This is a genomic window from Nocardioides ganghwensis, from assembly GCF_014779655.1.
Classification (GTDB): domain Bacteria; phylum Actinomycetota; class Actinomycetes; order Propionibacteriales; family Nocardioidaceae; genus Nocardioides; species Nocardioides ganghwensis.
Genome location: NZ_JACXYX010000017.1, coordinates 1 through 55,634, shown reverse-complemented (window position 1 = coordinate 55,634; position 55,634 = coordinate 1). Strand labels below are relative to the sequence as shown.

General features: G+C 71.8%; 56 protein-coding genes, 1 other RNA gene and 1 riboswitch (1 of these 58 running past the window's edge). Of the genes, 15 read left to right on the top strand and 42 right to left on the bottom strand.

The features are described from left to right. Positions 1-289, top strand: partial view of a LysE/ArgO family amino acid transporter gene (locus IEZ24_RS17765; RefSeq protein WP_129456075.1) — the 3' end only. It extends 311 nt beyond the left edge of the window; the window shows 289 of its 600 coding nt (coding positions 312-600); its start codon lies beyond the left edge, outside the window; it ends in the stop codon at positions 287-289. 18 nt (positions 290-307) lie between these two features. Here the strand turns inward: IEZ24_RS17765 and IEZ24_RS17760 are convergent, their stop codons facing one another. Further along, a complete protein-coding gene (locus tag IEZ24_RS17760; RefSeq protein WP_129456076.1) occupies positions 308-1,105 on the bottom strand; it encodes a helix-hairpin-helix domain-containing protein in 798 nt (265 codons plus the stop codon). 9 nt (positions 1,106-1,114) lie between these two features. Next, positions 1,115-2,347, bottom strand: a complete 1,233-nt coding sequence (hppD, locus tag IEZ24_RS17755) for a 4-hydroxyphenylpyruvate dioxygenase (RefSeq protein WP_129456077.1) — start codon at positions 2,345-2,347, stop codon at positions 1,115-1,117. Positions 2,348-2,428: 81 nt separating this feature from the next. Between hppD and IEZ24_RS17750 the strand changes: the two genes are divergently transcribed. Then, positions 2,429-2,902 carry an Lrp/AsnC family transcriptional regulator gene (locus tag IEZ24_RS17750; protein WP_129456078.1) on the top strand — a complete coding sequence of 158 codons (474 nt, stop codon included), beginning with the start codon at positions 2,429-2,431 and terminating at the stop codon, positions 2,900-2,902. 3 nt (positions 2,903-2,905) lie between these two features. On the opposite strand, the gene IEZ24_RS17745 is transcribed toward IEZ24_RS17750, so the two are convergent. Together IEZ24_RS17745 and IEZ24_RS17740 are read right to left on the bottom strand one after the other, a co-directional pair. Further along, complete coding sequence (locus IEZ24_RS17745) at positions 2,906-3,859, bottom strand: trypsin-like serine protease (RefSeq protein ID WP_165356140.1); 954 nt, start codon at positions 3,857-3,859, stop codon at positions 2,906-2,908. An 88-nt stretch (positions 3,860-3,947) separates the two neighbouring features. Continuing rightward, positions 3,948-4,490: a PaaI family thioesterase gene (locus tag IEZ24_RS17740; RefSeq protein WP_191192879.1), complete on the bottom strand. Its 543-nt coding sequence runs from the start codon at positions 4,488-4,490 to the stop codon at positions 3,948-3,950. Positions 4,491-4,545: 55 nt separating this feature from the next. On the opposite strand from IEZ24_RS17740, the gene IEZ24_RS17735 reads away from it, so the two are divergent. Next, complete coding sequence (locus IEZ24_RS17735) at positions 4,546-5,070, top strand: winged helix-turn-helix transcriptional regulator (RefSeq protein WP_129456080.1); 525 nt, start codon at positions 4,546-4,548, stop codon at positions 5,068-5,070. Between the two features lie 5 nt (positions 5,071-5,075). On the opposite strand, the gene IEZ24_RS17730 is transcribed toward IEZ24_RS17735, so the two are convergent. The 6 genes from IEZ24_RS17730 to IEZ24_RS17705 all read right to left on the bottom strand — a co-directional run bounded on the left by IEZ24_RS17730 (position 5,076) and on the right by IEZ24_RS17705 (position 11,022). Beyond that, positions 5,076-5,711 (bottom strand): IclR family transcriptional regulator, encoded by a 636-nt coding sequence (locus IEZ24_RS17730; protein ID WP_129456081.1) that lies wholly within the window; start codon positions 5,709-5,711, stop codon positions 5,076-5,078. A 21-nt stretch (positions 5,712-5,732) separates the two neighbouring features. Further along, complete coding sequence (locus IEZ24_RS17725) at positions 5,733-7,511, bottom strand: DEAD/DEAH box helicase (RefSeq protein ID WP_129456082.1); 1,779 nt, start codon at positions 7,509-7,511, stop codon at positions 5,733-5,735. Further along, positions 7,508-7,801, bottom strand: coding sequence for a DUF3039 domain-containing protein (locus tag IEZ24_RS17720; RefSeq protein ID WP_129456083.1), 294 nt, complete (start codon positions 7,799-7,801; stop codon positions 7,508-7,510). The genes IEZ24_RS17725 and IEZ24_RS17720 overlap by 4 nt, the downstream gene beginning before the upstream one ends. 11 nt (positions 7,802-7,812) lie before the next feature. Further along, positions 7,813-9,789: a cutinase family protein gene (locus tag IEZ24_RS17715; protein ID WP_129456084.1), complete on the bottom strand. Its 1,977-nt coding sequence runs from the start codon at positions 9,787-9,789 to the stop codon at positions 7,813-7,815. A 103-nt stretch (positions 9,790-9,892) separates the two neighbouring features. After that, positions 9,893-10,447: a YqgE/AlgH family protein gene (locus IEZ24_RS17710; protein WP_129456085.1), complete on the bottom strand. Its 555-nt coding sequence runs from the start codon at positions 10,445-10,447 to the stop codon at positions 9,893-9,895. Positions 10,448-10,497: 50 nt separating this feature from the next. Then, entirely contained in the window at positions 10,498-11,022 is a 525-nt protein-coding gene (locus IEZ24_RS17705) for a hypothetical protein (RefSeq protein ID WP_129456086.1), read from the bottom strand. 109 nt (positions 11,023-11,131) lie between these two features. Between IEZ24_RS17705 and IEZ24_RS17700 the strand changes: the two genes are divergently transcribed. Then, entirely contained in the window at positions 11,132-11,788 is a 657-nt protein-coding gene (locus tag IEZ24_RS17700; RefSeq protein ID WP_129456087.1) for a TetR/AcrR family transcriptional regulator, read from the top strand. Here IEZ24_RS17700 and IEZ24_RS17695 read toward each other — a convergent pair. The 3 genes from IEZ24_RS17695 to IEZ24_RS17685 form a co-directional block, all read right to left on the bottom strand. After that, positions 11,772-12,794, bottom strand: a complete 1,023-nt coding sequence (locus IEZ24_RS17695) for a DUF3048 domain-containing protein (RefSeq protein WP_129456088.1) — start codon at positions 12,792-12,794, stop codon at positions 11,772-11,774. The two genes, IEZ24_RS17700 and IEZ24_RS17695, sit on opposite strands and share 17 nt — an antisense overlap. A 128-nt stretch (positions 12,795-12,922) precedes the next feature. Next, positions 12,923-13,483 (bottom strand): C40 family peptidase, encoded by a 561-nt coding sequence (locus tag IEZ24_RS17690; protein ID WP_129456089.1) that lies wholly within the window; start codon positions 13,481-13,483, stop codon positions 12,923-12,925. A gap of 2 nt (positions 13,484-13,485) precedes the next feature. Continuing rightward, positions 13,486-13,661: riboswitch (cyclic di-AMP (ydaO/yuaA leader) on the bottom strand. Positions 13,662-13,807: 146 nt separating this feature from the next. Continuing rightward, positions 13,808-14,575, bottom strand: coding sequence for an SDR family NAD(P)-dependent oxidoreductase (locus tag IEZ24_RS17685; protein ID WP_129456090.1), 768 nt, complete (start codon positions 14,573-14,575; stop codon positions 13,808-13,810). 113 nt (positions 14,576-14,688) lie between these two features. Here IEZ24_RS17685 and IEZ24_RS17680 point away from each other — a divergent pair, with 113 nt between their 5' ends. Further along, positions 14,689-15,753, top strand: a complete 1,065-nt coding sequence (locus IEZ24_RS17680; RefSeq protein ID WP_129456091.1) for a phosphatase PAP2 family protein — start codon at positions 14,689-14,691, stop codon at positions 15,751-15,753. Here the strand turns inward: IEZ24_RS17680 and IEZ24_RS17675 are convergent. Continuing rightward, positions 15,750-16,163 (bottom strand): HIT family protein, encoded by a 414-nt coding sequence (locus tag IEZ24_RS17675; protein ID WP_129456092.1) that lies wholly within the window; start codon positions 16,161-16,163, stop codon positions 15,750-15,752. The genes IEZ24_RS17680 and IEZ24_RS17675 overlap by 4 nt on opposite strands. A 28-nt stretch (positions 16,164-16,191) precedes the next feature. Beyond that, positions 16,192-16,563: a PH domain-containing protein gene (locus IEZ24_RS17670; protein ID WP_129456093.1), complete on the bottom strand. Its 372-nt coding sequence runs from the start codon at positions 16,561-16,563 to the stop codon at positions 16,192-16,194. Between the two features lie 128 nt (positions 16,564-16,691). On the opposite strand from IEZ24_RS17670, the gene IEZ24_RS17665 reads away from it, so the two are divergent. From IEZ24_RS17665 to IEZ24_RS17630, 8 genes are all read left to right on the top strand, one after another. Next, positions 16,692-18,131 (top strand): hypothetical protein, encoded by a 1,440-nt coding sequence (locus IEZ24_RS17665; protein ID WP_129456094.1) that lies wholly within the window; start codon positions 16,692-16,694, stop codon positions 18,129-18,131. 87 nt (positions 18,132-18,218) lie between these two features. Beyond that, positions 18,219-18,572, top strand: a complete 354-nt coding sequence (locus IEZ24_RS17660; RefSeq protein WP_129456095.1) for a DMT family transporter — start codon at positions 18,219-18,221, stop codon at positions 18,570-18,572. Then, entirely contained in the window at positions 18,572-18,892 is a 321-nt protein-coding gene (locus IEZ24_RS17655) for a DMT family transporter (protein ID WP_129456096.1), read from the top strand. The genes IEZ24_RS17660 and IEZ24_RS17655 overlap by 1 nt, the downstream gene beginning before the upstream one ends. A 195-nt stretch (positions 18,893-19,087) precedes the next feature. Next, a complete protein-coding gene (locus IEZ24_RS17650) occupies positions 19,088-19,942 on the top strand; it encodes an ATP-grasp fold amidoligase family protein (protein WP_207206879.1) in 855 nt (284 codons plus the stop codon). 79 nt (positions 19,943-20,021) lie between these two features. Beyond that, positions 20,022-20,720, top strand: coding sequence for an excalibur calcium-binding domain-containing protein (locus tag IEZ24_RS17645; RefSeq protein WP_129456097.1), 699 nt, complete (start codon positions 20,022-20,024; stop codon positions 20,718-20,720). Between the two features lie 101 nt (positions 20,721-20,821). Next, entirely contained in the window at positions 20,822-21,376 is a 555-nt protein-coding gene (locus tag IEZ24_RS17640; RefSeq protein ID WP_129456098.1) for a SigE family RNA polymerase sigma factor, read from the top strand. 1 nt (position 21,377) lies between these two features. Beyond that, positions 21,378-22,526, top strand: coding sequence for a hypothetical protein (locus IEZ24_RS17635; RefSeq protein WP_129456099.1), 1,149 nt, complete (start codon positions 21,378-21,380; stop codon positions 22,524-22,526). Between the two features lie 32 nt (positions 22,527-22,558). Then, the gene (locus IEZ24_RS17630; protein WP_129456100.1) at positions 22,559-23,431 is read left to right on the top strand and encodes a cobalamin-binding protein; all 873 of its coding nucleotides are present in this window, start codon (positions 22,559-22,561) and stop codon (positions 23,429-23,431) included. A 9-nt stretch (positions 23,432-23,440) separates the two neighbouring features. On the opposite strand, the gene IEZ24_RS17625 is transcribed toward IEZ24_RS17630, so the two are convergent. Then, positions 23,441-23,932 carry a GNAT family N-acetyltransferase gene (locus IEZ24_RS17625; RefSeq protein ID WP_165356141.1) on the bottom strand — a complete coding sequence of 164 codons (492 nt, stop codon included), beginning with the start codon at positions 23,930-23,932 and terminating at the stop codon, positions 23,441-23,443. After that, positions 23,929-24,513 carry a GNAT family N-acetyltransferase gene (locus tag IEZ24_RS17620; protein WP_129456102.1) on the bottom strand — a complete coding sequence of 195 codons (585 nt, stop codon included), beginning with the start codon at positions 24,511-24,513 and terminating at the stop codon, positions 23,929-23,931. Before IEZ24_RS17620 ends, IEZ24_RS17625 begins: the two co-directional genes overlap by 4 nt. An 82-nt stretch (positions 24,514-24,595) precedes the next feature. Here IEZ24_RS17620 and IEZ24_RS17615 point away from each other — a divergent pair, with 82 nt between their 5' ends. Continuing rightward, complete coding sequence (locus IEZ24_RS17615) at positions 24,596-26,707, top strand: glycosyltransferase (protein WP_129456103.1); 2,112 nt, start codon at positions 24,596-24,598, stop codon at positions 26,705-26,707. A 13-nt stretch (positions 26,708-26,720) separates the two neighbouring features. After that, positions 26,721-28,007 (top strand): nucleotide disphospho-sugar-binding domain-containing protein, encoded by a 1,287-nt coding sequence (locus tag IEZ24_RS17610; protein WP_129456104.1) that lies wholly within the window; start codon positions 26,721-26,723, stop codon positions 28,005-28,007. A gap of 27 nt (positions 28,008-28,034) precedes the next feature. On the opposite strand, the gene IEZ24_RS17605 is transcribed toward IEZ24_RS17610, so the two are convergent. The 25 genes from IEZ24_RS17605 to IEZ24_RS17485 all read right to left on the bottom strand — a co-directional run. Then, positions 28,035-30,131, bottom strand: a complete 2,097-nt coding sequence (locus IEZ24_RS17605) for a multicopper oxidase family protein (RefSeq protein WP_129456105.1) — start codon at positions 30,129-30,131, stop codon at positions 28,035-28,037. Between the two features lie 146 nt (positions 30,132-30,277). Beyond that, a complete protein-coding gene (locus tag IEZ24_RS17600; RefSeq protein ID WP_129456106.1) occupies positions 30,278-32,365 on the bottom strand; it encodes a prolyl oligopeptidase family serine peptidase in 2,088 nt (695 codons plus the stop codon). A gap of 166 nt (positions 32,366-32,531) precedes the next feature. Further along, positions 32,532-32,902: a transfer-messenger RNA gene (gene ssrA / locus IEZ24_RS17595) on the bottom strand. 69 nt (positions 32,903-32,971) lie between these two features. After that, positions 32,972-34,783 (bottom strand): hemolysin family protein, encoded by a 1,812-nt coding sequence (locus IEZ24_RS17590; RefSeq protein WP_207206880.1) that lies wholly within the window; start codon positions 34,781-34,783, stop codon positions 32,972-32,974. Between the two features lie 80 nt (positions 34,784-34,863). After that, positions 34,864-35,274, bottom strand: coding sequence for a hypothetical protein (locus tag IEZ24_RS17585; RefSeq protein WP_129456107.1), 411 nt, complete (start codon positions 35,272-35,274; stop codon positions 34,864-34,866). Positions 35,275-35,514: 240 nt separating this feature from the next. Further along, entirely contained in the window at positions 35,515-36,381 is an 867-nt protein-coding gene (locus IEZ24_RS17580) for an amidohydrolase family protein (protein WP_242498553.1), read from the bottom strand. Between the two features lie 52 nt (positions 36,382-36,433). Then, the gene (gene smpB, locus IEZ24_RS17575; RefSeq protein WP_056908505.1) at positions 36,434-36,913 is read right to left on the bottom strand and encodes an SsrA-binding protein SmpB; all 480 of its coding nucleotides are present in this window, start codon (positions 36,911-36,913) and stop codon (positions 36,434-36,436) included. A gap of 58 nt (positions 36,914-36,971) precedes the next feature. Then, on the bottom strand, positions 36,972-38,201 hold the full coding sequence (locus IEZ24_RS17570) for a M23 family metallopeptidase (RefSeq protein ID WP_129456109.1): 1,230 nt from the start codon (positions 38,199-38,201) through the stop codon (positions 36,972-36,974). Between the two features lie 124 nt (positions 38,202-38,325). After that, a complete protein-coding gene (gene ftsX / locus IEZ24_RS17565) occupies positions 38,326-39,234 on the bottom strand; it encodes a permease-like cell division protein FtsX (protein WP_129456110.1) in 909 nt (302 codons plus the stop codon). A gap of 39 nt (positions 39,235-39,273) precedes the next feature. Next, a complete protein-coding gene (gene ftsE, locus IEZ24_RS17560; protein WP_129456111.1) occupies positions 39,274-39,963 on the bottom strand; it encodes a cell division ATP-binding protein FtsE in 690 nt (229 codons plus the stop codon). A 90-nt stretch (positions 39,964-40,053) separates the two neighbouring features. Next, positions 40,054-41,169 (bottom strand): peptide chain release factor 2, encoded by a 1,116-nt coding sequence (gene prfB, locus IEZ24_RS17555; protein WP_129456112.1) that lies wholly within the window; start codon positions 41,167-41,169, stop codon positions 40,054-40,056. 121 nt (positions 41,170-41,290) lie between these two features. Then, complete coding sequence (locus IEZ24_RS17550) at positions 41,291-42,067, bottom strand: hypothetical protein (RefSeq protein ID WP_129456113.1); 777 nt, start codon at positions 42,065-42,067, stop codon at positions 41,291-41,293. Between the two features lie 117 nt (positions 42,068-42,184). Further along, positions 42,185-42,994, bottom strand: coding sequence for a hypothetical protein (locus IEZ24_RS17545; RefSeq protein WP_129456114.1), 810 nt, complete (start codon positions 42,992-42,994; stop codon positions 42,185-42,187). 129 nt (positions 42,995-43,123) lie between these two features. Further along, entirely contained in the window at positions 43,124-44,851 is a 1,728-nt protein-coding gene (gene treZ / locus IEZ24_RS17540) for a malto-oligosyltrehalose trehalohydrolase (RefSeq protein ID WP_129456115.1), read from the bottom strand. A gap of 5 nt (positions 44,852-44,856) precedes the next feature. Beyond that, positions 44,857-47,169: a malto-oligosyltrehalose synthase gene (gene treY, locus IEZ24_RS17535; protein ID WP_242498554.1), complete on the bottom strand. Its 2,313-nt coding sequence runs from the start codon at positions 47,167-47,169 to the stop codon at positions 44,857-44,859. After that, a complete protein-coding gene (glgX, locus tag IEZ24_RS17530) occupies positions 47,166-49,346 on the bottom strand; it encodes a glycogen debranching protein GlgX (RefSeq protein WP_129456116.1) in 2,181 nt (726 codons plus the stop codon). Before glgX ends, treY begins: the two co-directional genes overlap by 4 nt. 246 nt (positions 49,347-49,592) lie before the next feature. Continuing rightward, positions 49,593-50,033: a TadE/TadG family type IV pilus assembly protein gene (locus IEZ24_RS17525; protein WP_129456117.1), complete on the bottom strand. Its 441-nt coding sequence runs from the start codon at positions 50,031-50,033 to the stop codon at positions 49,593-49,595. Then, entirely contained in the window at positions 50,030-50,488 is a 459-nt protein-coding gene (locus IEZ24_RS17520; protein WP_129456118.1) for a hypothetical protein, read from the bottom strand. Before IEZ24_RS17520 ends, IEZ24_RS17525 begins: the two co-directional genes overlap by 4 nt. Further along, positions 50,485-50,892, bottom strand: a complete 408-nt coding sequence (locus tag IEZ24_RS17515) for a TadE/TadG family type IV pilus assembly protein (RefSeq protein WP_165356142.1) — start codon at positions 50,890-50,892, stop codon at positions 50,485-50,487. Before IEZ24_RS17515 ends, IEZ24_RS17520 begins: the two co-directional genes overlap by 4 nt. A gap of 5 nt (positions 50,893-50,897) precedes the next feature. Next, on the bottom strand, positions 50,898-51,083 hold the full coding sequence (locus IEZ24_RS17510; RefSeq protein WP_129456120.1) for a hypothetical protein: 186 nt from the start codon (positions 51,081-51,083) through the stop codon (positions 50,898-50,900). A gap of 23 nt (positions 51,084-51,106) precedes the next feature. Next, a complete protein-coding gene (locus tag IEZ24_RS17505; RefSeq protein ID WP_129456121.1) occupies positions 51,107-52,048 on the bottom strand; it encodes a type II secretion system F family protein in 942 nt (313 codons plus the stop codon). Next, the gene (locus IEZ24_RS17500) at positions 52,045-52,899 is read right to left on the bottom strand and encodes a type II secretion system F family protein (protein ID WP_129456122.1); all 855 of its coding nucleotides are present in this window, start codon (positions 52,897-52,899) and stop codon (positions 52,045-52,047) included. Before IEZ24_RS17500 ends, IEZ24_RS17505 begins: the two co-directional genes overlap by 4 nt. Continuing rightward, positions 52,899-54,197, bottom strand: coding sequence for a CpaF family protein (locus tag IEZ24_RS17495; protein ID WP_129456123.1), 1,299 nt, complete (start codon positions 54,195-54,197; stop codon positions 52,899-52,901). The genes IEZ24_RS17500 and IEZ24_RS17495 overlap by 1 nt, the downstream gene beginning before the upstream one ends. A 208-nt stretch (positions 54,198-54,405) precedes the next feature. Then, positions 54,406-55,020, bottom strand: a complete 615-nt coding sequence (locus IEZ24_RS17490) for a hypothetical protein (RefSeq protein ID WP_129456124.1) — start codon at positions 55,018-55,020, stop codon at positions 54,406-54,408. 396 nt (positions 55,021-55,416) lie between these two features. Then, the coding region (locus tag IEZ24_RS17485) for an integrase core domain-containing protein (protein ID WP_191192878.1) at positions 55,417-55,634 on the bottom strand (218 nt) is incomplete at its 5' end.

Genomic DNA, 55,634 nt, shown 5'->3' with positions numbered 1-55,634 from the left:
GCTCACCGTCGGACGTGCGGTGCTGCTGACGCTGGCGCTGACGTGGCTCAACCCGCACTTCTACCTCGACGCCGTCCTCATGCTGGGCACCGTGGCCAACAGCTTCGGCGGCGACCGCTGGTGGTTCCTCGCCGGCACCCTGGTCGCGAGCGTGCTGTGGTTCTTCGGCCTCGGCTACGGCGCCCGGCTGCTGCGCGGGCTGTTCGCGCGTCCCAACGCGTGGCGCGTCCTCGACTCCGGGATCGCGGTGCTGATGGGTGCGCTCGGCGTGGGCCTCATCGCCCACTGAGGACGACGACCCGGCCGGTCACTCCGCGCGGTAGGCCAGTCCTCGCTCCGCCATCGCCTCGCCGAGGCGGGTGACCGCGATCGGCCCGACGCCGTGCATCGCGCCGAGCTCGGCCGCGGTGTGGGTCGCGACCTGCTCGAGGGTGGTCACCCCGGCCGCGCGGAGGGCCCGCGTCGCGGGGGCACCGATGCTGCGGGGCAGCGGCGTGCCGTCCTCGCGCGCGGCGCGCTCGCGCGGAGTCGGGAGGCCGGCGTCGACGACCGCCTCGCCGCGCGGGGACAGCAGGTAGCCGATCGCGAGCGACTCGGTCAGGCCGAGCTCCTTGAGCTTGCGGACGTCCTTCTTGAAGTCCGCCGTCTCGCGCCCCACCCGGGCCGCGAGGTCCGGGGCGCGTACGGTCGGGTTGAGGTCGATCAGGTCGAGCGTCTCGCGGGTCCACGGCCCGTGCACGGAGGCCGCGTCGAGCCGGTCGAGCCGGGCGTTGATCGCGGCGATCTCGTCTGCGTCCGGGATCGCGCTCCGCAGCGCCTCCCGCGGGTCGGGACCGGCGTACGCCAGCCCGATCCGCCACGCGGGATCGGACGAGCGGGCCGCGAGCGCCTGCTTGAGCGCGGCCAGCGACGGCGCTCCGGCCCGGCGGGCGTCGTCGGCGCGCAGGCTCGCGACGCTGACCTGCTCGACCGACGTGACCTCGATCAGCCCGACGCCCGTACGCATCCGGGTGCCCACGACGACCCGCGGCCTCGCCCACCGGCGGAAGGCGAGGTCGATCGTCCCGGCCTTGATCGCCGCGAGCTCGGCGGGTCGGATCATCATGGCGAGAGCCTACAAATTGCCGCGGGCCTCCTGCTCGCGCTCGATGGCCTCGAAGAGCGCCTTGAAGTTGCCTTTGCCGAAGCCGAGGGACCCGTGACGCTCGATCAGCTCGAAGAAGACCGTCGGCCGGTCGCCGAGCGGCTTGGTGAAGATCTGGAGCAGGTAGCCGTCCTCGTCACGATCGACGAGGATGCCGCGCTTCTGCAGCTCCTCGATCGGTACGCGGACCTGGCCGATGCGCGCACGCAGCTCGGGGTCCTCGTAGTAGGAGTCCGGGGTGTTGAGGAACTCCACCCCGTTGGCGCGCAGCGCGTCCACGGTGGCGAGGATGTCGCCGGTCGCGAGGGCGAGGTGCTGGGCGCCGGGGCCGTTGTAGAACTCGAGGTACTCGTCGATCTGCGACTTCTTCTTCGCGATCGCGGGCTCGTTGAGCGGGAACTTCACCCGGTGGTTGCCGTTGGCGACGACCTTGGACATGAGCGCGGAGTAGTCGGTGGCGATGTCGTCGCCGATGAACTCGGCCATGTTCACGAAGCCCATGACGCGGTTGTAGAAGCCGACCCACTCGTCCATCTTGCCGAGCTCGACGTTGCCGACGATGTGGTCGAGGGCCTGGAACAGGCGCTTGGGCTGGTCGGCCTTCTTCTCCCAGCGCGGAGCGACGGCGACGTAGCCGGGGAGGTACGGGCCGGCGTACGTCTCGCCGTCGACGGTGCGCTGCACCAGCGTGTGGCGGGTCTCACCGTACGTCGCGATGGCCGCGATCCGGACGGTGCCGTGCTCGTCGGTGAGGTTCTCCGGCTCGCGCACCACGGTCGCGCCGGCCTTGCGGGCCTGGGCGATGCACTGGTCGACGTCGGGCACCTCGAGGGCGATGTCGACGACGCCGTCGCCGTGCCGGGCGTGGTGGGCGATGAGGTCGCTGTCGGGCGAGACTGCGCCGCTGAGGACGAACTTGATCGAGCCGGACTTGAGCACGAAGGACTTGTGGTCGCGGTTGCCGTTCTCCGGGCCGGAGTAGGCGACGAGCTCCATGCCCCAGGCGGAGGCGTAGTAGTGCGCGGCCTGGGTGGCGTTGCCGACCACGAAGCAGATCGCGTCCCAGCCGGTCACGGGGAACGGGTCGGACTCGGCGTCGTACTCCACGAGGCCGACGAGCTGGCGCAGCTGCTCGAGCGAGAGGTCGGCCTTCATCTCGTCCACGGTCAGGGCGCCACCGGTCGAGGCGATGTCAGTCGTCATGGACCGAACCCTGCCCACTTGCGGCAAGGTGTGCAACAGTAGCGGGAAACGTTGGACAGGTTGCACAGCCGAGGGGCCGTCATGGACCAGATCGACAGCAAGGTGATCGACATCTTCGCCAGCGAGCCCAGGCTGGGCGTGCTCGAGGCCAGCCGGCGGCTCGGCATCGCCCGCGGCACCGTCCAGGCCCGGCTCGACAAGCTCGTCGCAGCCGGCGTCATCACCGGCTGGGGACCCGACCTCTCCCCGGAGGCGATCGGCTACCCGGTGACGGCGTTCCTCACCCTCGAGATCAGGCAGGGGGCGGGCCACGACGCCGTCGCCGAGCACCTGGCCGGCATCCCGGAGGTCCTCGAGGCCTACACGATCACCGGGGCCGGCGACATGTGGGCGCGGGTGGTGGCCCGCTCGAACGCCGACCTGCAGCGCGTGATCGACCTGGTGCTCACCGAGCCCGGCATCGACCGCTCGACGACGGTCATCGCGCTCGCGACCCAGATCCCCTACCGCGTGGTGCCGCTGGCCCGCGCGTCCGTGGAGCCGACGCCGGCGTGAGCGTCAGGAGCCGTACGCCCCGGCCGGGTCCTCGAGGAAGGCGAGGTCGTCGGGCTGGTCGATCCGGTAGCTGCCGCTCGCGTTGCAGTTGTAGTTCAGCCCGAAGGACGTCACCGCGACGATGATGTTGTCGTCCGCGATCTGCGACGTGGTGATGTCGAACGTCGGGCCTCCCGAGTCGCCGAAGCAGGTGCCGCCGGTGGTCCCGCTCCCGCGGTGGGAGAACATCACCGCGATGTCGCGGTAGCCGTACGCACCCTTGAGGCTCACCAGCCGCCGGTCGGCCTTGCGCCGGGTGTCGCCGCCCAGGCCGAACTTGGGGCCGCTGTCCTCGAGGCCGTAGCCGACCGACTCGAAGAGGCCGCGCTGGCGGTCCTTGCCGGCGTACCGGTCGAGATAGTCAGCCTCGGGCAGGCTGCCGTACTCGGGCAGCACCACCGGCTCGCTCAGCTCGAGGACGCCGAGGTCGTGGAGCAGGAAGGCCGCGTCGACGTACTCGGGGTGGGTGAACGTGGACTCGGTCTCGTGCCAGGTCGGGCTGGCGTCGAGCGCGGCCGACCAGTCGTCGTAGCGCTCCTCGTTGCGGTCGGGGACGTAGGTCGAGCTCGGCGCCAGCATGGAGTAGTCGGGCTCCTCCTCCACCGAGAACCACACGTCGGTCCCGCCGAGCAGGGGGTCCGCCGGGGCGGCGCCCTCGAAGCCAACGGCGTACGTGCAGTGACCGGCGGTGACGACGGTGTCCGCGTCGATCAGGGTGCCGGTGCAGTTGAACCAGCCGCCCGGGTCGTCGAAGCGCGAGTCGACGGCGGCAGGCACGTAGAAGAGGAGCTGTCCCACGTATGGGTGCTCACCCCGGTCCGGTGCCCCGCCGATGATCGCCTCGGCCGGCAGCGTCGGCGCCAGCAGTGCGACGGTCGCGAGCGAGGTGACCGCGACGCGGCCGAGGGAGATCGACATGTGGTGCTCCTTCGAGAGGGATGGCGTGTCCCCAGTCAGCACGCCCGGCGTCTCGGGAGTCATCCCCCGGATCGGGTACGTCCCCCGCTCAGCCCTCGACCGGGAAGATCATGCACGTCGAGGTCGCGTGCGCGACCAGCCTGCCGTCGCCGTCCGTCAGCTGCGCCTGCGCCAGGGCCGTACGCCGCCCGCGCTGGATCACGGTGCCCTCGCACGCGAGCAGGCCGGAGTCGACGGTGACGGGACGGAGGAACTTCACCGTCAGGTCCACCGAGGTGTAGAGCTCGCCCGCCGCCAGGGTGGTGTGCACCGCGCAAGCCGCGGCCGTGTCGAGGAGCGTGGAGATGACCCCGCCGTGGACGGTGCCGAGCGGGTTGTAGTGGAACTCGGCAGCCGGCATCTCGACGACCACGCGACCGGGCTCGGGGCGCAGGTCGGTGAAGCCGAGCGTGTCCATGATCGGCGGGGGCGGCATCTCCCCTGATCGCATCGCCATCAGCTGCGCGAGGCCGTCGAGCGCCAGCATGCGGGTCAGGTCGGCCTGGCCGGGCGGCGTCCAGGCGAACGTGCGCGTCTCGGTGCGGAACCGGTTCTCGAGCTGGTGGTGGTCGACGGGCTGGGTCTGCGTCATGGACCCAGCGTGGCATCCCCTTGCTGGGTCTGTCAACGAGACCTAGGGTGGAGGGATGACGGCCACTCCCTCCCCCGGCCCCTCCCCCGGTCCCTCCGCCGGCCCCTCCGCTCTCGAGTGGTCCACCGACAACTGCACCGTCGGGCGCGCGATGACGGTCCTCGGCGAGCGGTGGACCTTCGTGGTGCTGCGCGAGGTCTTCAACGGCGTGCGGCGGTTCGACGACATGCGCCGCCACTCCGGGATCCCGCGCCAGGTGCTCACCGACCGGCTCGCCCTGCTCGTCGACGCCGGCATCCTGCGCCGCGTGCCCTACCGCGAGCCCGGACAGCGCGAGCGCCACGAGTACCGGCCCACCGACAAGGGCTTCGACCTCTACCCCGTGCTGGTCGCGGTGCGGGCGTGGGGCGACCGCTACCTCGCGGACCCGGAGGGGTCGCCGGTGGAGTTCGAGCACGTCGGCTGCGGAGCCGAGGTCGGCGTGGTCCTGCGCTGCGCCGAGGGGCACGAGGTCAGCGGGCGTCGCGACGTCGCGACGCGCCCCGGCCCGGGCGTCAAGCCGTTCGGCGAGGCGTCCTAGGCGTCCTAGCCCAGCCGCTCCCCCACCTCGCGCGCCGCCGCGATCACCTGCGGCGCCACGACGTCCTCGTCGATCATGCCCTCGAGGGTCACGATGCCCACGCTCGCCCGCAGCCCCTCGACTCCCCGCACCGGCGCGGCGAGGCCACGGGCGCCGGTCTGGAGCTCGCCGCTGGTGACGGCGTACGCGTCCCCGTCGGCGTCGAGCAGGCCGATGGCCTTGCCGGCCGCACCCTGCGTGAGCGGGTGCCGGGCGCCGACGCGGTAGGCCACGTGGAAGTCGGTCCACGTTGGCTCGACCACGGCGAGCGCCAGCGCCTCGTCGCCGTCGGCCACCGTGAGGTGGGCGGTCGACCCGAGCGACTCCGCGAGCCGGCGCAGCACCGGCATGGCGAGGTCGCGCAGCAGCGGCTGCACGCCGCTCGCCAGGTGGAGCACCCCGAGCCCGACGAAGAGGCGTGAGCGCGCGTCCCGGCGGACCAGTCCGTGCTGCTCGAGCGTGCTGACGAGCCGGTGGACCACCGTGCGGTTGACGTCCAGCCGGTGCGAGAGCTCGGTGACGGTCAGGCCCTCGGAGCTGTCGGCCAGCACCCGCAGGACGCGGAGGCCGCGGTCCAGCGTCTGCGAGGTCTCGGAGGGCACGGGGTCAATATGACAGGAAAGTCAGGACGTCTGCCGCACTGCCCATTCGCGGATCCGGTTGATCCGCTCGTGGAGCTGCTCGGCGTTGGCCACGGCGGCCGGCGGGCCGCCGCACTCCTTGCGGAGCGCGTTGTGGGTGATGCCGTGGGCCTGGCCGGTGCGGTGGTGCCATGCGGCGACGAGGCCGTTGAGCTCGCGCCGCAGCACCCCGAGCTGCTGGTGGGTGCTGAGCTCCTGCACGGAGTCGACCACGCGGTCGCCCACGCCCTCGGCCTTCTGCTTGCGGGCACGCTCGCTCTGCCGCGAGTGCAGCAGCTCGCGCACCTGGTCGGGCTCGAGCAGCCCGGGGATGCCGAGGAAGTCCATCTCCTCCTCGGAGCCGGACACCACCTCGCCGGAGTGGCCGAACTGCGCGCCCTCGTAGAGGACGTGGTCGAAGGACGCCGTCGAGCCCAGCGCCTCCCACGACATCTCGAGCTCGTCGGAGGCCGACTCGCCCTGCTGCGCCTCGGCGAGCAGTCCCTCCTCAGCGGCGAAGATGTCGTCCTCGTCCTGGACGCGGCGCCCGAGCACGTGGTCGCGCTGGGCCTCCATGTCGGAGGCGAACTCCAGCAGGTGCGGCACGGACGGCAGGAACACCGACGCGGTCTCGCCGCGCGACCGGGCGCGGACGAAGCGGCCGACCGCCTGGGCGAAGAACAGCGGGGTGGAGACAGTGGTCGCCCACACGCCGACGGCCAGGCGCGGCACGTCGACGCCCTCGGAGACCATCCGGACGGCCACCATCCAGCGGTCCTCGGACGCGGTGAACTTCTCGATCTTCTTCGAGGAGCCCTTCTCGTCGGACAGCACCACGGTCGGCGACTCCCCGGAGATCTTCTTCAGCAGTGCGGCATAGGCGCGGGCCGTCTCCTGGTCGCCGGCGATCACCAGCCCGCCGGCGTCGGGCACGTGGCGGCGTACCTCCGAGAGCCGGGTGTCCGCGGCCTCCAGCACTGCCGGGATCCACGACCCGCGCGGGTCGAGGGCCGTACGCAGCGCCTGGGCGTGCATGTCCTTGGTGAGCGGCTCGCCCAGCCGGGCGACGACCTCGTCACCGGCCCGGGTGCGCCACTGCATCTCGCCGGAGTAGGCCATGAACAGCACCGGACGCACGACGTGGTCGGCGAGGGCGTGGGCGTAGCCGTAGGTGTAGTCGGCGGCCGAGACGGGGATGCCGTCGTCGCCGGGGGCGTAGCTCACGAACGGGATCGGGTTGATGTCGGAGCGGAAGGGCGTGCCGGTCAGCGCGAGCCGACGGGTGGCCGGGTCGAACGCCTCGCGCACGCCCTCGCCCCACGACAGCGCGTCGCCGGCGTGGTGGATCTCGTCGAGGATCACGAGCGTCTTGAAGCGTTCGGTGCGGATCCGCATCGCGAGCGGGTTGACCGCGACGCCGGCGTAGGTGACCGCGATGCCGACGTAGTCGTCGGACGTCCTGCCCTTGCCGGCGGAGTAGGTCGGGTCGATCGGGATCCCGGCGCGCGCGGCGGCCTCGGCCCACTGCGTCTTCAGGTGCTCGGTCGGGGCGACGACGGTGATCCTGTCCACGACGCGGCGGCTGAGCAGGTCGGCCGCGACGGTCAGGGCGAACGTCGTCTTGCCGGCTCCCGGGGTCGCGACCGCGAGGAAGTCGCGGGGCTGGGCGGAGCGGTACTTGTCGACCGCCGCCTGCTGCCAGGCGCGGAGGGACGGCGCGGTGCCCCACGCGGCCCGGTCGGGCCACGCGGGAGGCAGCGGCGCGTCAGGCCGCCCCGTCACGCGTCGGGACCCGAGCCGTCCGAGCCGGACCCGCCGCCGGGCTTGTCACCTGGCTTCATCGAGTCCCAGATCTCCTTGCACTCCGGGCACACCGGGAACTTCTCCGGAGCACGCGAGGGCACCCACACCTTGCCGCACAGCGCGATCACGGGCGTGCCCATGACCATCGCCTCGGTCAGCTTGTCCTTGGGGACGTAGTGGGAGAACCGCTCGTGGTCACCCTCGTCGGTCGGGACGGTCTGACGCTCTTCGATCGTCTGGCTGCCCGGCGAGAATCCGATGGTGCTCATGATGGACAAGCCTAACGGGCCGACCAGAGATAGACCTGCTCGACGTCGGTGTACGCGCCGGGTGCGATGTCGTAGCCCACGTCGGTGAAGGCCACCGCGCGGCCCTCCGGAGACACCGCGACCGACGCCGGGACGTCCTCGCCGACGGTGAGGTCGGCCTCATAGCCGTAGTAGTCCGGATAGCGTCGTGGCCCGGCCAGGATCCGGCGCGTCTCGCCCCCTGCCTGTCCCAGGGTCACCGTGTCGATGCCGGCCACAGCGAAGGACCTCGAGGCAGTCGCGAGCGACGCGTCGTAACCCCAGTCGCCGAGCGGCCGCATGCCTGCCACCTCGAGCGGCCTGCTGGCGCCGTCGCGATCGCAGAACCGGTCGTGCACCACGTACCGACCGTCGTCGGACACGCTCGAGACCGCGCTGTAGCAGAACGACGGCTCGGCGGGGAGCTCTCCGTTGGCGACGACCGTCGCTGCAACGGTGTCCCAGATCCGCAGGATGCCCTTCTCCACCAGCGCCAGGTACCGGCCGTTGGGCGAGGCGGCCTGGAATCCTGTCACCCCGAGGTCCAGGACGGCGCCGGTGTCGGCGTTCCACCGCCGCGCGGTGCCGCCGTCGGCGAAGGTCACCGACCTGCCGTCCAGGCTCAGGGTCGCTCGGTCGCCGGTCCCGACCGGGACGAGCGTCGAGGTGCCGGCGACACGGTCGCGCAGCCAGCGGTCACCCCACGGGTCGTCGAACAACACGTACCTGCCGGAGTCCGAGAGCTGGACGCCGTAGCCGCTGATCGCCCGCCCTTCCGCGTCGATGCTGACCAGCTCCGTCCGCCCGGTCCCGGCGTCCCACGCGTACGCCCGACCGCGGTCCCGCTTCCCCGACGACCGGTCACCACGCACCAGGTTGGTAGCCGTCGAGGTGTACGCCACGACGCTGCCGTCCCCGGAGACGTCACCTGCCCACGAGGCCCCGTTGGCGGGCCGTCCCTCGACCCCGCGGCTGACGAGGACGGTGCCTCGGGCGGCTGCCTGCTTCCCGGCGTCCAGCACGACCCGGACGACGCGACGCACGGCCGGCGCGACGACGCTGCTCCGGACCTCGAGCGTGATCACCGTGCGGCCGGCCGGAGCCTTGCCGACGAGGTGGGTGCCCGTGAGGCGTAGGCCCTTCGGGGGCCTGCGCATGGCCCTGAACCGGGCGCCCCGCAGGTTGCGGGGGAAGAGCGGGACGCGGACCTGGGCGCCGCGGATGGCCGGCCACCTCAGCGTCTCGGAGACCGGGAGCCGCCCCGCAGCACCGTAGAAGGAGTACTCGTCATAGGCGTAGTGCTGCGACAGGTCGTCGTCCGTGGCGGGGCTGCTCGGCCTGCCGCCGCAGACCGGATCAGTCCACTGGCACCGCTGCACGAGCATGCCGCTCCGGCTCACCCACCGCGGTACCGCGGGCCCGCGGCCGGCGAGGACGCCCTGCGCGCCGTCGTCGTCCGCCTGCTGCAAGGGGTCGCCGAGCAACCAGAGGCCGCCGACGTGGCGGCGCGCGGAGCGCGGATCCTTCTCGGCCAGCTGCCGGGCGGCCGCGCGCGCCGCGACGGCGCCCTCGGAGTGCCCGCCCAGGACGACGAGGGCATCGGGGCACGCCCGTGCAGAGCGGACCACGGCAACGACCGCCCTCCGCGCGTGGGCGCGCCAGTCGGCGAAGTGTCGGTGCCGCAGCCCCTGGCTGCGGATGTCGTCGAGGTCGTCGGCCGTGAGCTCGCGCGAGGGCGGTGCCACCGCGGTCACCGACACGCGCTGACCGGGCACACGCCTGAGCTCGCGGACCACCGTGTCCCTCGCACGGCCCCCGGCCCAGACCACCCGGACGTCGGGGCAGCCACCGGGCTTCGCCGATGCGGCCGTGGACGCTCCTGACACCGGAGCGGTCGTCACCGCCGCCAGGCCGGTCACCAACGCCGTCGCCGCCAGCCACGTCGTGCCCCCGCGCGCTCCTCCACGCATCCTGCTCCCCCTCGTCCGGCCCGGCGCTGTCCGATCCCGCGCGCGGTCGCGCGCACACAGGAGACGCGGACCCCGCGGGAAAGGTTGCCGCCGACCCGACGGATCAGTTCAGGTCGGGGTCGACGGGCCGGTTCACGTGCCAGGCCAGCATGCCCGGCTGGCGTCGCATCACGTCGCGCCGCAGGCCGTCGGGGTCGCCGCGGAACGCGTCGCCCACCTCGGCGCTGACGACGTACCAGCTGCCCTCCTCGACCTCGCCGTCGAGCTGCCCGGCTCCCCATCCGGCGTAGCCGGCGAAGACCCGCATCGCGCTGAGCGAGCCGTCGACCAGCTCGGTCGGGGTGTCGAGGTCGACCATGCCGAGCAGGCCGGCGACCGGGCGCCACCCGACCGGCGGGTCCTGCGGGTCGCGCAGCGCCGCCACGGCGAGGGCGCCGTCCGTGCCGACCGGGCCGCCACGGAAGAGCACCTCCGGCTCGGCGACCACGTCGCGCCACGGCTCCAGCACGTCGGCGACGAGCACCTGGGAGGGACGGTTGAGGACCACGCCGAGGGCGCCCTCCTCGGTGACGTCGAGCAGCAGCACCACCGTGTCCGCGAAGTTGGGGTCCTGCAGGGCCGGTGTCGCCACCAGCAGCATCCCCGATGCCAGCTGCATGCGCTCCACTATGGCCGATGGGGCGGCACCGCACACCACCCTTGGCGGAGTCAGGCCGCGAGGACCGCCCGGATCCGCTGCACCAGCGACGACGCCGGGGCAGACCGCGGCGCGACCCCCGGGACGTACGACGCGCGCGCCGCGAGCTCGATCTCCCGGCCCACCCGCTGCGCCGCCTCCCCCGGCGCGCTGGCCCGCCCGGCCATGAGGGCGAGCAGCTCGTGCTCCTTGCCGGCGGCGACCGCGGTCGCACGGGCCATCTCGGGGCTCGTCGGGTGGGCGACGTGGCGGTCGATGATCGCCCGGATGCCCGGCATGTCGCCGGCGGCCTTCAGCCAGGCGATGGCCACGGCGTTGCCGAGGTCGAGGGGCTGGTCGGCCAGCTCGCGCTCGATGTGGCCCGACAGGCGGGTGTGCCAGCGCAGCTGCAGCGCGCCGAGGAGGGTGAGCTCGTCGCCGAAGGTCTCGGTGACGCCGTCCACGTCCATGGGCAGGCGGCCGTCGAGGCGGGTGTCAGCGGTACGGATCACGTCGCGGAGCACGTCCCCGCGTCGGTGGTGGGACGTCCAGGTCATGGCGGTCTCCTTCAGGTACATACCGACAGTACGTACTCTCAGTATGCCCACTCGCGCGCGACGCGTTCAAACCGCGTCGTCGTGAGTCCGGTCACCTAGGCTGCGAGCCATGAGGACCCGGCGGCAGCGCTTCTCCGACTCGACCAAGCGGGCGCTCGTCGACGTGGCCGAACGGCTCTTCACCGAGCACGGCTACTCCGCCACGTCGCTCGACGCGATCGTGGCGGGCGCAGACGTCACCAAGGGCGCGCTCTACCACCACTTCAGCGGGAAGCAGGCGATCTTCGAGGCCGCCTTCGAGCGCGTGGAGTCACGAGCCACCTCGGGCATCGCGCACGCGACCGAGGGCCACCAGGACCCCTGGCTCAAGGCGCAGGCCGGGCTGCGCGCCTTCCTCGAGGCGGTGCAGGAGCCGGGCTACCGCCAGATCGTCATCTCCGACGGCCCCTCGGTGCTCGGCCACGAGCGCTACCGCGAGCAGGAGGAACGCTCGACGTACGCCATCGTCGACGAGATCGTGCGCGCGGTCCTGACCGACACCGAGTGGGACCTCGACGACGCCATGCTCGACACGTTCACCCGGATCTTCTTCGGGGCGATGTCGGCCGCGGGGGGATCGGTCGCGGTCAGCGAGGACGCCTCGGCCGCGGCGCTGCGGGTCGAGGCGGCGATCGGCTTCATCCTGGCGGGTCTGCAGCGGCTGCTCGAGGACGGCGCCGAGCCGCCCGACCCCGCCCGTACGGCCCGGGCTACTTCGCGAAGGTGACGTTGCCGTCGACCGCCGGGACGAGCTCCACCCACACGTGGCCGGCGGGGACGGTGAGCTCGCCGTTCTTGGTCGACAGCTCGATCGGTCCCTTGAGGCCGTCCTTGCTCCAGGTGCCCCGGATGACGCGGCCGCCGTGGAAGAGCAGCGCCGCGCCCTTGCCCTCGAGCTTGGTCTCGGGCACCGGGTAGCCGGCGGGGTCGCGGTAGCCCGCGTCGCCGACCCTGACCCGCAGCACGAGGACCGAGTCGGCGGGGAACTGGTCGCCCTCCGCGGCGTAGGAGTCGGTGTTGACGTAGCCGCCCTTCTGGAACTGCCAGCTGGTGGAGTGGGCGCCGAAGTCGGCGGTGAGGGTGCGCGCCTTGCCGCCCTTGGGCAGGTCGGCCGCCGTGCCCCACGGCAGGTAGGGCGGCGGCTCCTCCTCGGCCTTGAGCCGCTTGGCGATGTCGCCGAGGCGGGCGAAGAGGTTGTAGGGGGCTGAGCGCGTGGTCTCGCGGTAGACCCCGGCGTCGCCCTCGGTGATCCACGGGATGCCGGCGCCGTTGACGCGCTTGATGGTGACCGGGGCCGCGCCGCTGGTCACGACGGTCGCGCCGTCGGGGACGATGCCGATGTCGCTGGCGCGCATCGAGCGCACCGGTCCGATGCTGGCGGGGACCTTCGAGTAGTAGAACGCCGCCAGGCGGGTGTAGCCGCCCTCGACGAGCTCCTCGACGACCAGGTCGGCCGAGCCGAGGCCGACCTGCGGGGCGCTGGAGGAGGTGTTGTCGACCTTGGTGACGATCACGGGGTGCTTGGGCGCCTTGCCGGTGCGCTCGAGGCCGGTCAGGGGCCAGTAGGTCGGCTCCGGCGGCTCGGTCGTCTCCGACGCCGTGGGCTCGGCCGGTGCGTCCTCGGCCGGTGCCGCCTCGTCGTCCCCGCCGCTGCAGCCGGCGAGCAGCAGCGACGCCGCGACGAGGGCGGCGGCGACGGCCCGGGAGGACGGGAGGTGGGGGCGGTGACGCACGGGGGTACTCCGTTCGAGCGGGGGATCTCTGCCTTGCAGTGTGGCGGCGCGCCTCCCCCGATCGGAGAAGGCGCGCCACAGGGTAGATCAGCCGGGACCGCCTACCAATCCGAGCCTGTCGGCGGTGCTCACGCCCGGCGCAGGGTGCCGCCGAACCACTGCGAGGTCCACGGGACGGAGACGCGGACCCGCTCGCCGGAGCCCGGCGCGTGGAGCATCACGGCGTGCCCGCGCGACCAGCGCAGGAAGATCCCGGCGTGGTAGACGCCGCCGCTGCCGCCGAAGAACATCAGGTCGCCGGGGCGCATGTCCTTCTTCGCGATCCGGCGCGTGTGCCCGGCCTGGGCGCTCGACGTACGGGGCACGTCGAACCCGGCGCGGGAGTACGCGTAGCGGATCAGCCCGGAGCAGTCGAAGCGGTCGGGCCCGGCTGCGCCGTAGGCGTACGCGTCGCCGCGCTGCCGCATCGCGACGTCGCGGGCGCTGAGGACGCGCTGGGCGACGCGACGCTTGGCGCTCAGCCGCTTCTTCTGCGTCGTCGTGCTGGTGGTGCTGGTCGTGCTGGTGACCTGGTCGGTGTCGCCGTCTCCGGCGGCAGCGGCGGGCAGGGCCGTCATCGTCGAGGCGGTGAGGCCGAGCCCGGCGAGGGCGAGCGCGCAGGCTCGCGCCGTACGAGTGGTCGCAGGCATGGTGTGTTCCTTTCCCACGCCTGTGGGGTGAGCTGTCGGGTTGGGGCTGGAAGGTGCCCCGCCGCGCGCTCCGGGAGTGCTTCTCCCGAAGGGGTGCGGCTTCACCCCGAGCCGACGGTGTCGGCGTGGAACCTGTGGGTCCCCCACTCCTGCCCTCGTGACTCGGGGGTTCGTCCCGGCCGGGCAGGACTCGGCGTACACCGGGACGGATCGGTCTCTCGACCGCCAACCAACGTGACAGACGGTCCGCCGGGACGCAAAGCCGGCCACGGCCCCGAGCGTGGGACCGTGGCCGGGATCACGTGGATCGACCTTCGCGGGCGCTCAGCCCAGCTTGCGGCCTCCGTCGACGTACAACGTCTGCCCGGTGATGAACGACGCCTCGTCGCTGCACAGGAAGGCGGCGGCCGCGGCGATGTCCTCGGGCTGCCCGACGCGGCGTACGGGGGTGGCTTCGGCGTTGAGGCGCTGGAGCTCGTCGGGCTCCATCTTGAGCCGCCGCGCGGTGGCGTCGGTCATCTCGGTGACGATGAAGCCCGGGGCGATGGCGTTGGCGGTGATGCCGAACGGGCCGAGCTCGATGCCCAGCGTGCGGGTGAGGCCCTGGATGCCCATCTTGGCGGCGGAGTAGTTGGCCTGGCCGCGGTTGCCGAGGGCGGAGACGCTGGAGAGGTTGAGGATCTTGCCGTACTTCTGCTCCACGAACCGCGACTGCGCGGCCTTCGTCATGTTGAAGACGCCCTTGAGGTGGACGCCCATGACCAGGTCCCAGTCCTCCTCGGTCATCTTGAACAGCAGGTTGTCGCGGGTGATGCCGGCGTTGTTGACCAGCACGTGGATGCCGCCGAGCTCGTCGACGACCCGCTGGACGGCCGCTTCGGCGGCGGCGGAGTCCACGACGTCGCAGCCGACGCCGATCGCCCGCGCCCCGTCGGTGAGCTCGAGGCGTCCGGCGGCCTCCTGGGCGGCGGCCTCGTCGAGGTCGAGGATCGCGATCGACGCGCCCTCGCTGGCCAGGCGCTGGGCGATGCCGAAGCCGATACCTCGTGCTGCTCCGGTGATGACGGCGACGCGACGGTCGTAGCGACCCATGTGTACGGCTCCTCGGGCTCGGTGACTGGCTGTCCTCGGAGGATCTCACGAGAGTTGTGGAGATTCGGCGCAGGGGCGCGACCGGTCCGCCGCACGCCGCTAGCGTGGAGCACATGGTTCGGGGGGACTTCAGAGGCGCGGCGGCAGTGGCGGCGGCGATGGCCGTCGCCACGCTGCTCGTCGCCACGGCGTACGACCTGCCGGTGCGCGACCCGGACGGGGTCTCGGTCCCGACGTGGGTGCGGCTCCCGCTCATCGTGCTGACGGCCGTGCTGCTGGACGTCGTCGCACGGTGGGTGCTGGCGCTCCTCCGTCGCGAGCGGCCGGTCACGGCGTCGGGCGCGCTGTCGGCCCTCCGGTCGGTGGTGGGCGAGCGCTGGGACCGGGCGCAGGTCCGCTTCACCCTGAGCGGGCTCCTCGCCTGGTACGTCGCCTACGTCGCGTTCCGCAACCTCAAGGGCTACCTGCCGTTCGTCAACGAGCGCCTGTGGGACACCGAGCTGGCGAGGCTGGACCGCGTCCTGTGGCTCGGCCACGACCCTGCCGGCGTGCTGCACGAGGTGCTCGGCACCGGGTGGGCCGCCTGGCTGATGTCGGGGGTCTACGTGCTGTGGATCGGCCTCGTGCCGGCGGCCCTCGCCGTCGCGCTCGTGTGGACGCGGCGCTCGCTGGCGGGCGAGCTCTACGTCACCGCCATCTCCTTCAACTGGCTGCTCGGTGTCGCCGTCTACTACCTCGTGCCGTCGCTGGGGCCCGCCTACTCCCGTCCGCAGGAGTTCGCCGACCTCTCCCCCACCTTCAACACGCGGGTGCAGGAGTGGCTGCTGCAGGACCGCGTCGACGTCCTCGCCGGCGCGTGGGACACCCGGGCCGTCCAGACCGTGGCCGCGTTCGCCTCGCTGCACGTCGCGATCACCGTGACGACCTGCCTGGTCGCGGAGGTGCTGCGGCTGCCGTCGTGGGTGCGGGGCGCCCTGTGGACCTTCGCGGTGCTGACGGCCGTGTCGACGGTCTACCTGGGCTGGCACTTCTTCGTCGACGTCCTCGGCGGCGCGGTCGTCGGTGCCGTGGCGCTCCTGCTCGCAGCCGCGGCGACCGGTCACCCGCTGCGGCGCGATCGCGTACGCCCGTCCGCCGTCGTCGCGGACGAGCGCGAGCAGGCCCAGCCCCACACCTAGCCGTCGAGGGCCGCGCGGAGGCGCTCGGCGTACGCCTCGGGCTCGCCGGCGGCGTACTTGGTGCGGGGCCAGAAGAAGCCGCGCAGCCCGTCACCCTTCGTGCGCGGCACGACGTGCAGGTGCAGGTGCGGCACGGACTGGCTCACCGTGTTGTTGATCGCGACGAACGACCCCTGGGCGCCGAGCCCGTCCTTGACCGCGGTCGCGATCCGCTGCGCGGCGGCGAGGAACGGGTCGCGCAGCGGGGCTGGCAGGTCGGGCAGGGTCTCCACGTGGGTGCGGGTCACCAGCAGGACGTGGCCCTTGAAGACCGGGCGGGTGTCGAGGAACGCGACCAGGTCGTCGGTCTCGAGCACGAGGTGGCCGGGCACGTCGCCGGCGACGATCTGGCAGAACACGCATCCGTCCACGGGACGGATCGTGCCACGGGCGCAGGCCTCAGGCGTTGAGCACGGCCCAGGCGATGAGCTTGTCGAGCCGGCGGATGTCGATCTTCTTGTCCAGCTTGATCTTGATGTGCCCAGCTCGGGTCCACATCTCCAGCTCGGCGTTGAAGTCGAGCAGCTTGCCGGCGTTCTCGGACGACCACATGTCGATGCGGCTGTAGGGCAGCGAGTAGACCTCGACCTTCTTGCCCGTGAGCCCCTGGGCGTCGCGCACGATCAGGCGCTTGGTGGTGAAGATCGCGGAGTCCCGGAAGGTCTTGTAGGCCGCGACGGCCTGCTCTCCGTCGACGAGGAGGTCGTTGACGTCTGCGGGGACGGGGATCTCCTGGAGGAGGGTCCATGACGTGATCGCTGCGGTTTCCATGCGCGAGAGCGTCGCAGACGCCACCGCCCTCGCGGGGCAGATCACACAAGTTCGACAAGGCAGCCCTGACAGCACGTGGACCTGACCGCTCGGATCCAGTGTCGGTGGCGACACCTACAATCGAACACATGACCGACGCCCTCTCCGAGCTCGACGCGACCGGCCTGCTGGCCGCCGCGAGCGGGGCTGTGCGGGAGCGCCGGCTGGCGGAGGTCCACGACCTCGAGGTCCTCGCGCAGTGGGCGGTCGTCCACTCCACCGACCCGACCGAGGGGCCTGACGGGGCGCAGGCGCGTCGACTCGGGGATGTCCTGGTCCAGCTCGGCGGCGAGGGCACGCCGGGTGTGCAGGACTTCTGCCTCGGCGAGATCGCGATCGCCCGCGGCACCGGCGTCACCGCCACCACCAACGCGCTGGCCGACGTGCTCGACCTCCAGCACCGGCTCCCGGCGACATGGGCGGTCGTCCGCGCGGGCGAGGCCGAGGTCTTCATCGCCCGGCGGGTCGCCCGGCTGTCGCGTCACCTCGCCGCCGACCGTGTGGGCGTCGTCGACGCTGCGGTCGCGAGGATCATCGCCCGCGAGGCGGGCGGGCGGGTCCTCGCCGTCGCCGAGGGCAAGGTCATCGAGGCCGACCCCGCCCTGCACGACCAGCGCGTCGAGGCCGAGAGGGCCCGTCGCTACGTCAGCTCCGGGCGCACCGACGAGTACGGACTGCGCACCGTCATCGCCCGCATCGAGGCTGGCGACGCCGTGTGGGTCGAGGCGACCGTGCAGCGTGTGGCGGACATCCTCGCCCCCACCCACGCCGGGGTCGGCGCGGACGAGCTGCGCGCCATCGCCTTCGGCTACCTCGCACGCCCGGCCGAGCTGCTCCAGCTGCTCCTCGAGCACACCGACGACACCCTTCCCGGCACCGATCCGGCCGAGCCCGACGAGCCCGACCAGCCGCGGAGCCGTGCGACCGCGTTCCCCGCCGACCTGCTCGACGCACTGTGCTCCCTCGACCTCACTCCCCTCGCACCCAAGGCCGTGCTGCACGTCCACCTCCACGAGGCCGCGCTCGCCGGCGCCGATGCCGTCGCTCGGGTCGAGGGCCTCGGACCGACCTCGGTGTCCGCGCTGTGCGCGCTGCTGGGCCGCACCCGGCTCACCGTGCGTCCCGTGCGAGACCTGTCGTCCCGGGTGCGCTCCACCGCCTACGAGCACCCCGAGTCCCTCAAGGAGCAGGTCTACCTGACGACCGGCGGCGACTACTGGCCCTTCGCCACCTCGACCAGCCGACACCTCGACTACGACCACCCCACCCCCTACGACGACACCGGGCCCCCCGACCCGAAGCATCCGCAGACCGGGTCGCACAACTCCGGTCCCCTCGGCAGGCGGCACCACCGCTGGAAGACGCACGCCGGCTACCGATCCCGCCAGTGCGGCCAGGGCCGCTACGTCTGGCTCAGTCCGCACGGGCTCGCGTTCATCGTCGACCACCGCGGCACGCGCCGCATCGATCTCCACCACGCGCGGGAGATCCTCGAGGCGCCGCCCGGCGTCGACCTCTACTTCACCTGACGGTGCATCACAGCTACCGCACTGATCGCGGCATGGGAGGACGTCCGCCCCTAGGCTCAGGGCCATGCCTGACAGCCGGGAGAACTCGTGAACAGGTGGGTACTGCTCACCGCAGCCATCCTCTGTGAGGTCGCCGCCACACTGTCCCTGAAAGGCGCGCTCGACCTTCCAGCGCTCTACATCGTCGTCGCCGTCGGCTACCCGGCCTCCTTCACGCTCCTCGCGCTCGCCCTGCGCCAGGGCATGGCCCTCGGCGTCGCCTACGGCATCTGGGCTGCGCTCGGCGTAGCCACCACCGCAGTGATGTCATCGCTCATCTTCGACGAAGCCCTCACCGCTCTCATGGGCCTCGGCATCGTCCTCATCATTGCGGGCGTCCTCACCGTCGAGCTCGGCTCCCAATCGGCCCACAAGCACACTCGCACCCAAGAGGCCCCCTGATGCAGTGGCTGTTCCTTGCCGGAGCCATCATCTTCGAGGTCATCGGCACCATCTGCCTGCGCATGGCTGCAACCGGCCAACGCGCCTACTACGCCGCCGTAGCCGTCGGCTACCTCCTCGCCTTCACCTTCCTGACCCTGACCCTCGACGAGGGCCTCGGCCTCGGTGTCGCCTACGGCATCTGGGCGGCCTCCGGCGTGGCCCTGACCGCCATCGCCTCCAAGGCCCTCTTCCAGGAACCCCTCACCCCACTCATGATGGGCGGCATCGCCCTCATCATCGGCGGCGTCCTTCTCGTAGAAGTCGGCGCAGCCCACTAGTCCTCGACGCGGCCCGCCAGCCCACCCGCCGACCACCGGCGGAGCCCTCGACCCGGACTTCCGCCTGGACGTGGTTGATTGATACCCGTGACGGGCTGGGGAAGTGCCGTGGAGGATGCCGGCGCGATCGCCTCGCGAGGCGGGAGACAGCCCGCGGTCGCACCTGGGGTGCCGTGGAGGCAACGCAGCAGGTGGGTGCGGTGGTGGCGCCTGTGGCGGACCCGTCGACCACGCACGTTCAACGAGAAGGTCCGCTACAAGATGCTGCGGGACCACCGTGCGCTGATGGTCACCTTCGCCGACAAGGTCGCGGTGCGCGATCACGTGGCCGCCATCGCGGGAGACGGCGTGCTCCCGCGGGTGCTGCACGTGCTCGAGGACCCCGCAGCGCTCGCGCCGCTGCGCCTGCCCACGGCGTACGTCGTCAAGCCCAGCCACGGCAGCGGTGTCGCGGTCATCGTGTCTCCGACGGCTCCCGCCGAGGCCCGTCTGCCGCCTCCCGAGCACGGCTGGGCCTACAGCCACGTGCGGCCGGAGCACGCGCCGGGTGATCACCTCGCCGCGTTGGGGCACGTGTGGCTGTCACAGCTGTACGGCCAAGGACCCAACCGGGAGTGGGCGTACGGGCACGTGCCTCGGCGGGTCGTCGTGGAGGAGTTCCTGGGCGGTCCTGGCGGCGAGGTGCCGGACGACTACAAGTTCTTCGTCTTCCACGGGACGTGCCGCTACGTGCAGGTGGACCGTGGGCGTTTCGGGACGCGTACCCAGGACTTCTTCACCGCCGGCTGGGAACACGTGCCACTGAGCGGCGGCCACCCCTGGGCGACGCCGCCGGTCTCGCGCCCGGACCGGCTCGACGAGATGGTGGACCTGGCGCAGCGCCTCGGGCAGGACACCGACTTCGTGCGGGTGGACCTGTACGACCTTCCCGGCCGCATCGTGTTCGGTGAGATGTCGAGCCTGCCCGCCGGTGGCGACAGCCCGTTCGAACCAGAGTCGTTCAACTCCGAGTTCGGCAGCCACTGGACCCCGCCGCGTCGCTACGTGTGACTTGACGCGTTCTGCCCACGCGCGCGCCCCGCCGATGTGACCCTTGGGAGTCAGCACGTCTCGATTCCGTGGGGAACGCATGAACACGCTCGTACGCGCGCTCGCGCTCGCAGTCGTCGCACCGTTGGTCGTCGCGCTGGGGCTCGCCACCGTGCCGCAGGCGCCGGCGGCGGCCTTCTCCGACCGCGACTGCGGGGATTTCCCGAGCCAGGCCGCGGCCCAGAACTTCTTCCTGCAGGCCGGCGCCGGCGACCCGCACCGCCTCGACGACGACGGGGACGGCGTGGCGTGCGAGTCCAACCCGTGCCCGTGCATCGGCCGCGGCAGCACCGCGCCACAGCAGTTCGCGAACACCCAGACTCAGCAGACCTACCGCGAGACCGGCAACGTCGTCCGCGTCACCGACGGCGACACGCTCCGGGTCCGGCTGCGCAGCGGCGCGCACGTGTCCGTACGCATGCTCGGGATCGACACCCCGGAGCGCGGCCGTTGCGGTGCTGACGACGCGACGGCCAACCTGCGCCGGCTCGCGCCCGTGGGCTCGACCGTGCACCTGGTCTCGGACCGGACCCAGGCGGCCAAGGACCGCTACGGGCGGTTGCTGCGCTACGTGAAGCGTGAGGGCGGCTACGCGGACCTGTCCTACCGGCAGGCGTGGAGCGGCTTCACCAGGCCCTACGTCTTCGGCGGCAAGCCGGTCGCCCGGCACGGCACGTACGTCCGCGCGATCCGGAACGCCCGCGCCCACCAGCGGGGCGCGTGGAACGACTGCTGGTGAGGTCGTAGCCCGATCGCTGACGTGCCCGACGCAACCTTCCGCCGGTGTCGGGAGTCAGGAGGGTGAGTGGGCACCGCGGGGGTGCAGGTGAGGGGGTGGGCATGTTCTCGACGACCGGCACGCAGGTGCCCTCGTTCGAGGAGTACGCCGCCGTCTCCTGGTCGATGCTGTACCGCAGCGCCTACCTGCTGGCCGGCAACCACGCAGACGCCGAGGACCTCGCGCAGCAGACGCTCATCAAGGCCCACGGCGCGTGGGTCAAGGTGAGCGCCTCGGACTCGATGAACGCCTACGTGCGGCGGATCCTCACCAACACGTTCCTCTCCTCCAGGCGACCCAGCGCGCGCCGGCTGGAGCTGCTGACCGACGAGGTCCCGGAGTGGGGCGGACCGTCCGGCGCGGCCGGAGGCACCGCTGGGACGCCGGGGACGTCCGAGGAGCGCAGGGCGCTGTGGCCGCACGTCAAGCAGCTCCCGCGCCAGCAGCGCGCGGTCATCGTGCTGCGCTACTACGAGGACCTCAGCGAGGCGGAGATCGCCGAGACGCTCGGGTGCTCGCGCGGCACCGTGAAGTCCACGGCCCACCGCGCGCTCAAGAGCCTGAAGGCCGCACTGGACGAGCAGGACACACCCCGGCCCGGCGGGAAGGAGGACTGACATGCACGAGGACATCGAGAAGATCCTGACGCGCGAGCTGCGCCAGGTCGCCGACGGCGTGGAGGTCCCGCCCCTGCCGGAGCTGCCCACCGGACCGCCGTCGCGGTTCGTCTGGCCGCCGCTGCTGGCGGTGGCCGCCGCCGTGGTGCTGATCGCGCTGGTGGTCCTCGTGGGCGGCCCGTCGAACCGGAGCGGCGTGCCCCAGCCGGCACCACAGCCGACGGAGTTTGTCACCGATGGCGCGGCCGACCCACTGCCGGAGACGGTGCCCACGGGACAGCCCCGGGTGCCGTACGTGCTCGACCGGGTGGCGTACGTCGGCGACGACTCGTTCCCCGGCTTCGACTCGGTCGACGGGACCGCTCAGGGCTGGCTGGCGGTGGAGCCGCCGTTCGTGTGGTCGTGGGGCAACGGCGGAGCGCCGAGGGGGCTGGACGTCGCCGTCGAGCAGCCGCCGGCCGTGTCGCCCAACGGGCAGTTCATCGCCTACCTCTCCAGCGAGGGCGACCTGAACGGGTTCCACACCGCACCCGACGGCGAGGGGATGGGCCTGCCCGTACCGGTCCCCGTCCGGGACGAGGACGGGGTCGGCACCCGCGTCGCAGCCGTCACCGACGACGGCTGGGTGATCGCGAGCGGCCGGGGTGTCGGCGTCCTGTGGCGTCCCTTCGACGGCGCAGAGCCGGTCGACCTGACCCAGACCGCCCCCGGTCAGCTGGTCTGGCAGGCGACGAGGGCGGGTCTGGTGGTCGTCGACGGCAGCGGCGACGCTCGGGACCCGAGCGGCGACAATCGGGTGGCCGCCGACGGCCGGGTCTACCTGGCCGACCTGACGCCCGACGGCGACCTGGTGCCGATCGCGGACCTGCCGAACTTCGGGATCGCGGACGTGTCCGGGGAGTGGGTGGCGTGGGTGCCCGCCGACCAGATCAGCGGCGACGTGCCGGAGTACGACGAGATCCGCGTGCGCGACCTCGACGGAGGTCGCGAGGGCGTGCTCTCGCTCCCGCAGGGGTGGCGCTTCGTCAACACGTCCTTCACCTTCGAGGACGACCAGTTCCTCGTCGCCCGCGTGACCGACGGGCAGCAGGAGCGAATGGCGCGCTGCAGCCCCGCCTTGCAGGAGTGCGTCCTGCTCGCGGCTCCCTGAGACGTCCTCGCCGAGCCGTCTAGGCTCACCCGGTGCGCATCGTCTCGCTGATCCCGTCCGCCACCGAGATCCTGTTCGCCGTCGGCGCCGGTGACGACGTCGTGGGCGTGACCTTCGAGTGCGACCACCCGGCGGAGGCACGGGAGCGGCGGGTGGTGTCGACGTCCGCGATGCCGGAGGGGCTGACGCCCAAGGAGATCGACGACTTCGTCGCGGCCGCGATGACGGCCGGTGAGGACCTCTACCGCCTCGACGCCGGGGCCCTCACCGACCTCGACGCGGACCTCGTCGTCACGCAGGACCTCTGCGCGGTCTGCGCGATCGACGTCGACACCGTCGATGAGGCGCTTCGCCACCTGGGCTGCCGGGCCGAGGTGGCGACGGTCGACCCGCACACGCTCGACGACGTGCTGGCGTCCGTCACCGAGATCGGCCGGTCGACCGGACGTACGGAGCAGGCAGCGACCTTGGTGGCCTCGCTCGAGGCGCGCCTCGCAACGGTCGCCGAGCAGGTGGACGGGCGTCCGCGGCCGCGCGTGCTGGTGCTCGAGTGGACCGATCCGCCGTTCGCCCCCGGCCACTGGATCCCCGAGATGGTCACCCGCGCCGGCGGCGAGCCGACGCTCGGCGTCGCTGGCACAAAGTCGACCCGCATCACGTGGGAGCAGGCCGTCGACTCGGCTCCGGACCTCGTCGTGTGCGCCCCGTGCGGCTACGACCTCGACGGCGCCGCGACGCTCGCGGAGGACGTACGCCACCGCTTCCCGGGCGTGCCCGTGTGGGCCGTGGACGCCGACGGGCACTTCGCCCGTCCCGGCCCGCGCCTCGTCGACGGGGTCGAGGTGCTGGCCGGGATCCTGCACCCGGAGGCGGTCGAACCCTCTCCGTACGCCCGGCGCGTCTGACGACAGTCGTCAGCGGCGCTCGGCGCGGACGAGCACGTCGAACGGCCGCCCGTCCCGGCGGGCGGCGAACGACCCGACCACCTCGAAGCCGAGCGACTCGACCGTCCGACGCGCCCGCACGTTGAACGACGCGACCGTGACCCGGAAGGCCGCCGGCGCGTACTGCGAGCGACCGAAGTCGAGCCCGGCGGCGATGACCGCCCTGCCCAGCCCCTGCCCGGTCAGCGACGGACGCAGCCCTCCCCCGGTGTCGAGGGCCGAGTCGTCGTAGTCCCAGCCGGGCACCCGGCCGTCCGGGCCGAAGGACCGGAAGCCGATCAGCCGGTCGTCGGCCAGGACGGCGTGGAAGCCCAGCTCCGGGTCGAGCAGCTCGTCCGGATCGGCGCCGGCCAGGTCGTAGACGTCGTAGGGCGGGTCGTAGCGCCAGGTCGCGAGGTCCTCGGCGTACGCCCGGGTCAGCGGGGCGATGCGGATGGAGCCTGGGTCGACGAGGCGGGTCACGCCAGCACCCGGCGTACGACGCGCCGTCGCAGGGTGGGCGAGGCCGCCACCTCGTAGCCGGCCTCGAGGAAGACCTGCAGCAATCCGACGGACGCCTCGTCCCAGATGACGGTCTTGCCCGGGGGCGGCTCGATCGGATAGCCCTCGAGGACGCGAGCGCCGACCTGCTCGCCGTACGCGACGGTGGCGTGGGCGAGCTCGTAGGTCAGGCCCGCGCGGCGCCAGCCCTTGCGCACCACGAAGCAGGTGACGGACCAGACGCCCTCGAGCTCGGGGTCCATCCGCATCCACGCCTGCTTGCGGCTCCACAGCCGGGGGTAGTTCTCCCGCGGCTCGACGGCGACCCAGCCGGCCGCCTCGTCGTCGACGTACCCGATCAGGCCCGAGGTCGGCCCCGAGGTGCCGCACGCGGTCTGCTCGACCAGCGCGGCGTCCCTCTGCTCCTGGGTGGTGTCGCGCCAGATCCAGCCGGGCACCTTGAGCGCCTGGCACCGGCACTTGGCGGCGCCTCCCGTCCCGAAGACGGCCTCGACGTCCTCCGGCGCCGCCTGGTTGGCCGGGAGCCAGCTGAAGTCGGGCATGCGGCGACCCTAGTCCTCGGCGCGGTGGTCCAGTCCGTCAGATCGGCGCCATCCGATGTGGTGTCGGCGCCGAACAGGACACATGACCCAGTCTCTTCAGCGCACCCTGGACGAGGTCCAGCAGGCACCGTTCGTGGTGGACGTGCTGCGCAGTGGGGACCGCCTCGCGGCCGCCGCCGGCGGCGAGGGCGGACCGGCGCCGGTGCGGCTGCTCGCCGACGTGATCGACGAGCGCGACGAGCTGACCGCGGTGGCGGCCGTGCACGCGCTCGCGCAGGTGTGCGACGACGGGGCCGACGCCGTCCTGGCCGACCTCCTCTCGCACCCCCGGCCGTTCCTGCGCGAGCACGCGAGCTGGGCGCTGCGGACGCGGCTCCCGCGCCTCGACGCGGTCGGCAGGCTCGTCGGCGTCGTCGTGGGCGGAGGGTTCTCCGGCATGCTCGCCCAGCGCACGCTCGCCCGGTGGGCCGTCGCCGCGCCGCAGCAGGTCTCCCTCTCCATCGAGGACGCGCTCGTCGGGGCGGCCGATGCCGCGGTCCGCAGCAGGCTGGTCGAGACCCTCGGCCTGGTGCCGGGGCCGATCGCCGGCCGTGCGCTGCGCGAGCTCGCCCTCGAGGACGGCGAGCACCCGACCGTACGGCTGGCTGCCGTCGCCGCCCTGGGTGACCGCCCGGACGATGACGCCGCGGTGGCGGTGGTCCGGCACCTCGGCACGGCCGACGGCGACGTGGGGGCCGTCGCCCGGCTCGCCGCCATCGACCTGGGCATCGACGTCGTCGAGCGTGGCGATGCCGGGCACGGCCTGACCGTCGCCCAGCTCTTCCTGCACGCCGACATCGACCGTGACCTGAGCCGGGCGGGCGCCGGCGACAACGGTGGCGTCGCCACGCTGCTGGTCCGCCTGGGTGACGCACTCGCGGCCGGGACCGGGGTCGACCGGGTGCTGACCCTCTCCCGCGGCACCCCCGGCGCCGCCCTGGATGCGCTGACTCCGGCCGACGGCCACCTGCTGACCCCGGTGCCCCTGCTCCCCGAGGCCACCTCCACCGCGCAGGCCTGGCCCTCGCGGGTCGCGGCGGAACGCGGGATCCGCCGCGTGCTGCGGACGTACCGCCCCGACGTGCTGCACCTGCGGATGGCGGAGGTGGGCAGCCTGGCCGCTGCCGAGGTGGCCCGCGACCTGGGCATCCCGGTGGTGTTCACCCTCGCGCCCGACCCCCACGCCGTCATCCACGCCCTGGACATGACCGGTGGCCTGCACCGGGGCAACTTCGGCACCGAGGACGAGCGTGAGCACTACTGGTTCCGTGCCCGCCTGGTGCAGCGACTGGCAGAGGACTCGGCCCACATCGTGCTCTTCCCCCGCCCCGAGCTGCAGCACGACATGCGCGAGCTGCTCGGCCTGGACGTGGCTGGGGAACCCGGCCGCTACACCGTGGTGCCGGAGGGCGTCGACCTCGGCGTCAGCGCCGCCGCCGCTGCCGAGGTGGAGGGCCCCGGAGCTCCCGGCCCGGCGCTGGCCGAGCTCGACGCGCTCCTCGCCGCGCTGCCCGAGCACCGCAGGGGGCTGCCGCTGGCGATCAGCGTGGGCCGCCTGCACCGGGTCAAGGGGATGGCGACGCTGGTCGAGGCGTGGGCCGGCGATGCCGAGCTGTCCGAGCGGTGCAACCTGCTGGTCGTCGGCGGCGACCTGGCCGACCCGTCGCCCGACGAGCGGCAGCAGCTGGACCTGATCGACGAGGTGCTGGCGCGGTTCCCCACGGCCGCCGACGGCCTGGTGATGCCCGGTCACCGTCCCAACGACGTGGTGGCGGTCTGGTTGGCGGCCGCGCGGGCGGGCAGGCCGGGCGGCAACGGCCCGGACGGGGTGTACGTGTGCAGCAGCCTCAAGGAGGAGTTCGGCCTGGCGCTGCTCGAGGCCCTGGCCTCGGGGCTGGTGGTGGTGGGACCGGCGGCCGGCGGACCGGCGACGTACATCGACGACGGGGTGACCGGCGTGCTCGTCGACACCCGCCGGCCCGACGAGGTGGCGCGTGCGATGCGCGCCGCCTTCGACCTCGCCACCGCACCGGGTCAGGCCGAGCGGATCGACCGGGCACTGGACCGGGTGAGGGCCGACTTCACCGTGCAGGCCATGGCGGACCGGTTGAGCCGGATCTACGCCGGCGCCGTCCGTACGGCGGGCCGCTCGTGACACGGTTGCTCGCATGACCCTGCTGGTGATCAGCCCGGACTACGCCTCGCACCTGCTCCCGCTGGCGACCCTCGCGACGGCCTGGCAGGACGCCGGCGAGCGGGTCGTCGTCGCGACCGGCCCGGCGACCGCGGGCATCGTCGCGAACTTCGGGTTCGACCGCGCCGACCTGGTGCTGGGCCGGGGGTCGAACCCCGGGGTCATCCGGGCCGAGCAGCAGCCACCCGGCGAGGACGACGCGCTGCGTGGCTTCTTCGACGCCACGCGGCACGGCATGGTGGCGACGCTGCGCTACCAGGCCGAGGCACGTCGCACCGACCTGCTGTGGGAGCCGGTGGACCGGGCCCGAGCCGTCCTCGACGTCGTCGACCGGGTGAAGCCCGACCACGTCATCGTCGACCACCTGGCGTTCAGCGCCCGTATCGCGCTGGCCGCCGCGGGGATCCCGCACGCCGACGTCGTGCTCGGCCACCCGTCCGCGCTCCCGGTCGGCGACGAGGTGTACGGCTACCCCACCGCCTGGCCGGCCGCCTTCACCCCGCCGGAGTCCGAGCTCCGCGCCCTGCACCGGCTGTGCCGGGAGGTCCGGGACTCCTTCACCGAGGAGTGGAACGCCGCCCTGGACGCACTGGCACCCGGTGCCACGCCGTCGGCGGACGCGTTCGCCGAGCACGGCGACCTGCTCCTGCTGAACTACCCGGCGTCCCTGCACGACCCGGCCCGTGCGGCGTTGCTGCCGCCGCACGCGTTCCTCGGCTCTGCCGTACGGGCCGAGCCGGCGACCGACGACGTCGAGGCCTGGCTCGCGGCCGACGACCGGCCGGTGGTCTACGTGAGCTTCGGCAGCTTCCTCTCGGCGCGCGGGGACGTGCTGGCGACGGTGCTGGACGCGCTGCGCCCGCTCGGCCTCCGGGTCGCGGTGGCGACCGGCTCCGCCACCGGCCTGCCGGACGTCCCGCCGGACTGGCTGGTGCGTCCCTACCTGCCGCAGGTCGCCCTGCTGGACCGCGCGGCGGTGGCCGTCACGCACGGCGGCAACAACAGCGTCACGGAGGCGCTCACCGCCGGGGTGCCGATGGTGGTGCTGCCGTTCTCCACCGACCAGTTCGCGGGGGCGGCGGCGATCGAGGCCGCCGGCCTGGGCGCAGCGCTCGATCCGAACGCGGCCACGTCCGCGGAGCTGACCGCCGCCCTGCGCGGCGTCCTCGACGGCCCCGCCCCGCACCTGGCGCGCGAGGTCGGCGAGGAGCTGCGCCTGGTGCCGGGTCGCGACGTGGCGCGGGCCGCCATGCTCGGCTGAGCAACCGCGGATCCGCTCGCCTGCCGGTCAGACGTGTCGCCCAGGCGGCTGCCCGGGTTGATCGGGCCCGATCTGGTAGGGGCGCATCATCTCGTTGTCCTCGTGCTCGAGGATGTGGCAGTGCCAGACGTAGCGGCCGGCGGTGAGGAACCGAGCCTTCACCCGCGTCACCTCGCCGGGGTAGGCGATCACGGTGTCCTTGACGCCGACCTCCCATGCCTCCGGGGCCCGGGGCACACCCACCAGGCGAGCAGGCGGTTCGGTCTCGCCGTCGTCGTTGGTGACGAGTGCCTGCCGGTCCACCACCTCGAAGGCGACCTCGTGGACGTGGATCGGATGGGCGTCGGCGGTGAAGTTGTAGAACTCCCAGACCTCGGTGCTGCCGAGGGTCGGGTTCTCGGTCACGGGATCTGCCCACATCTCCTCGCGAGGCATGCCGCTGCCGTCGACGGTGCCCAGCAGGGCCTGCGCCGGGCCGTCCCAGGACGCCGACATCATCTCGATCAGGGCCAGGCGGCGCGTGGTGCTCGCCGCCGGCAGCGGCGTGATGGCGGGGAGCTGCAGGAACTGCGGCGGGGTCGTGGGGTCGGGCGCCACGGCCGGTACGACCCGGAACTGCATCACCTGGCCGGTGGAGTCGGGGTCGGCGGCATCGAAGTCGTCCACCGGCTCACCGCCGCCGAAGGGCTCGTCGGGGCCGACGTTGCCGAGGACGTGGCTCCCGACCGGTACATGGGTGAAGTCGACGATGAGGTCGGCCCGCTCGGCCAGGGCCATGAGCAGCCGGTTGCCATGATCCGCAGTGAGGTTCACGGGCGCCGGGAGGAAGCCGCCCTCGTTGCCGATCTGCCACACCTCGACACCGGGGATGCCCGTGAAGTCCAGGATCAGGAAGCGTGACTGGCAGCCGTTGAGCATGCGGAGGCGGTAGCGCCGCTGGCGGACCGTCGCGAACGGCCAGGTGGTGCCGTTGACGATGATCGTGTTGCCGAAGAACTCCGGGTTCCAGATCGGGGACAGGTCGGTGTCCGGGATGAACCCCGGGGCCTCGGCGGTCGCGCCGTCGAAGAACTCCCGGCTGTCGGGGTAGAACAGCGAGCCGTCGGCGTTGAACGCCCGGTCCTGGATGGCGAGGGCGATCTCGCCGTACTCCTTGCGGGACGGAAAGTCGTCACCCTCCTTGGGGGCCGGGCCCGGCAGGACCGCGGTCGTCCCGGACCGGGTGTCGAGCACGGCCTTGTCGCCGGAGGGCCCGCCCCGGATGAGGTAGAACCCCGCGGGACCGGCGTACACGTTGGCGCGGGTCATGCCCAGGGAGTGGTCGTGGTACCACTCGGTCCTGGCGCGGTCAGGATTGGGGTACTGGAACGTCGCGAACCCCGGACCCCACGTCACCCCGAACCTCGACGCCGCCTTGCCGGCGAAGAAGTCGTACCAGGTTCCCGAGTGTGCGTAGCCCGCCGGGATGTCCTCGGCAGCCGGCAGGTACCACGCCTCCGGGTAGCCGTCGCTCTCGTCACCCACGGCGACGGCGCCGTGGAGGTGGGTGACCATGGGCACCGGGCCGGTGTAGGGCTTGGGGTCCTCGAGCGAGCTCGGCTGCCCGTCCCGCTCGGCCTCACCGCCGGGCGGGTTGGCCCAGTGCAGCGTCGGGTCGATCGGCAGCAGGTGCGGCAGGTAGTTGCCGTCAGGGTCCACGAGGTCGTTGATCCACTTGACTCGCACGGGTCGGTTCCACTGGGCCTCGATGGTCAGGGACGGCGCGTGGTGGACCTTGAGTCCCCGTGCCGAGCCCGCGCTGACGGCGCCGTACCCCCACACCGTGGTCGCCGGCAGTCCCGCCGGGAGGACCTGCTGCGAGAACTGCCTCATCGAGATCTCGTAGTAGTCGACGTTGGCGCCGCCCTGCTGCCTGATGGTCCCGGCGCGAGGCATCACCGGCGGGACCAGCAACGCGCTGACGTACTTGGGGATCTGTTCCGGTGCGAGAGTGCCCCCAGGGATGGCGGCCAGGGCCCGGGTCGCCCCACCGGGCAGCCTGGCGTACAGGGTGAAGCCCACTCCTGCACCCGCCGCTGCGATGAAGGTACGCCGACCGAGACGCACCGGTTCGTGACCTGGCATCACGACCTCCTTCGTGGCGACTCCCCGCACCGTGGCCGAGGGCCTCACTGCAAGGTACGTCCCACGCCACGCGTCGTCATGCCGCATGCGTGGGATGTCCGGGCATCCGCTGGGAGGCACCCATGGCCGCCACTCGAGCTCGGGGGTCAGGCACCGTAGGGCGCGCCCAGTCGGTCGAACAGGAACGTGAGGTAGGCGGCGACCTCCCCGACCTGTTGGTCCAACGACTGCCCGATGCCGTGACCCCCGTGCTCCATCCGGAGCAGGATGGGCTGGTCGGACGACGTCGCCTCCTGGAGTCGAGCAGTCATCTTCTTCGCGTCATGGGGCTGCACGCGCGGGTCGAACTCGCCCGCGGTGAACAGCACGGCCGGGTACGGCGTCCCGTCCTGGACGTTGTGATACGGCGAGTATGCGCGCATCGCCCGGAACATCTCCGGGTCGCGTACCGTGCCGAACTCGGTCACGTTGAAGGCGCCGTTGACGCTGAGCTCGCTGCGGAGAGCGTCGAGCACCGGCACCGCGCACACGACGGCGGCTGCCAGGTCGGGTCGCTGGGTGAGCGCCGCTCCCACCAACAGGCCGCCGTTCGAGCCACCTATCAGGCCCAGCCGGTCGCGGCTCGTCACCCGGGTCTCGACGAGGTGGTCGGCGCACGCGATGAAGTCGTCGAAGCAGTTCTGCTTGCTGGCGAGTCGGCCGGCGTGGTGCCAGTCCTGGCCGTACTCGCCTCCGCCTCGGATGTTCGCGATCGCCAGGACACACCCCTGCTCGAGCCAAGGCAGCCAGGACGGGTCGAACCACGGCTTGAGCGAGATCGCGTATCCGCCGTACCCGTAGAGGATGGTGGGAGCCGTGCCGTCCCGCGGCGTGCCCTTTCTGGCGAGCAGGTTGAGAGGGACGCGGGTCCCGTCCTTGGAGGTGGCGAACACCCGCTCGACCTCGATGTCGGTGAAGTGCACCGGTGTGACGGTGTCCAACGCGGTGCGGCGCGGCCGGGGGTCCTGGTCGCCCTGCACCCACCAGTGCCGAGGAGAGACGAACGTCTCCACCGCCCAGCCGGCCTGATCGGCCCCCAGTGCCGTCAGGGCTTCCACCGAGCAGACCTGCGGCGAGTCGACATCCGGCAGCAGGACGCCGTCGTGGTCGAAGCACCTGATCGCCGACGGTCCCCCGTCGATGTCCACCACCCACAGCCGCTCGGCGGTCGCAGCGATCTCCTCGATCGTGACAGGACCGGACGGCACGACGGCGCGCGCCTCGGCAACGCCGGCGTCCTCGGACAGGTCGAGCCGCAGCACCTGACCGTGGGGTGCGTCCTTCACCGACAGCAAGAACAACGAAGAACCACCGAACGCAGCGCGGATGCACTTGTCGTCGATGTCAGCGACCAGCCGCCACGCAGACCCGTCCTCTTGCGAGCGCACGAAGACCTGCCACTCCCCACCGTCGCCCTTCTGCGCACGGTCCATCACCCATCGCCCGTCGGCCGAGGCCGACAGGAAGTTCTCGGTGATCCTGCTGTCCGCGAACACCCCTGAGAGGTCGCGTCCATCACCGGTGGGGTCGCTTCCCAGGCGGTGGAACCACACGTCCTGGTCGAATCCGAGGTCCTCGTCGGGAACCGAGCCGGGGGCAGGGTGTCGGGTGTACCAGAATCCCCGGGCGTCGTGCCGCCATGCGAGCGAGCCGCCTGCGGTACCGCTGTTCACATGTGGTATCACGGCGTCGGACGGCTCACCCGTCGCCACGTCGTACACGTGGAGCATGCCGTCCTCGGTGCCGTTCGTGGACAACGACACCGCGACGTGGGCACCGTCCGGGGAGGCGACGTACCAGTCGATCGTGGTGGCACCCGACTCGTCGATCTTGTTCGGATCGACCACGACCCGCTCACCGCCCAGGTCGTCGAGCGTCGGCAGCGTCACGAGCAAGGGCTGCTGAAGCGGTGGCTGCGTCTTGAGGGCGAAGTACGACGCACCCCCGCACGTCAGTCGGGCGTACGTCGTCGATCCAACCGTCAAGACCTCTTCGACTCGGCTACGGATGGATTCGTAGAGGGGCATCGATTCGAGATACTCGCGCGCACGCGCATCCTGTGCAGCCGTCCACGCTCGGGTGCGCTCGGAGCTCTCCTCCAACCATCGGTAGTCCTCTGTGACGTCCTCACCGTGGTAGGTCGTGGTCACCGGGACGCGCGGGGTGTCGATCACCGGCAGAGGTCGTCGGATCATCGTGGGGCCCTCTCCGGTGGGGACTCCCAGACTCCATCGCGGTCGTCTCGGCCGTCTTCGCCCGACTTGGGTAAGGAACCACCTCCGGCTCGATGCGATGCTCCGAACACAGCACGAGAGCCGCCCCGACGGGTGTCGGGGCGGCTCTCGTCAAGAGGGCTGTGCGCAGTGGAGCTGCGGGGAATCGAACCCCGGTCCTCGAGCGCCGAACCAGGTCTTCTCCGGGTGCAGTCAGTGATGTCGCTTTTCTCGGCCCCGGCGCTCGCACAGACACGTCGCCGACAGGCCCAGTCAGGATTGAGTCCCGGCCACCCCTCCGGACAGAGAGTGACCAGCAAGTCTCCTAGATGAGGCCTGGGTCCGGGACGGAGACGGGTGCCCGGTCAGACCCTTCGATCACTGCTCAGGCAGCGAGAGCGAAGTCGTTGCGATTGGTGTCGGCAACTATGGATTTCCAGCGATCGTTTACGAGATGACGCTGGCTTCTCGACCCGCTTCCCCTGGAACTAGCGTCCCAAGTCGAAACCGATCAGCCCCTCTTGTGTTGTCAAGCAAGCCGGAGCTTGCTCCTCCAGCCTACTGGTCCCAACCGACGACCGGCGAACGCTATTCCTCGTTCGGGTCCGCGGCCGGGTCTGCGGCCGGGTCGGAGGCCGGCGTGGGACGCAGCGGCTCGGCGTGCCACTCACCGTCGTCGAGGCGCCAGACCTGGCTGTCCGCACCCACCTCGAGACCGCGCGGCAGCGGCGTACGGTCGTAGTCCAGCCCGGCAGCGGTCACGGCCTTGGAGTGGCGCGTCCACGCCGAGCGGTACTCGTGCTCGATCTCCGCCTTCTGCTCGGGCGTCGCGTCGCGGGGGGTGGCCATCAGCTCGGAGGGCGCCTCCGGCTCGGCCGGCTCGACCTCGCCGGTGGGGGTGATCGCGATCGTCCGCTCGTTGGTCATCCGGTGCCCCGCCCGCACGAGCAGCGTGTCGTCGTCGCGCCAGCGGAACCGTACGGACCACCCGTGCCCCGTGAGGGACCCGTCGCGGTGGCCCGCGACCGCCGCGTCGGGGAGGAAGAGGCCCCACGTCGAGAAGTAGTCGGCGAACGCGGCCTGCTGCGCGGTCGGCCCGGCCTCGTCGGTCCCGTCCGCGGTGTCCTCAGCCGCGGCGGTCGCCTCGTGGAGGCGTACGCGGGTGATGCGGTGGCCGTCGAGCCCGACCACCTCGAGCGGGCGGTCCTCGACCATCACCCGGTCGCCGAGCTCGGCCATCCGGGCGAGGCGGTGCAGGACGTAGCCCGCGACCGTCTCGTAGGGCCCGTCGTCGAGCTCGACCCCGGTGCGCTCACCGAACTCCTCGATCGTCACACCGGCGTCGACGGTCGTCGGGTCGGCGGACGCGGCGATCTCGGCGTCCTTGTCGTACTCGTCGTGGATCTCGCCGACCAGCTCCTCCATCAGGTCCTCGAGCGTGACGATGCCGTCGGTGCCGCCGTACTCGTCGACGACCAGCGCGATGTGCGCGCCGAGGCTGCGCAGCTGGTCGATGGACGGCAGCACCCGGTTGGTGCGCGGGAGCACGGGCAGGTCGCGGGTGATCTCGGCGACGGTCGTCGACCGGTCGTCGGCCCGGCCCAGCACGTCGCGCAGGTGCAGGTAGCCGAGGATCTCGTCGAACGACTCCCCCGTCACCGGGTAGCGGGTGTAGGGCTGCTCGACGATGACCGCGACCGCCTCCGCGAGGGTGAGGTCACCGCTCAGGAAGACGACGTCGCCGCGGGGCTTCATCACCTCGCTGAGCGACCGGTCGCCCGCCTCGAAGACGTCGTCGACGAGCCTGCGCTCGCCCTCCGGGATGTCCTCGTGGCCCGAGATCATCATCCGCAGCTCCTCCTCGTCGACCTCGTCGTTGGCGGCGTCGGGGTTGCCGCCCAGCAGGCGGACGAGGAGATTGGTGGAGAGCGAGAGCAGCCAGATGACCGGGGTCATGACGCGTGCGAACTGCCCCAGCGGTGGGGCGAACAGCTTGGCGACGCCCACCGAGCGCTGGAGCGCGAGCCGCTTGGGGACGAGCTCGCCGAGGACGAGGGAGAGGTACGACACGACGAGGGTCGTCGCGACCAGGGAGACCGTCTCGGGGGCCGGGGCGCCGAGGCGCTCGAAGACCGGCGCGAAGGACGGCGCCAGCGTCGAGGCGCCGAACGCGGCCGAGAAGAAGCCCGCCACCGTGACGCCGATCTGCACCGCGGAGAGGAACCGGTTGGGGTCGCGGGCGAGCGAGGCGACCGCGTGCCCACGGCCTCCCTGGGTCTCCAGCCGGTCGACCTGGCCGGAGCGCAGCGACACCAGCGCGATCTCGGTCGCCGCGAACACACCGCCCACCAGGATGAACGCGAGGACGAGCAGGACGTCGATCCAGGTACCGGCTTCCACGAGCGACAACCTACCGACCCGGACCTACCCGGGGGTCACGAGCGCAGGCCGGTGTCCACACCCTCCGGGCGACCCCCCCCTCAGGTCTCAGAGACCTCCACGACGAACTCTTCCACGGCACCCGGCGCGTCGACCGGATAGACCTCGACGGTGTGCGGTCCGACGACGCGCGGCATCGCTCGACCGTCCCCGCGCGCCTCCGCAGATGCCTCGACGACGAAGACGGTGTCGCCCTCCGGATCCAGGAGACGGAGCTCGTAGTCGTCGTCGTCGTCGTTCTCCAGCACCACCGCGACGGCCTCGCCTGCTTCGGCGACGAGCTCCGGCGAGGCCTGCACCAGACCGTCCGGGGACACCCTGAACCGCAGCGTCGGTGGGTTCATGGGCACATCGTTCTCCGCCCGCTCGCCCAAGGGAGCCGCGTCGCTCGCGCCTTCCTGCCCGCACGCAGACAGCGGTCCTGATACGACGAGGCACAGGATCAGGACCACGAGGGACCTCGAACGGTTCGGCCGTGATCTGTCCACTCGCATCTTCCGTGGCGCGCGTGGGCGACTCGTACCTCGCCTGACGTCGTTGGTGGGCACGGGGTGACTCACTCCCTTCGGTTGGCTACCCCTCCACCGTGCGACGCGACACGTTGCCGGACAAGGGCCGCCCGCACGACTCGTGACCAAGCGTGATCCGATGGTTACGTGGGCGTGACCTTCGGGGCGCTGACACACCACTGTTCAGGCCAGCAGGCTCGCCGAGTTCGACCAGCAGACCGCCCGCAGCCACTCCTCCCCCAGCTCGAGCCGCTCGAGCGCCTCGAGCTGCACGGCGTACGGGTAGGGGATGTTGGGGAAGTCGCTGCCGAGGTGGACCTTGCCGACCAGGCCGAGGTCGCGCAGCCGCGGCAGCAGCTCGCGGGGGTAGGCGCCGCCCATGTCCTCGAAGAAGGGCGTGAACGTCATCGTCGTGTCGAGCCCGACCCGCTCGTACGTCTCGGCGAGCCGGAGGAACTCGGCGTACTCCGGCGTACCGGCGTGCGCGATGACCAGCCGCAGCCGCGGGTGCCGGGCGAGGAGGTCGGCGACAGGGCCCGGGCCGGTGTGCTCGGTCGCGACCGGGCCGCTGCCGGCGTGCAGCACCACGGGCGTGCCGGCGTCGGCGACCACTCCCCATGCCTCGTCGAGCAGGGGGTCGGTCACGTCGAACGCACCGACCTGGACGTGGACCTTCCAGACCTCCACCGTCTCGGTGCGCGTCGAGACGTACGCCGCCACGCCGGGCTCGGGGAAGAAGGTGCCGCACACCGCCGCCTCGGGCACCCGCGCGGCGAACCCGGCGGCCCACTCGTTGAGGAACTCCGCCATGTCGGGCTTGTGGGCGTAGGGCAGCGCGGTGAAGCGGCGTACGCCGAAGGAACGCAGCGTCTCGACCAGGACGTCGTCGGTGTCGCGGTAGTGCAGCGGCCAGGGCCGCCCGATCAACGGGCCGGCCGCGTCGAACTGGGCGCGGACCTTGGCCATCACCCGCGGCGGCAGGAAGTGGGTGTGCAGGTCGGCCAGGCCGGGGATCCCGAGGTCCTCGGCGAAGGCGCGCGGATCCGTCACGCGCTCAGTCCCGCGTTCAATCCCGCGTTCAATCCCGCGCTCAGTCCCGCGCTCAATCCCGGTGGCCCTTGAGCCTCCGCTGGACGGCCTCGACCTTCTCGCGGTTGGCCGTGCGCTCGGCGAGCGTGTGGCGCTTGTCGTAGGACTTCTTGCCCTTCGCCAGCGCGATCTCGACCTTGGCGCGACCGTCCTTGAAGTAGAGCGCGAGCGGGACGAGCGTGTAGCCCTTGTCGGTGATCTTGCGCTCGATCTTGTCGATCTCGGAGCGGTTGAGCAGCAGCTTGCGGCGACGGCGGGCGGCGTGGTTGGTCCACGTTCCCTGGCTGTACTCGGGGATGTGCACGCCGAGCAGCCACGCCTCGCCGTTGTCGATCTCGGCGAACCCGTCGACGAGGGACGCGCGACCCTGCCGCAGCGACTTCACCTCGGTGCCCATCAGGACGAGCCCGGCCTCCCAGGTGTCCTCGATGTGGTAGTCGTGGCGCGCCTTCTTGTTCTGCGCGACCATCTTCTGGCCCTGCTCCTTCGCCATCCCCCCATCCTCTCAGGCGGGCCCAGCGAGGTGCACGGAGGTTTCGAGGTGCGCTGCGTCAGAGCCAGTTCATCGGGTCGACGGCCTGGCCGTTGGCCATCACGGTGAAGTGCAGGTGGCAGCCGGTGGACCAGCCGGTGCTGCCCTCGAAGCCGATGACCTGGCCCTCCGCCACCTGGGCGCCGACCCCGACGTTGTAGCCGCTGGCGTGGTTGTAGATCGTCGCGACGCCCTTGCCGCCGAGGACGCCGTGGTCGATGACGAGGCGGTGGCCGTACACCCCGCTGTAGTAGGACGACACGACCCGGCCGGGCGCGGCCGCGCGGAGAGGGGTGCCGCAGCCGCCGCCGAAGTCGACGCCGTCGTGCAGGCCCCAGTAACGGTAGATCGGGTGCGTGCGGTAGCCGAAGGGCGAGGTGACGTAGCCGTCGACGGGGTAGGCGAGCAGGCCGGGGGTCGGCGTACCGGCCTGCGCCCGGGCCTGGGCCCGCTGCCGGCGCAGCGCGGCGAGGGCACGCTTGCGCAGCATCTCCTCGATCCGCTGCTGCTCCCTCTCGAGCTTGCGGAGCTTGGCGAGGTCCTTGGCGCGGGCCTCGCTCGCGCCCACGCGGGCGTCGCGGCGCTCGATCACGAGCGAGACGACGGAGTCCTTGGCCTCCTGCTGCTCGGCCTCGAGCTCCTGCATCAGCACGAGGTGCTCGGCGGCGGCCTCGCGCTTGGCCGCGACGGCGTCGCGGGCCGCGGCGACCTGGTCCTCCCGGACCTGGAGCAGCACCTCGGAGGCCTTCAGCTCGTCGTACTCGCGCGCCTCCTGCCCGACGACCACGTCCCGTACGCCGTCGCGTCGGGTCAGCTCCTCGGTGGACTCGGCCCCGAGGAGGGACGCGAAGGCGATCAGCTCGGGGTCACCCTCGGAGTACATGTCGGCCACGGTCCGCGCGACCTTCGCGCGCTGGGCGTCGCGGTCGACCTGCCCCTGCGCGAGGGCAGCCTCGGCCTCGGCGAGCTCCTGCTCGGCGGACGCGAGCTCGGCCTGCATCTGGGCGTCGCGCTCCTGGGCGACCTCGACCTTGCCGCGCGCCGTGGCGAGCCTGGTCTTGGCGAGGGAGAGCTGCTCCTGGGCGGCGGCGAGGCGCGCGCTGGCCTTGCGCAGCTGGGCGCTGGACTCGTCGAGGTCCTGGTGCGCGCCCTTGAGCTCGCGCTCGACCTTGTTCTTCTTGTCCTTGAGGTCATCGGCATGTGCTGCGGACGCGCCCAGTGCCATGACCGCGACGAGAGCTGCGGCCATGCGGCGGTGAGCGGTACGGGGGAAGGGACGCACCGGGGGAAGCCTTTGCGTTGGGGAAGCGGGGAAGGAGCGCCTCCCCGGACGCGTGGCCTGGAGGAGACGCGACGACGCTAACCCGCCGGGATCACACTTTGAGGTATTTGCGCGTCAACACGAGTGTCGGGAGCAGGGTCAGCACCGGACCCAGGATCGCGACGGCGCCGAGGGCCACCCTGAACTCCGGCCACCCGATCCACGGGACGAAGCGCAGGTTGGTCGCCAGGTCCCCGATCGCGAACTGGAGGAAGGCCGCCAGCGCTCCGCCCGCCAGCGCCACGCTGACGAGGGCGGTGACGAGCGCCTCGAGGAGGAACGGCAGCGCGATGTAGAGCGTGGAGGCACCGACGAGCCGCATGATGCCGATCTCCTTGCGGCGCGCGAAGGCCGCGAGGCGGATCGTGTTGGCGACCAGCAGGAGCGCGGCCAGCACGAGCAGGCCGGCGGTGCCGAGGGCGTAGGTGCGCATCTTGGTGATCGTGGTGAGGATCGGCCCGACCTGCTCGCGCAGGTCGCGGACGCGGGAGACGCCGTCGAGTCCCTGGACGGCGCTGGTGATGCCCTCGTACTGCTCGGGGTCCTCGAGGGTGATCCAGATCGTCTGCGGCATGTCCTCGGCGGTCAGGGCCGGGTTGTCGCCGGAGAAGAGCTCCTCGCCGTAGAGCTCCTTGGCCTTCTCCAGCGCGACCTCGCCGGACTCGAAGCGATAGCTCGCGACCTCCGGGTTCTCCTCGACGACCGCCTCGATCTCGGCCTTCTGCGCGTCGGTCACCGGGTTGGGGCACACCGGGTTGGAGTCGTTGAGCCGGCACAGGTAGACGGTGATCTGGAGCTGGTTGCCGAAGTGGTCGGCCGCGCGGGTGGCCTGCTGCTGGAACATCAGGCCGATGCCGACGAGCGTCAGCGAGACGACGAGGGTGAGGATCACCGCCAGGTGCATCGTCAGGTTGCGTCGCAGGCCCTGGCCGAGCTCGGAGTAGACGTAGCGCAGCTGCATGGAGGAGGGGTCTCGATTCGTTCGGGGGTGCGGGTCGGGTCAGTTCTGGTGGCCGTAGACGCCCTGCGCCTGGTCGCGCACGACGTGGCCGTTCTCGAGCTCGATGACGCGCTTGCGCATCTGGTCCACGATGCCGGAGTCGTGGGTGGCCATCACCACGGTCGTGCCGGTGCGGTTGATGCGGTCGAGGAGCTTCATGATCCCGACCGACGTGGTCGGGTCGAGGTTGCCGGTGGGCTCGTCGGCGATGAGGATCATCGGCCGGTTGACGAAGGCGCGGGCCACCGCGACGCGCTGCTGCTCGCCGCCGGAGAGCTCGTCGGGCATCCGGTCGCCCTTGCCGCTGAGCCCGACCATCTCGAGCGTCTCGGGGACGAGGTCCTTGATCTCCTTGCGCGACTTGCCGATCACCTGGAGCGCGAAGGCGACGTTCTCGGTGACGGTCTTGTTGGGCAGCAGGCGGAAGTCCTGGAAGACGGTGCCGATGTCGCGACGCAGCCGCGGCACCTTCCAGCTCGCGAGGCGGTTGATCTCCTTGCCGGCGACGTAGACCCGGCCCGAGGTGGGGCGGTACTCGCGGAGCACGAGGCGCAGGAAGGTGGACTTGCCCGACCCCGATGAGCCCACGAGGAAGACGAACTCCCCCTTCTCGACGTCGACCGAGATGTTGTCGAGCGCCGGGTGGGGGTGCCCCGGGTAGCTCTTGGTCACCTTCTCGAAGCGAATCACGGCGTCGAGGCTACGTGAGGGGTGGCCGCGATCAGGAGTCGCGGAGCCACTCGAGGCGTCGGCGTACGTCGTCCCACGACGACATCCGGCTCAGGCGTCGACCTTCTCGGCTCCCCGGCGCCAGCGGATGCCGGCCTCCATGAAGTCGTCGAGGTCGCCGTCGAAGACGGCGCTGGGGTTGCCGGACTCGTGACCGGTCCGCAGGTCCTTGACGATCTGGTAGGGGTTGAGGACGTAGTTGCGCATCTGGTCGCCCCAGCTGGCGGCGACGTCGCCCTTGAGGTCCTTCTTGAGCGCGGCTTCCTCTTCCTTCTTCTTCGCCAGCAGCTTTGCCTTGAGCACGACCATCGCCGACGCCTTGTTCTGCAGCTGCGACTTCTCGTTCTGGCAGGACACGACGATGCCGGTCGGGATGTGCGTCAGGCGGACCGCGGAGTCGGTCGTGTTGACCGACTGGCCGCCCGGACCACCGGAGCGGAAGACGTCGGTACGGATGTCGTTCTCGTCGACCTCGATCTCGTCGGTCTGCTCGAGCACCGGGACCACCTCGACGGCGGCGAAGGACGTCTGGCGACGGCCCTGGTTGTCGAACGGGCTGATCCGCACCAGGCGGTGCGTGCCCGCCTCGACGGACAGGGTGCCGTAGGCGTACGGGGCGTGGATGGCGAACTCGGCGGACTTGATGCCCGCCTCCTCGGCGTAGGACACGTCGTAGACCTCGACGCCGTACTTGTGCTGCTCGGCCCAGCGCGTGTACATCCGCATGAGCATCTCGGCGAAGTCGGCGGCGTCGACGCCACCGGCGCCCGAGCGGATCGTGACGATGGCCTCGCGCTCGTCGTACTCGCCCGAGAGCAGGGTGCGGATCTCGAGCGACTCCACGGACTTCTTGATCCGGGCCAGCTCGCGCTCGGAGTCGGCGAGGGAGTCGGCGTCGCCCTCGTCCTGCGCCATCTCCACCATCAGGCCGAGGTCCTCGATGCGGGACTCGAGGCTGGTGTAGCGGTCCATCTCGCCCTGGAGGGCGGACAGCCGGCCGGTGATCCGGGTCGCGCTGGCGACGTCGTCCCAGAGGTCGGGTGCGGCGACCTGCTCGCCGAGGTCGGCGATCTCGCCGCGCATCTTGTCGAGGTCGAGGACCTGACCGATGGTCTTCATGGTCGCCTGGAGCTGCTTGATCTCTTGGTCGAAGTCGATGCCTGCCACAAGAGCCAACAGTACGGCTCGCGCGGGAAAGGTGTCGAAAGAGCGGGCACGACAGCAGCGGCGAGCACTCCCGGGGGCCTGTAACCCCGGTCGTGCCCGCCGCTGCCGGACTGGGTGCGCGTCAGCGCGTGCAGAGCACCTCCGGCGTGGCCACCGCGGCGACCGCGGCCGGCGTGGCGGTGGTGGAGAGGTCCAGCTTGAGGCGGAAGACGTCCGTGACGTCGAGGACCTCGTCGGCGACGATCGTGCCGACCGCGAGCGGGTGCGCGGCGAGCACGGCACCGTCGGCGGTCACCGTGACGGCACCGCTGGAGCCGGTGGCCGAGCCGTCGGTGAGGGCGTACGTCGCGCGCAGCTCGGTGCACTTGCGGCCGAGCGTGTACTCGATCGACGACGGCGTGCCCGACGTGGTGGTCGCGAGGCTCGAGGCGTAGCCCTCGGCGCCGATGTAGACGTAGGCGGGCGTCAGGTTGACGCTCGGACCGGCAGGCCGGTTGATGAGCTTCTCCCAGCGGTAGACCTGGACCTCGACGGGCTTGCTGAAGCCCTTCTCGATGCCGCGGCTGCCCGGCTTGAGCACGCGGTACTCACGCGCGCCCGGCGTCGACGGCTTGTCCTTGAGGACGTACGTGCCGTTGCGCTTGATCTTGGCCTTGGCGGTGACCTTCCAGGTCTTCTTGTTGCCGACGCGCTGCTGGAGGACGACCTTCTCGCCGGCCGCCTTGGGCGTGACGCGGCCGCGGACCTTGACGGTGTCCTCCTTGGCGACGGCGACGTCGAGGTTGGCCTTGGCGGTGACCTTGTAGGCACGCGCGGGGGCGGCCTGGGTCGGCGCGGTGAGCGCCAGCGAGCCGGCGGCGAGGGCCACCGTGGCGGCAAGTGCGGTGATGCGGTTCATGGTTCTTCCCCGTCATGTGGGCCCGGGTGCGGGCCGTTCACGAGGGAGACTACGAGTGCGCCGGAAAAGTTGTCGGCAGGCCCCCGAGGACCCGCCGACGTGGTGTGCGAGGTGTCGTCAGGGCAGGTAGAGCACCTCGGGGTTGCCGACCGCGACCCGGCCGGCCGGGGTGGCCGTCGCGCTCATGTCGAACCGCACGCGGAAGGCGTCGGTCAGGTCGACGACGTGGTCCTTGGTGATGGTGCCCGTCGTCAGCGCGTGGGTCACCACACGCACCCCGTCGACGAGGACCGTGACCGAGCCCGAGGCGCCGGTGGCTGAGTCGTCGGTCAGCGCGTAGGTCGCTCGCAGGGCGCGCACCTTCCTGCCAAGGGTGTACTCCACGTAGCCTGGCGTGCCCGCCGTACGCAGCAGGACGCTGTTGTAGTAAGGCTCGGTGCCGAAGGTGGTGCCGTAGTCGAGGGAGACTCCCGAGTTGGCACCGGCGGGCCACCACGTCAGGGGCGTCCAGCCCCACACCTCGAGCCGGAGCTCGCGGCTCGTCCCGGACTTCATCCCGTCCGAAGCCGGCTTGACGACGCGGTAGTACCGCACGCCCGCCTTGCTGGGCTCGTCCTTCAGCACGAACCTGCCACTCGACTTGATCGTGGCGGTGCCGGACTTCCTCCAGCGCTTCGACGCCTCGGGCCGCTGCTGCAGGAGCACCTTCTGGCCGGCCGCCTTCGGCTTGACCTTGCCGGTGATGCGGACGGTGTCCTCACCTGCGACCACCTCGGTCCGATTGATCGACGCCACGACCTTGTAGGCCGGGGCCGCGGACTGGCGCGCCCCGACGTCCGGGGCGGGTGAGGCAGGGGCGATCGGCGTCAGCGACGCGAACACCACGGCGGTGGCCGCGGCGCAGGCGACGCGGGCGATGCGATTCATGACGAGCTCCCTTCTGGTGCGCGCCACAGCGGGTCCGCGACGCGCTCGTGCTGCATCACCAGCCTCCGCCACCACGGCGCGTCCGTGATGGGCCGTAGGGCCCGACCTCCCCGGGATCTTCGTCGTGGGTCAGCGCAGGAGCGCGCCCGCGTGCGGCGGCACCGACGCGACGCCGCCCCGTACGCCGACTCCCGCCGGCGTCTCGAACAGCAGCTCGCGGTCGCCGACCTGCACCTCCGCGGGCTCCTCGCCCGTGTTGACCACCACCAGCAGGTCGCCGCGACGCATCGTGAAGACCCGGCCGTCGACGGCGCAGGAGACCGACCCGAACGACGGGTCGGTGAGCTGCGGCAGCTCCCGGCGCAGCCGGCCGAGCCGGCGGTAGCAGTCGAGCACCACCGCATGGCGTCCTCGCGAGCGCTCGTCCCAGTCGAGGCGGGAGCGGTGGAAGGTCTCGGGGTCCTGCGGGTCGAGGACCTCGTCGGGGTCCCAGCCCATCTTCTCGAACTCCGCGATCCGACCCTCGGCCGTCGCCTTCCCGAGCTCGGGCTCGGGGTGGGAGGTGAAGAAGGCGAACGGCGTCGAGGCCGCCCACTCCTCCCCCATGAACAGCATCGGGGTGAACGGACCGGCCAGGGTGAGCAGCGCGGCGCTGGCGAGCTGGTCGTCGTCGAGGTGCTCGGCGAGCCGGTCGCCGCGGGCACGGTTGCCGACCTGGTCGTGGTTCTGGTTGGCGACCACGAGCCGCCACGTCGGCATGTGCGCGGTGTCGACGGGCTTGCCGTGGTCGCGATCGCGGAACGAGGAGAAGGTCCCGTCGTGGAAGAAGCCCTTCTCGCAGACCTTGGCCAGCGCCTCGAGCGGCTCGAAGTCGGCGTAGTAGCCCGTGGTCTCACCGCTCAGCGCGACGTGCACGGCGTGGTGGAAGTCGTCGCTCCACTGGGCGTCCAGCCCGTACCCGCCGGCCTCGCGCGGGCGTACGAGCGTGGTGTCGTTGAGGTCGGACTCCGCGATCAGCGTCAGCGGGCGGCGCAGGTGGGCCGAGAGCGCGGCGGTCTCGATCGCCATCTCCTCGAGGAGGTGGACCTCCGAGGTGTCGCTGAGCGCGTGCACCGCGTCGAGGCGCAGGGCGTCGACGTGGAAGTCCTCGAACCACATCCGCACGTTGTCGAGGATGTAGCGGCGCACCTCGGCCGATCCCTCGCCGTCGAGGTTGACCAGGTCGCCCCAGGTGTTGCGGCCGGCCTTGAGGTAGGGCCCGAACAGCGGCAGGTAGTTGCCCGACGGGCCGAGGTGGTTGTGCACGACGTCCTGCACGACCCCGAGTCCCTTGGCGTGGCAGGCGTCGACGAAGCGGCGGTAGGCGTCCGGGCCGCCGTACGGCTCGGCGACGGCGAACCAGGCGACGCCGTCGTAGCCCCAGTTGTGGGTGCCGTTGAAGGCGTTGACCGGCATCACCTCGACGAGGTCGACGCCGAGGTCGACGAGGTGGTCGAGCCGGTCGATCGCGGAGTCGAGGGTGCCCCCGGGCGTGAACGTGCCGACGTGCAGCTCGTAGACGACCGACCCGGCCAGCTGGCGGCCGGTCCACGAGGCGTCGCCCCACTCGTACGCCGTGGTGTCGCGCCGCGAGAGACCGTGCACGCCGTCCGGCTGGCGGCGTGAGCGCGGGTCGGGGCGCGGGGCCGGGTCGTCGTCGAGGAGGTAGCCGTAGTCGAGCCGGCCGTCGTCCGCGGGCAGCGGCTCGGCGGGAGTCCACCAGCCGTCGTCGCCGCGGACCATCTCGACGACCTCGCTGCCGAGCTGCAGGCGGACGCGCTGGGGCCGCGGCGCCCAGACGTCGTAGGGACCACGCATCGTGATCAGTCCTTCCTCACCAGCAGGGCGACCGGGTGCGCGGCGAGCAGGTCGGCGAGCCGGCCGTCGGTGTCGAGCCCGGTGAGCAGGTCGTGCCAGCGCCCCTCGGGCAGGTCGAGGACGGTGTCGCCCCAGCCGCCGGCCGCGGCGAGCCCGACGGGCAGGCGGGTGGCGACGGTGATCGCGCCGCCCCGGTCGAAGGCGACCGCGTGGCCCGCGGTCGCCCCGGTGGCGCGCACGGGGGCGTACGTCGTGAAGAGGTCGGGCCGCTCGCGGCGCAGCGTGAGCGCGGTGCAGGTGACGTGCAGCTTGGTCGCGGCGTCGTCCTCGGCGGTCCCGGCGAGCACGGCGGCGCGGTGGTCGAAGTCGACCGGGCGCCGGTTGTCGGGGTCGACGAGCGAGGTCTCCCAGAGCTCGCTGCCCTGGTAGACGTCCGGGACGCCCGGCATGGTGATCGCGAGCAGCTTGGCGGCCAGCGAGTTGGCCTGGGCGGGCGCGTCGATCCGGGTGGCCAGGTCGGTCAGCACCGCCTGCACGTCCTCGGAGTCGAAGACCGCGTCGACCGCCGCGTGCACCTGCGACTCGTACGCCTCGTCGGGCTCGGTCCACGTCGTGCGGTCGCCGGCCTCGCGCATCGCCTTCTCGGCATACCCGTGCAGGCGGTCGCGCAGGTCGGGCAGGTGGTCGGGCGTCCACGCGCCGAGCACCGCCTGCCACAGCAGCGAGCCGAAGCCCTCGTCGGGCACGGGCGCCAGCCGCAGCAGCTCGCCGAGTGCCTGCTCCCAGTGCCCCGGCTCCTCGGCCAGCACGGTGATGCGGGCGCGGACGTCCTCGCCGCGCTTGGTGTCGTGGGTCGACAGCGTCACCATCGCGTCGGGCCAGTCGCGCTGCCGGGCGGCCATCGCGTCGTGGAACTCGTCGACGCCGATCGCGAAGATCGACGGGTCCCCGCCGACCTCGTTGAGCGAGGTGAGCCGCGACCAGCGGTAGAACGAGCAGTCCTCCACGCCCTTGGCCATCACCATGCCCGAGGTCTGCTGGAAGCGGCGGGCCGGCTGGCTCCACTCGTCGTGCAGCAGCGGCTCGAGCACGGCGTACGTGTCGGCGAGGTCCGGACGGTGCTCCCGCGCGCGGGCGAAGGCCTGGTCGAGGTGCTCGCGGCCCTCGGGGAGGTAGGAGCGGTAGACGGGGAAGCAGGCGAGGAGCTCGGCGACCGCGTCGGCGACGGCGTCCTCGTCGGCGGTCTCCTCGCGCGAGTCGAGCACGCGCTCCACCTCGCGGGTGATCCGCAGGACCTCGGAGTGCAGGATCCCGTCGGCGACGGCGCGCTTGTTGTCGTGGACCATCTGCTCCCAGTCCACCGGGGTGCCGCGCAGCCGGTCCTCCAGCGCGGTCAGCGGGGCCTCGCCGGCCGGGTCGGTCAGCACGCGGTCGATGTGCGCGAGCGCGTCGTAGCCCGTCGTGCCCGACGTCGCCCACTCGGTCGGCAGGTCCTCGCCGGGCTCGAGGATCTTCTCGACGAGCACGTAGGCGCCGCCGGTGAGGGCGGCGAGGTCATCGAGGTAGCGCTTGGGGTCGCGCAGGCCGTCGGGGTGGTCGACGCGCAGCCCGTCGACCAGGCCCTCGTCGAACCACCGCTTGATCTCGACGTGCGTCTCGGCGAACACCTCGGGGTCCTCGACCCGTACGGCGGCGAGGGTGTTGACCGCGAAGAACCGGCGGTAGTTGAGGTCGTCGTCGGCCGCGCGCCAGCTGACCAGCTCGTAGTGCTGCTCCTCGAGCGTCGAGGTGCCGGGAGCCAGCGGGAAGCGCTGGTCGTGGTAGCGGACCTCGCCCTCCCCCGTGCGTGACCGGACGATACGGATCGAGCCCTCGTCGTCGTCCCCGATCACCGGGATCAGGATGCGGCCGTCGCCGGCGGCCCAGTCGACGTCGAAGGCGGTCGCGTGCTCAGACTCGCGACCGAGCTTGAGGACGTCCCACCACCACGGGTCTTCCGACGGCGTGGCGACGCCGACGTGGTTGGGGACGATGTCGACCAGCACCCCCATGCCGAGGCGGCGCGCCTCGGCGGAGAGGGCGGCGAGGCCCTCCTCGCCGCCGCGCTCGGGGTCGACGTGGTCGAAGGCGACCACGTCGTAGCCGTGCGTGCTGCCCGGCTCGGAGGCCAGCAACGGCGAGAGGTAGACCCAGTCGACGCCGAGGTCGTGCAGGTAGGGCAGCACCCGCGCCGCGGCGTACAGGTCGAAGTCGGGGCTGACCTGGAGGCGGTAGGTGCTGACAGGCGTACGGCGGTCCGGCAGGTGGGTGTCGGTCACGACACGTCCGTACCCGAGCGGGCCGCGAGTGATGCCGCGACCGAGTGGTCGGGACTGGTCTCGGGCTCGGCGTGCTCGCGCAGCACGACGAGGCTGTGCGTGTCGAGGTCGAACGTGCCTCCGGCCTCGAGCGTCGGGTCGGCGTCGGGGTTGCCGCTGGTGTCGATGACGACGTCCCAGGCCGCGGCGTACTCCTCGGTCGGCAGGGTCACCCGCGCCGGGCCGTCGGCGTTGAAGTAGAGCAGGAAGTGGTCGTCGGTGATGGCGCCGCCGCGGGCGTCCTTGCCGGCGATGCCGTGGCCGTTGAGGTACATCCCGATGGCCTTGCCGCCCTCCCAGTCGCCGTCCTCCATCGGCTCGCCGTCGAGGTCGAGCCAGACGATGTCGTTGAGGCGCTCACCGTCGCCCGTACGCACGGTGTTGCCGGTGAAGAACCGCTTGCGCCGGAAGGTCGGGTGGTCGGCGCGCAGCTTGGCGACCGCCGCGGTGAACTCGATGAGCGGCTTGTCGGCGTCGTCCCAGTGCACCCAGCTGATCTCGCTGTCCTGGGCGTAGGTGTTGTTGTTGCCGTGCTGGGTGCGGCTCAGCTCGTCGCCGTGGAGCAGCATCGGCACGCCCTGGCTCAGCAGCAGCGTCGCGATGAAGTTGCGCTGCTCGCGCGCCCGCGCGCCGAGGATCTCGGGGTCCTCGGTCGGGCCCTCGACGCCGTGGTTCCACGAGCGGTTGTGGCTCTCGCCGTCGTTGTTGTCCTCGCCGTTGGCCTCGTTGTGCTTCTCGTTGTAGGACACGAGGTCGCGCAGCGTGAAGCCGTCGTGGGCGGTGACGAAGTTGATGCTGGCGAAGGGCCGGCGACCCGAGTGCTCGTAGAGGTCGGAGGAGCCCGCCAGTCGCGAGGCGAACTCGCCCAGCGACGGCTCGCCGCGCCAGAAGTCGCGCACGGTGTCGCGGTAGGCGCCGTTCCACTCGGTCCACTGCGGCGGGAAGCCGCCGACCTGGTAGCCGCCGGGGCCGATGTCCCAGGGCTCGGCGATCAGCTTGACCTGGCTGACGACCGGGTCCTGCTGCACCATCTCGAAGAAGGTCGAGAGCTTGTCGACGTCGTAGAACTCGCGGGCCAGCGTGGCGGCGAGGTCGAAGCGGAAGCCGTCGACGTGCATCTCGGTGACCCAGTAGCGCAGCGAGTCCATGATCAGCTGGACCGAGTGCGGGTGGCGCACGTTGAGGGTGTTGCCGGTGCCGGTGTAGTCCATGTAGTAGCGCTGGTCGTCCTCGACGAGGCGGTAGTAGGCCGCGTTGTCGATGCCCTTGAAGCTCAGCGTCGGGCCGAGGTGGTTGCCCTCGGCGGTGTGGTTGTAGACCACGTCGAGGATGACCTCGATGCCGGCGGCGTGCATCGCCTTGACCATCGCCTTGAACTCCTGGACCTGCTGGCCCTGCTGGCTCGTCGCGTAGTCGGCGTGCGGGGCGAGGAAGGCCAGGGTGTTGTAGCCCCAGTAGTTGCGCAGGCCCTGGTCGAGCAGGGTCGAGTCCTGCACGAACTGGTGCACCGGCATCAGCTCGATCGCGGTGACGCCGAGCTTCTTGAGGTGCGCGGTGATCGACGGGTGCGCCAGGCCGGCGTACGTCCCGCGCTGCTCCTCCGGCACGTCGGGGTGCAGCTGGGTGAGGCCCTTGACGTGCGCCTCGTAGATGAAGGACTCGTTGTAGGGGATGGCGGGGCGGCGGTCGCCCTCCCAGTCGAAGAACGGGTTGATGACGACGCCGTGCGTCATGTGCGCGGCGGAGTCCTCGTCGTTGCGGGAGTCCTCGTCGCCGAAGTCGTAGGCGAACAGCGACTGGTCCCAGTCGATCTCGCCGGCCGTTGCCTTGGCGTAGGGGTCGAGGAGCAGCTTGTTGGGGTTGCAGCGCAGGCCCTGCGTCGGGTCCCACGGGCCGTGGACGCGGTAGCCGTAGCGCTGGCCGGGCTGCACGGTCGGGATGTAGCAGTGCCACACGTAGGCGTCGACCTCGGTGACCTCGAGCTTCGTCTCCACGAATGCGCCGGGGTTGTCCGGGTCGGGGTCGAACAGGCACAGCTCGACGCGCTCGGCCACCTCGCTGAAGAGCGCGAAGTTGGTGCCGGTGCCGTCGAAGGTGGCGCCCAGGGGGTAGGCCGTGCCGGGCCAGGTCTCGGTCATGCCATGACGCTACCGGCGACCCGCCCGTAGTCCCCCATGCCTCATCTCATCGGGTGGGAGGCGGTGGCGACCGTCACGTGGGGGTGCGGCGCTGCTCGGGTCGCTGCCGCAGCGTCATACGAACCGGCACCCATGAGTGCTGATCGGCATGACGCTGGGCGGGTCGCTGCCGCAGTGTCATACGAAGCGAGACCCATGGGTGCTGATCGGTATGACGCTCGCGGGGACGGCGACCACGTACGGCGGTCACTCGCCGGGCTGGACCGTGACGGCCGCGGTGCTGCTGGCGCCGACCATCGGGTCGCTCGGCGATCCGGGGATCTTCAGGGGCAGCTCGAGCGGCGCGCTGAGCCGTACGGTGACCGAGCGGTTGACCGGGTCGACGCGCACGCCGACGTCGATGCCGGGGTACTTGGCAGGGGCGCCGGAGCGTACGAGGTAGTCGCGGACCGCGGCCTCGACGGCGGCCTCCTGCTGGGTGAGTCGCTCGCCGTCGAGGCCCTGCTCGTAGATGCCGGCCGAGCCGAGGTCGGCGCCGTAGAGGGCGGCACCGTCGGCGAGGTTGTCGAGGCCCTGGCGCTGGAGGTACGCGGCGGAGGCGTCGATGACGACCACGATCGCCATCAGCAGGATGCTCGCGAAGCCGATGATCAGCAGCGTCACCTGGCCCTGCTCGTCGCGCCTCATCGCTCGCCGTCCTCGGGCGCACTCTCGACGTACTGGCCGATCGGCACCGTGTGGGTGGCGTGCAGGGAGAAGCTCGCCGCGCCCTTGTCGAAGATCGACGGGAAGAACGGCAGGTCGACCCCGGACTCGACGCGGACGGTGATGACCGACGTGCCGACGTGGCAGTTGTCGCCGGGGGCGTCGCACGTGACGGTCACCTTCGCCTCCTGTCCGGGGGTGCCCTGGTCGGCGAGGACCTGGCGCACGACGGCGTCGGCACGTGCCGCGCCGGTCGCGTCGTCGGGGGCGAGGGCGTACGCCCGGCCTGCCGCGCGAGCGGCGGCGCTCGTGGCGAACGCGCCCTGCTGGACCTCGAAGACCGAGATCACGATCCAGATCAGCGGGACCAGCAGGATGATCGCGAGCCAGCTGAGCTCGACGAGCGCGGACCCCTCGTCGTCACGGCGGCGACTCACGGCGTGGCCCCCGCCGCCTGCTCGGCGATCGCGTGGCCCTCGACCCGGACCTGTACGCCTCCCAACGCCTTCAACCCGAGCAGCCCGATGTCGGCCTCGACCACCGCTTCGTAGCCGGGTGCTCCCCCCACGATCGTCGGCCGGACCGTGACGGAGCGGACGAAGTCCCCCGAGAGCGCCCCGTCGACGAGCTCGTCGACCTTGGCCTGGCCGGCGGGCGCGGACGAGCCCGCGACCGCCGCGTGGCGAGCGCCCTCAGCCGCTGCAGAGGCGATCGTGTTGCGCACGTGGAGCACCAGCGCGAGCTGGAGGATGCCGACCACCAGCGGGAGCAGGACCAGCAGCACCAGGACGAAGTCGACCACCGCTGACCCGCGCTCGTCGGCACGAGCGGGACGCGACACGTCCTTTAGCCGCTCACCATCGAGAACGCCCGCTCGAGGAGTCCTCGCAGCTCGTCGCCGACGAAGGGCGTCAGGCCGGCGACGACGATCGCGGTCATCAGGGTGACCATCACCCAGCCGGGCACGTCACCGCGGTCGTCGCGCGGACGTGCCATCAGGCGCAGCAGGGGTCCCGAGATGGACGGAGGCATGGTGTGTCCTTTCGTTGGATGAGTCAGGGCGTGGTGAGGCGGAGCCCGAGCACGCCCGGGTAGAAGGCGAACAGGATGGTCACCGGCAGCACGAAGAACACGACGGGCGCCATCATCGCGATCTCCTTGCGTGCGGCGGTCTCGATGAGCAGGCGTCGACCGGCTTCGCGCACGTCGGCGGCCTGGGCGTGCAGGACGTCGGCGAGCGGGGTGCCGCGCTCCATGGCGACGGTGATGCCGGTGGCGAAGCGCGCCACGATCGGCAGGCCGGTGGTGCGGGCGAGGGACTCGAACGCGACGCCCACCGGCTCGCCGGTGCGGATCCGGGCCAGGACCTGGCCGAGGTCGTCGGACAGCGCGCCGTGGCTGCGCCGCACCACGCGGTCCAGCGCCGAGACGGGGCTCTCCCCCGCGGCGACGGAGAGTGCCAGCAGCTCGGCGACCGTCGGGAACTCGGTGAGGACCTGCCGCTCGCGGTTCTTCACCTGGGTGCTGAGCCTGTTGTCGCGCAGGAGGACGCCGCTCACGAAGCCCAGGACGCAGAACACCAGGCCCGAGCCGACTCCGCCGACGCCGCCGAGCGCGCGGAGCAGGACGAGCGCCGCGGTGGCGCCGAAGCCGACCAGGCCCCACACGACCTGCTCGATGCGGAAGTCCTGCACCGTGCGGTCGAGACCGGCACGCTCCAGCCGACGGCGTACGGACGAGCTGCCGCCCAGCACCCGCTCGACGAGGTCGGCCGCCTGCCGCAGCACCGGGCCGAAGATCCCTGCGGCGGCCGACGTGGGGGTGGACGCGGCCGGCCGCACGACCCGGGTCTCGTCGAGTCGTGGCACGTCGCGCACGTAGGGCAGCACGCGCAGCGACAGCTGCGGGCGCCGCAGGACGCTGATCCGCAGCGCGACGAGGAGCACGCCCGCTCCTGCCACCGCGCCCAGCAGGCCGCCCCAGACGGCGGTGCTCACGACAGGATCCGCTTCTCGACGGGGAGCCGGCCGATCCGCATCATCGCGGCGTAGGCGAGGACGCAGACCGCGAAGCCGATGCCCAGCACGATGATCCCTCCCGGCGAGGCGTACTGCCGGATGGCGGTGGTCTGGAACGACATCAGCAGCAGCACGATCCACGGCGCCGAGACCGCGAGGCGGGCGCCGTTGACCGTCCAGGCCTGGCGGGACTCGAGCTCGGACCGGGTGCGGGCGTCGTCGCGCAGGAAGCCGGACAGGTTGCGCAGCAGCCGGCCGAGGTCGCCGCCGCCGACCTCGCGAGCCAGGCGCAGGCCCTCGATGACGCGGTCCCCCACCGGGTCGGCCAGCCGGTCCTTGAGGCGGTCGAGGCACTCGCCGAAGCGTCCGGTGACCTGGTAGTCGACGGCGAACTGGGCGAAGTCGGACCGCAGCGCCTCGGGTCCGGTGGTGCCGAGAGCCGCGACCGCGTCCGGCAGGGACAACCCGGCGCGTACGGCGCTGGCGAGGTTGTCGACCGCCTCGGGCCAGACCTCCGCGAAGTCGCGCAACCGCCGCGCAGCCCGCTGGCGCAGCACCGCGATCGGCAGGTAGGCCGCCATCGCGGCGAAGACGAACGCGACGGGGACCGTCCGCGACACGGCCTGCACGAGCGCGAAGGCCACAGCGAAGAGCACCGCACACAGCGATACCACGCTGGCGGAGGTCACGTCGGACAGCCCGGCCCGGCCGAGCAGGCGGCCCAGTGCCGTGGACGTCGGCGTCGCGGACCTCGGCTGCCGGGGCAGCGCGAAGGCAGACCAGATCAGCAGCAGGCCGACGCCCACTCCGAGGCCGACGAGCGCTCCCATCAGCGACCCGCCCTGTCGTCGGCGAGCGCGTCGGTGGCCAGGACCTGGTGGATGTCGATGCCGACCCGCTCGAACCGCTCGAGGCGCGCCGGCACTCCCCCGGTCCTGCGCAGCTCGGAGCCGTGGCGGACGAAGATCGGCTCGACCTCGATCACGTCGGCCTCGACGCGCCCCGGCACGGACACGATCTCGTTGACGCGGCGTACGCCGTCGGCGCCGAGACCGAGGTGCACCACGAGGTCGACGCTCGTGGCCACGGTGGGCACCACGAACCTGGCCGAGATGTTGTCGCCCGCGAGCAGCGGCAGCGTGCACATCTTGACCAGCGCCTCGCGCGCGCTGTTGGCGTGGAGCGTGCACATGCCCGGCAGGCCGGAGTTGAGGGCGAGGAGCAGGTCGAGGCACTCGGCGGCGCGGACCTCGCCGACCAGGATGCGGCTCGGGCGCATCCGCAGCGCCTCCTTGACCAGGTCGCGCAGCACGATCGCGCCGGTCTGCTCGAGGCCCGCCTGCCGGGTCTGCATCGCCACCCAGTCCGGGTGGCTGATGCGCAGCTCGAAGACCTCTTCGGCGCTGACCACCCGCTCGCCGCCGGGAACGGCGGCGGCGAGGCAGTTGAGCATCGTGGTCTTGCCCGCCTGCGTGCCGCCTGCGACGAGGACGTTGAGGCCTGCCCGGACCGACGCCTCGAGGAACCGAGCTGCCTGCGGTGTCAGGCTGCCGAGTGCGACGAGGTCGGAGAGGCGGTGGGCGCGGAGCAGGAACTTCCGGATGTTGACGGCCGTGAAGCCGCGTGTGATCCCCTCGAGCACGACGTGGAGTCGGTGGCCCTCGGGCAGCATCGCGTCGACGAACGGCGTGGAGATGTCGAGCCGGCGCCCGCTCGACTTGAGCATCCGCTCGACGAGCTCGTTGACCTGGGCGGCGTCGAGGCGCAGGTTGGTCAGCTCGTGGCGGCCGCGGCGCGCGATGAAGACCCGGCTCGGGTCGTTGATCCAGATCTCCTCGACCTCGGGGTCGTCGAGGAAGGGCTGGAGCGGGCCGAAGCCGGAGACCCGGGCCACTAGCTCGCCGACCATGGCGCCGTCGTCGGCGATCGGCGCGACGGCACCGGTGAGGCTGAGGTCGTCGTGGTCGCGTACGACGTCCTCGGCGATCCGGCGCACGACGAGCACCTCGCGCTGCGGGTCGACGCCCTCGCGGCGGACCCGCTCGCGCACCTGCGCGTCGAGCCGCTCGACCAGGTCGTCGTGGGCAGCGTCAGGGACGGACGGTCGCTCGACGCGATCAACTGCCATGGTGCTGCACCTGCTTCCCCGAGAACGTGCACCGTCACGCTACCCAGCGCGGAGCGACCGGAAACAGGGCCGAGGCAAGGTTGTGGACAACCCTCAGCGGGTGAGCTCCGGCCTCCCCACGACGAGCTCGGCCGTCACCCGATGCAGACGCTCAGCACCGTCGTGAGCTGACAGTGGGGAGCCGGCCCGGTTCGGACCGGTGTCGTCCTCAGCCCACACGGACGCGGCGGCTCATGAGCAGCCGGTCGTTGACCCCCTCGCGCAGGGCGTCGTCGGTGTTCCGGAAGAAGTCTGCGTCGGACTCGGACTCCGATTCCGTGGTGAAGGCGGCCGCCACCTGCACCCAGCGCGGGTCACCGAGGCAGCGGCGGGGCAGCGTCACCGAGACCTTGTCGGTGTCCGGGTCGAGGGTCGCCGACTGGCCCGAGCACCTGACGTGCTCGTGGGAGGGCGTGGCGACGATGGAGGGCGCGTCGAACACGCGCGCCCGGAAGGCCGACGCCCACACCTCGAACCGGCGACCCTCCGCGGTCCTGACGTACAACTCGACCGTGCGCGTGCCGCGCACGCTGTCCTGGACCCTCATCGAGATCCGCAGCTCGTGCGGGGCGTGGGTGATCGTCAGCCGACGGACGTCGGTGCTGACGTCGTCGGGCAGCTCGGTCGTGGTCTTCACGCTCTCGTAGTCCCAGGTGAGCTGGACGACGTCGCCCGTGGCGTCGCGGTGGGTCCACTGCTCGGCCGCTGCAGCCGTCGGGACGACGGCGACGACCACCACCCCGAGGCCGACGAGGGTGCGAGCAAGGACGGTGGCGGTGCGCATGGAGTGCCTTCCCGGAGGTGTTGAGCGTCCGGAGAGGCTACGTGCCTTCTGCGCTGAGGGATGTGGACCTGACTCGACAGACCCTTCGCGGGTTGTGGGATCGCTACCGGATACCAGTCCGGTCACGCCCGGTCAGGATGGGCCCGCGGCACGGCACCGACCTGCGGCACGACTGCATGGGCTCCCGAGCGCACGCCGCACGTGCGTAACTGAAAACCGGCCCACGTAGGCGAAGAACCAACCAAGGCCGACACGGACAGGGGGGCTTGGCGCTTGAACAAGCGGGGAGAGCTCCGGCCACTCCCCGCGGCGTCCGAGGCTTCGGTCTGATGCCCGTGCGCTCCTCGCACGCGGCCGGCGCGATACTCGGTCCGAAGCCCTAGTTGTACCCGGCCATCAGGTTGGTAGCAGTCGGCTGATCGGCGGCTTGCCCTTGAGTGAGCTGTGGCGGCGTTCAGTGTTGTAGTACTCGAGCCAAGGGGCAAGTGCAGCGGTGCGGTCGTCGTTGCTGGTGAAGACTTGGCGGTAGGCCCACTCGGTCGCCAGGGTTCGGTTCAGCCTCTCCACCTTCCCGTTCTGCCATGGGCAGTGAGGGCGGATGAACTTCTGCCTGA

What these genes read in the sequence shown, in the direction of transcription:
- IEZ24_RS17760 (WP_129456076.1), bottom strand. Translation starts at nt 1,105, where the DNA reads ATGATGATCCGACCCGCCGAGCTCGCGGCGATCAAGGCCGGGACGATC.
- hppD (WP_129456077.1), bottom strand. Translation starts at nt 2,347, where the DNA reads ATGACGACTGACATCGCCTCGACCGGTGGCGCCCTGACCGTGGACGAG.
- IEZ24_RS17750 (WP_129456078.1), top strand. Translation starts at nt 2,429, where the DNA reads ATGGACCAGATCGACAGCAAGGTGATCGACATCTTCGCCAGCGAGCCC.
- IEZ24_RS17745 (WP_165356140.1), bottom strand. Translation starts at nt 3,859, where the DNA reads ATGTCGATCTCCCTCGGCCGCGTCGCGGTCACCTCGCTCGCGACCGTC.
- IEZ24_RS17740 (WP_191192879.1), bottom strand. Translation starts at nt 4,490, where the DNA reads ATGACGCAGACCCAGCCCGTCGACCACCACCAGCTCGAGAACCGGTTC.
- IEZ24_RS17735 (WP_129456080.1), top strand. Translation starts at nt 4,546, where the DNA reads ATGACGGCCACTCCCTCCCCCGGCCCCTCCCCCGGTCCCTCCGCCGGC.
- IEZ24_RS17720 (WP_129456083.1), bottom strand. Translation starts at nt 7,801, where the DNA reads ATGAGCACCATCGGATTCTCGCCGGGCAGCCAGACGATCGAAGAGCGT.
- IEZ24_RS17715 (WP_129456084.1), bottom strand. Translation starts at nt 9,789, where the DNA reads ATGCGTGGAGGAGCGCGCGGGGGCACGACGTGGCTGGCGGCGACGGCG.
- IEZ24_RS17710 (WP_129456085.1), bottom strand. Translation starts at nt 10,447, where the DNA reads ATGCAGCTGGCATCGGGGATGCTGCTGGTGGCGACACCGGCCCTGCAG.
- IEZ24_RS17705 (WP_129456086.1), bottom strand. Translation starts at nt 11,022, where the DNA reads ATGACCTGGACGTCCCACCACCGACGCGGGGACGTGCTCCGCGACGTG.
- IEZ24_RS17700 (WP_129456087.1), top strand. Translation starts at nt 11,132, where the DNA reads ATGAGGACCCGGCGGCAGCGCTTCTCCGACTCGACCAAGCGGGCGCTC.
- IEZ24_RS17690 (WP_129456089.1), bottom strand. Translation starts at nt 13,483, where the DNA reads ATGCCTGCGACCACTCGTACGGCGCGAGCCTGCGCGCTCGCCCTCGCC.
- IEZ24_RS17685 (WP_129456090.1), bottom strand. Translation starts at nt 14,575, where the DNA reads ATGGGTCGCTACGACCGTCGCGTCGCCGTCATCACCGGAGCAGCACGA.
- IEZ24_RS17680 (WP_129456091.1), top strand. Translation starts at nt 14,689, where the DNA reads ATGGTTCGGGGGGACTTCAGAGGCGCGGCGGCAGTGGCGGCGGCGATG.
- IEZ24_RS17670 (WP_129456093.1), bottom strand. Translation starts at nt 16,563, where the DNA reads ATGGAAACCGCAGCGATCACGTCATGGACCCTCCTCCAGGAGATCCCC.
- IEZ24_RS17665 (WP_129456094.1), top strand. Translation starts at nt 16,692, where the DNA reads ATGACCGACGCCCTCTCCGAGCTCGACGCGACCGGCCTGCTGGCCGCC.
- IEZ24_RS17655 (WP_129456096.1), top strand. Translation starts at nt 18,572, where the DNA reads ATGCAGTGGCTGTTCCTTGCCGGAGCCATCATCTTCGAGGTCATCGGC.
- IEZ24_RS17645 (WP_129456097.1), top strand. Translation starts at nt 20,022, where the DNA reads ATGAACACGCTCGTACGCGCGCTCGCGCTCGCAGTCGTCGCACCGTTG.
- IEZ24_RS17640 (WP_129456098.1), top strand. Translation starts at nt 20,822, where the DNA reads ATGTTCTCGACGACCGGCACGCAGGTGCCCTCGTTCGAGGAGTACGCC.
- IEZ24_RS17635 (WP_129456099.1), top strand. Translation starts at nt 21,378, where the DNA reads ATGCACGAGGACATCGAGAAGATCCTGACGCGCGAGCTGCGCCAGGTC.
- IEZ24_RS17620 (WP_129456102.1), bottom strand. Translation starts at nt 24,513, where the DNA reads ATGCCCGACTTCAGCTGGCTCCCGGCCAACCAGGCGGCGCCGGAGGAC.
- IEZ24_RS17615 (WP_129456103.1), top strand. Translation starts at nt 24,596, where the DNA reads ATGACCCAGTCTCTTCAGCGCACCCTGGACGAGGTCCAGCAGGCACCG.
- IEZ24_RS17610 (WP_129456104.1), top strand. Translation starts at nt 26,721, where the DNA reads ATGACCCTGCTGGTGATCAGCCCGGACTACGCCTCGCACCTGCTCCCG.
- IEZ24_RS17605 (WP_129456105.1), bottom strand. Translation starts at nt 30,131, where the DNA reads ATGCCAGGTCACGAACCGGTGCGTCTCGGTCGGCGTACCTTCATCGCA.
- IEZ24_RS17600 (WP_129456106.1), bottom strand. Translation starts at nt 32,365, where the DNA reads ATGATCCGACGACCTCTGCCGGTGATCGACACCCCGCGCGTCCCGGTG.
- smpB (WP_056908505.1), bottom strand. Translation starts at nt 36,913, where the DNA reads ATGGCGAAGGAGCAGGGCCAGAAGATGGTCGCGCAGAACAAGAAGGCG.
- IEZ24_RS17570 (WP_129456109.1), bottom strand. Translation starts at nt 38,201, where the DNA reads ATGGCCGCAGCTCTCGTCGCGGTCATGGCACTGGGCGCGTCCGCAGCA.
- ftsX (WP_129456110.1), bottom strand. Translation starts at nt 39,234, where the DNA reads ATGCAGCTGCGCTACGTCTACTCCGAGCTCGGCCAGGGCCTGCGACGC.
- IEZ24_RS17550 (WP_129456113.1), bottom strand. Translation starts at nt 42,067, where the DNA reads ATGAACCGCATCACCGCACTTGCCGCCACGGTGGCCCTCGCCGCCGGC.
- IEZ24_RS17545 (WP_129456114.1), bottom strand. Translation starts at nt 42,994, where the DNA reads ATGAATCGCATCGCCCGCGTCGCCTGCGCCGCGGCCACCGCCGTGGTG.
- treZ (WP_129456115.1), bottom strand. Translation starts at nt 44,851, where the DNA reads ATGCGTGGTCCCTACGACGTCTGGGCGCCGCGGCCCCAGCGCGTCCGC.
- glgX (WP_129456116.1), bottom strand. Translation starts at nt 49,346, where the DNA reads ATGACCGAGACCTGGCCCGGCACGGCCTACCCCCTGGGCGCCACCTTC.
- IEZ24_RS17525 (WP_129456117.1), bottom strand. Translation starts at nt 50,033, where the DNA reads ATGAGGCGCGACGAGCAGGGCCAGGTGACGCTGCTGATCATCGGCTTC.
- IEZ24_RS17510 (WP_129456120.1), bottom strand. Translation starts at nt 51,083, where the DNA reads ATGCCTCCGTCCATCTCGGGACCCCTGCTGCGCCTGATGGCACGTCCG.
- IEZ24_RS17500 (WP_129456122.1), bottom strand. Translation starts at nt 52,899, where the DNA reads ATGGGAGCGCTCGTCGGCCTCGGAGTGGGCGTCGGCCTGCTGCTGATC.
- IEZ24_RS17495 (WP_129456123.1), bottom strand. Translation starts at nt 54,197, where the DNA reads ATGGCAGTTGATCGCGTCGAGCGACCGTCCGTCCCTGACGCTGCCCAC.
- IEZ24_RS17490 (WP_129456124.1), bottom strand. Translation starts at nt 55,020, where the DNA reads ATGCGCACCGCCACCGTCCTTGCTCGCACCCTCGTCGGCCTCGGGGTG.